The following is a 56,584-nucleotide window of genomic DNA, read 5'->3' on the forward strand; positions in this document are numbered from 1 at the left end:
GTGGTGTGCTCGATGGTCTTTTCGATCTCGATCCCCGCCGCGTTGACGAGAATATCAAGCTTGCCCGCCGCGTCGCGCACCTTTGCCATGGCGGCGATGACCTCGGCCTCGTCCGCCACATCGAGCCGCAGGAACTGCCCCGGCGCCGTCCCCCCGCCGAGCGATCCGCCCTCGTTCAGATCGGCGGCATAGACCGTCGCGCCTTCGCGCATCAGCCGCGCACAGATGGCGCGCCCGATGCCGCCGCGCCCGCCGGTCACCAATGCGACCTTGCCTTCCAACATCATTTGTCTGTCTCCTTCAGGGGCGGGTATCTGTACCGCGCCGCCGCCACCGTCCAATCCATGTGATTGCGGACATATTCCTGGCTCGCATCGCGCGGCGGGTTGTAATCCCAGCTCTCGCCGCCCGCCGCCTCCATCGCCGCATGAAGCCGGCGCCGCGAGCGTTGTGTCGCGATGATATCAGCCCGCAGTTTCTCGCCATCCCAGCGCCCGGCCACCTCTTCGGCGAACATGCGGGCGCGGCAGGCGTAATCCGGGTCCTCGACCCGGTTCACCCGCTCGCCGGGATCGACGGAGAGATCATAGAGCTGTGGCGGGTCGCCATCGCAATGGATGTATTTGAGATCGCCGCGCCGGATCATGAACACCGGCCAAGCGGTCATTTCGGCGCAATATTCGCTGATCGCCTCGTCCTGCGGGTCCTCTTCGCCGCGCGCAAGTGGCATCAGGCTGCGCCCATCCACCGGCTCGCCCAGCACGCTCTCGTCAGCGCCGGCAATCTCGAGGAAACTCGGCAGAAGATCGATGAGCGAACAGGCGTTGGCCGCCGCGCCCTGCACCACCCCCGGCCCCGCCATGATGAGCGGCACCCGCGCGGAATGCTCGAAAAAGTTCATCTTGTACCACAGTCCACGCTCGCCCAGCATATCGCCATGGTCGGCGGTGACAATGACCACCGTGTTGTCGAGCTCGCCGATCTCATCGAGGGTTTTCACCAGCGCGCCGATCTTGCTGTCGAAATAGCTCACATTGGCGAGATAGGCGCGCCGCGCCCGGATCACCTCGTCGCGCGACAGCGGCACATAAGAGGCCTCGATCCCATCCATGAGCCGCCGCGAAAACGGGTCGTGTTCCGCCAGCGGCAGCACCTCGGGCAGCTCGATCTCGTCATCGGAATAGAGATCCCACCATTCGGGCCGCGCCACATAGGGATCATGCGGATGGATGAAGGACGCCACCATGCAAAACGGCGCTTCCTGCCCCGCCGCCCGGTCACGCGCCCGGTCGATGAGCCAGCGCCGCGCGGCAAATTCCACCTCGTCATCGTAATCGGTCTGGAACGTGGCAATGGCACAGCCGCTTTCCTTGACGGTCTGCATGTTGTGATACCATTTGTCGATCCGCTCGTCCGGGGCCTCCCAATCCGGGGTCCAGGCGAAATCCGAGGGGTAGATATCGGTGGTCACCCGGTCTTGGAACCCGTGTTTCTGGTCGGGGCCGACGAAATGCATCTTGCCCGAAAGACAGGTGCGATAACCCAGCGCCGACAGGTAATGGGCAAAGGTCGGCACCGTGGCGCGGAACTCGGACGCATTGTCATAGGCGGCGATCCGGCTGATGAGCTGTCCCGACATGAAGGCAAAGCGCGACGGCGCGCAGAGCGGCGCGTTGCAATAGGCCGCGTCGAACCGCATGCCGCGCGCCGCCAGCGCATCCATATGCGGGGTCTTGGCCACCTGATGCCCATAGGCGCCGGTGAAATGCGGCGCGAGCTGATCGGCCATGATCACCACGATATTGGGACGGCGCGGCGCCGCCTTGGCGGCCGCGCTCATCGCGCGGCCTGTTCAGCAGCCCGTTTTGCCGCCTGAGCGTAGGCGTCGAGGACGAGCCCGTGGAAATGATGCACCGCATGTTCCGATTTGCCCGAACCGCTGGGATCGCTGACGATCCGGCCCTGGGCAAAGGCGGGGGTGTTCATGCCACGCTGCACGCTCTCAACGAGGCTGATGTCCTCGACCTGCAGCACCTCGTCGAGATAGCGGATCGCATCGCGTTCCATCGCATCCGGCTCCGGCGTCTCGAGATAGAAATCATAGGTCTCGAGCGTCTTGTCCGGCCCCACCGGGATGATGTTCAGCACGATCATGCTCGACCGGCCGGGATAGCGCATGAGACAGGTCGTGGGCCAAAGCCACCAGACCGCATGCGTTCGCACCGTGGCGTTCGACACGTCATAGGCGCTGTTTTCGCCCTGCCCCGCCTCGGCCATATGCGAGGAGTAGATGCCGTAGGTGGTCACCTTGTAGGTGTCCATATCCACCAGATCGCAGAAATCCTTATGTGCGGTCGGGCAGTGATAGCATTCGAGGAAATTGTCGACGACATTCTTCCAGTTCGAATTGATCTCATAGGTCAGCCGATGCCCGAAGGTGAGCTGATCCACATCCGGGGCCCAATGGCGGATCTCGGTTTCGAGATTGCCCGATTGCTCTGCCAGAGGCGCGGCGTCGCGGTCGAGATTGACGAAGACAAAGCCCGCGAATTCAGTGACCTGCACCGCGTCGAGGCAGATGTCCTTGGGGTTGAAATCCTCAAGATGGTCGGTCTCTGGCGCGCGCACCAGCTGCCCGTCGAGCTTGTAGACCCAGGCGTGATAGGGGCACATGATCCGCGTCGTGTTGCCCTCGCCGCGAAGCAGCTCATGTGCGCGGTGTTTGCACACGTTGTAGAAGGCGCGCAGCACGCCGTCGCGGTCACGCAGCACGGCGACCGGCTGACCGGCGACCTCAATGGCGATATAGGCCCCCGGCTCGCGCAGCTTTTCGACATGGCAGACCCATTGCCAGCTCCGCCCGAGGATCGCGGCGCGGTCGGCCTCAAACCATTCCTGCCGCGTATAGGCATCGGCCTTGAGCGACAGCGACCGGCCCGCCTCTGGCGCATAGCCCTCGCCGATCCGGGCGAACGCATCCTTTGATGGCATTTCGAACATGGCAGCCTCCCGAGCTTTGCTGTGGTCGCGGCACCGCATCCCGGGTGCCCAATGATCTCAGCATCCTCTCAAACGGCACGGCAAACTACACTTGGATCGCCGTCCATTTATCCTAATTCGACGTGCACACTCATTTTTCGCGGCTCGGACGGTGCATCGGCCAGGCGCGAAACTCAAAGGGCACGCGGCCTTCGACCCGGTCCTGGCGCGGTGGCAGGCCAAACCTCTCCTTGTAGGAGCGCGAGAAATGCACCTGTGTCGAGAAGCCCGAGGCGAGCGCCACCTGCGCCAGCGGCATCTCGGTCTGGGTCACCAGCCCGCGCGCCCGGTCGAGGCGAATGTCGCGATAGTAAAGCGCCGGGGTCTTGCCCACATAGGTGCGAAAGAGCCGTTCCAGCTGACGCTGCGACAGGCCGGCGCGGTCGCTGATCTCGGGCAGGCTCAGCGGTTGTTCGAGATGGCGCTCCATTTCGGTGATGGCGCGGCGCACCGAGACCGGCGCGCTGTTGCCCAGCGGCTCGAGCGCCTCGACATTCTGCTGACTGCCCGCCGGGCGCACGCTTTGATGAAACACATAGCGGGCGGCGGCATTGGCGATGTCGTCGCCATGGGTGCCACGCAGGATGTTGAGCGCGAAATCCACCGCCGCGCTGCCGCCGCAACAGGTGATCCGATTGCCATCATAGACAAAGAGATCCTCGGTCAGCTCGCAATCCGGATACATCTCGCCAAAGGCGTCGATATGTTCGTAATGTACCGTCGCCCGCCGCCCGTCTAGAAGCCCCGCCTCGGCGAGGATAAAGGCCCCGGTGTCGAGCCCGCCCAAGGTCGCCCCTTGCCGCGCCCAGCGCCAGAGCGCGCTGTGCAATTGCGGGCTGCGATTGGCCTCGGGCGTCCAGCTGCTCGACACGATCACCATGTCGGGCGCAGTCTCGGCCCGCGCCTCGCGCAGCTCAGAAAGCGGCCTTGTGTCGATAACCATGCCATTGCTCGCAGGGCAGGCCCCGCCCTTTTCCGAGACGATCTGCCAGCGCACCAAGCCCCGGCCTTCAAGGTAATTGGCGGCGCGGAACGGGTCGAGAAACCCGGCGGTGGCGCTCATGTTGAAATGCGGGGTGAGCAGCACCAGAAGATTGAGCGTGCCACGGTTGAGCGGGTCCATCTGTCGCCTCAGGTTCAGTTTTCGGGGACAGTTAACCTTATGCGACATGCCGCCTCGCTGTCACGCGGTTTGGCGCGGCGGGCCTTATGGGTATTTGGAACCAGAAAGAGGCGCGCGGTCCGGAGAAGGATCGCGCGCCGGACTTGGCAGAGTTTCAGGCCTTTTGCCGGGCGTTGTCGGGGTCCCAGACCGGCGCGTCATGCAGTGTGAGTGCGCGGCGTTCGCCAAGCACCACCACCTCGAGCCCCTCGGTGATCTCCGGCGCGACATAGGCAAAGGCGAGGCTCTTGCCAGTGGCATGACCATAGCCACCCGAGGTGCAGACGCCGACGACCCGGTCGCCCTGCATCACCGCCTCGCCGCCATAGATATCGCAATCCGTGGCAGCCACCTCGCCATAGACGAGCTTGGTCACGATGCCCTCTTGGCGAACCTTCTCGGTGGCCGCGCGGCCGATGAAATCGCCCTTGTCAGATGCATAGAACCTCTGACAGTCGGCCTCGATCAGCGTGATCTCATTGGTGAGCTCTGCCGCATAGCCGCGATAGGCCTTTTCCATGCGCAGCGAATTGACCGCCTGCACGCCGAAATCGGCGATGCCGTGCTCTGTGCCCGAGGCCCAGATCGCATCGTAGAGACGCGCCAGATCGGCCATGGGCGCGTGCAGCTCCCAGCCAAGCTCGCCCACATAGTTCACGCGCAAGGCGCGCACCGGGATGCCCGCGATCTCGATCTCCTGACCCGATAGCCAGCGGAAGCCCGCGTTGCTCAGATCAGCGTCGGTCAGCGGCGCCAGCACGTCGCGGGACTTGGGCCCGGCCACCACCAGCATGCCAAAGCGGTCGGTCACATTGCTGATCTCGACATCCGCGCCTGCGGCAAGGCTGAGCTGATCGCGCGCCATCCGTTCGGTGCCCGCGCCCGAGAGCACATAGAACCGGTCGTCGCCGAGACGGGTGATCGTCCATTCGCCCTCGATCCGGCCATTTTCCGACAACACATGGGTAAGCGTGATGCCGCCCTGCTTGCGCGGCAGCCGGTTGGCGGTGAGCCGGTCGAGCAGCGCCTCGGCACCGGGGCCGGAGACGTCGAACTTGGCAAAGCTCGACAGGTCCATGACGCCCACCCGCTCGCGCACGGCGCGGCATTCCTCGGCCACGATGTCAAAGACGTTGTTGCGGCGGTATTGCAGCTTTTCCTCGAACCCGTCGGGGGCGAAATACTTGGGCCGCTCCCAGCCATAGACCTCGGTGTACACCGCGCCCTTGGCCTTGAGCGGCGCGTAGAGCGGCGTCACCCGGCTCGGGCGGCCGGCATGCACCTCGCGGCCCGGCAGCGGGGTTTCGAACATGTTCTCGTAATCGTCAAAGCTCTTGGCGCGGGTATAATCCGGCGTGGCATAGGCCCCGAAGCGGCGCGGATCGACGCAATGCATGTTGATCTCGGCATCGCCATGCACCATCCATTGCGCGAGATATTTGCCGGTCCCCGCGCCCTGCGCGATGCCGATGGCCGAGCCGCAGCATTGCCAGAAATTGCGCAGCCCCGGTGCAGGACCGACCAGCGGGTTGCCGTCGGGCGTGTGCGGGATGGCGCCGTTGATGATCCGCTTGATTCCGGCATTGGCAAAGATCGGCATCCGTTCGAGCGCCTTTTCAAGCCAGGGCGCGATCCGGTCGATATCGCCCTCGAAAAGCTCGTTCTCGCTGTCCCATTCGGGAAAGCCGCCGCGCCCGGCCCAGGCTTCGCGGCTGCCGTGATGTTCATAGATGCCCACGAGCCCGGCCTTTTGTTCCTGCCGGTAATAGCCCGCGGTGGCCGGGTCGCGCATCACCGGCAGCTCGAAGTCGCTGCCGGCGAATTCCGCCAGCGGTTCGGTTACCAGATATTGGTGTTCCATATTGGTGATCGGCGTTTCGACACCGACCCGTTTGCCCACCTCGCGGGCATAGCAGCCGGCGGCGTTGACCACATGCTCGGCCCGGATGGTGCCCTGATCGGTCACCACGTCGAACTCGCCCGAGGGCAGAACCTGAATATCGGTGACGCGGGTGCGGCGGATGATCGTGGCCCCCATCTGCCGCGCGCCCGCCGCCATCGCGTTGCAGGCGCTCGAAGGGTCCACATGGCCATCCATATTGGTATAGGCCCCGGCGAGGATGCCGTCGGTCTCGAGCCACGGGTTAAGCTCCTTGATGCGCTCCGGCCCGATGACCTCCATGTGAAAGCCGACATTTGCCGAAAACCCGGCCACATGGCGGAACCAATCCACCTCTTCCTGCGTCGTCGCCAGCCGGATACCGCCACAGCCATGCCAGCCCGCGGGCTGGCCGGTAATCCCTTCCAGACGCGGGTATAGCGTGTTGGAATAATGGTGGATCTTGGCCATGTTGTAATTGCTGATAAAGCTCGGGCATTGGCCCGCCGCATGCCAGGTCGATCCGCTGGTCAATTCGCCCTTCTCGATGAGCAGGACATCTTTCCAGCCTTCTTCGGCGAGGTGATAGGCAAGCCCGACCCCCATCATGCCGCCCCCGACGATCACGACCTTTGCATGTGATTGCATGAGCAAATTCCTTTCTTGAGATTACCAGATGCCATTGCCGGCCCGCATCCGGTCTCTGGGCAGAATGATGTTGAACGCGTCGCGCAGCTGCCGATCCACCGCCTCGGGAATATGGTTCGGGTAATGGTCGGCGAGAATGGCGCTGACCTGATCGCGGGCGATCTCGCGGGCGTCGCGGGCGCCGGCCTCTTCCCAAGCGCTGATGCTACGGCGGTCGGCGATCTGCGGGTAGAGGTAATCGGTTTTCATGCGGGTGTAGGTCTGGGGATGGCCAAGGTAATGGCCCTCGCCCAAGACCACATCGCGGATCACCTCAAAGTTTACCGTGTCCTCATTGACCTCGACCCCCTTGACCGTGCGCAGGATCGCGCCAAGCAGATCATTGTCGAGCGCATAGCTCTCGAAACTCGTGCCCATGAGGCTGCCATGCATGCCCGCGCTTTCATGGATCATCGACGCCCCGGCATGGGCGGCGAGCGAGATCGTATAGCCCTTTTCGCCGCCCGACTGCATATCCGGCAGCTTGCTGTCGGTCATGCCCGCGGGCACCGAGTTCGGCAGATCATAAAACGCCGCCATCTGGGCACAGGCCGCCGACAAAAGCGCCTGTTCGCCCGAGCCCCCGGACATCGCACCGGTGCGCAGATCGCTCACAAACGGCCAGGTGGCAAAGATACCGCGGCAGTTCGGGTCGATGATGTTGCACAGGATGAGCCCCGCCAGCACCTCGGCACAGGCCTGTGCCACGGCCCCGGCCAGTGCGGCGGGCGCGGTGGCCCCGGCTTGCCCTGCGGCGACCAGGAGGATCGGCATCCCGGCCTCGACCGCCGCTTCGAGCGCGTCACAGCTCTCGGTCGCAAAGCGCATCGGCGGCACCACGTGACAGCAAACGGCGGTACAGAAGGGCCGTTCGCGGAACTTGTCCTCGCCCCCGGCCACTGCGTCGAGCATCGGCATCACCGCGCGCACGCTGGCGCTGTCGGTATAGCTCACCGCGATGGATTTCGTCGTGCCCGAGAGGCAGGCATAGGTGGTGTTGATGTCGAGATCGAGAATGGTCTTTGTGTCGCGCGCCACGACCGAGCGGTGATACCAGTGGATATTGTCGAGCCGGTCCACCAGACGCGCGATGTCATAGAGATCGGCCACGGTGCTTTCGCGATACTTGCCGCTGGCGAAATCCATAATCGTCGGCGCCGCCCCGCCAGTGCCGGCATGGACGCGCTGACCGCCGATCTCGAGATCATGCGCCGGGTCGATCCCGTGCAGCGTGAACTTGCGCCGGGTGCGGGCGATCACATCCTCGACGAGCGCCCGGGGAAAGCGCAGACGCCCCGCCCCATCCACCTCGCAGCCCGCCGCAACGGCGCGGGCCTCGAGGCTGGGGGTGATCTGCGACAGGCCGAGATCGGCCAAGAGATCGAGCACCAGCGTGTGAATACGCTCGACCTCGGACCCGGTGAGTGGCCGGTAGCGGCCCCCGACCATGCCGGGGCTGATCGGCGGCAGGGCCGGTGTGGTCTCGGGCTTGCCGCGACCTCGGCGGTTCGGTTTGCGGGGGGCAGTGACTTGCATGGGGGACCTCGCGGCGTTTTCCTGCCCCAGTAGCCGCCGAATCTGCCCCTTTCTCAAACGATCATTTTGAATGCAACGCATTCCCCTGGATCATCCGAAACTCATTCCATCCCGTCGCATTCCTCAACCATCCATTGCAAAAATGCCGCGACCGCCGGGTCGGCGGCCCGGGCGATGGATGCCCCGATGTAATAGCTACAGCTTGTGACAAGCGGCGTATTGAAGAGACAGACCAATTGCCCCGAGGCGAGCATCGCATCGGTGATATAGCTCCAGCCGAGCGCCACGCCGCGCCCCGCCTCGGCCCCTTGCAGGACCATCGGATAGCTGTTGAGCCGAATGCCCCGCCGCACCGGCTGGCCGGTCACGCCTTGCTGCACCAGCCAGACATGCCAATCGACCGCGCCCCAGATCGTGCCGCCGCCATCGAGATGCAAAAGCGTCTGATCGAGCAGATCACTCGGGCGGCGCAGCTCGGGATGGTTCTGCAGATAGCCCGCGCTGCACACCGGATAGACCCGCTCGCCAAATAGCCGCCGCGCCTCGACCCCCGGCCAGTTGCCAGCGCCAAAGAGCACCGCCACATCGGCATCATCCTTGGCCAGATCAACGAGCTGATCGGTGGCGAGAATGCGCAGATCGATCTCGGGATAGCGGTCCGCGAAACGCTCCAACCGGGGCATCAGCCAATAATAGGAAAAGGCCACCGAGGTGGCGACGGTGATCTGCGGCGTATCGCTGGCGCGTCGCAGCCCATTGACCGCGAGCGCAATCTCGTCGAGCCCCCGGGTCACCGCCTCGAAAAGATCGCGCCCCTCTTGGGTGAGCTCAATCGCGCGATGTTTGCGCAGAAAGAGCGCCCGCCCCAGATCCTCTTCAAGCGCGCGGATCTGCCGGCTGACCGCGCTTTGCGTGAGGCAGAGCTCGTCCGCCGCGGCGGTAAAGCTCATCCGGCGCGCCACCGCCTCGAAACTGTGGAGCTGCGACAAGGCAGGCAAAGCGTATTTCCGCAAAGAGGCTCCCCCTCGGCATCGGCAATACGAGCGAGCCTATCTGCCAATGGGTTCACGGGCCAAGCGAGAACTCACCCTATAGGCGTAATTTTTTATCGCGCGCCAAAGTGTCCCAATAAAAACCCATTTCGCCAAAACACGGATAGCGAGTTAAAGGGCGCGCCCCTCATCTTTTGATTGATCAACAGCCCCGAAAGCATCTCCTTTTTCAAAAGTCCTTTTAACAGGGCCACCCATCCCAATCCCGAACTATGGCAAAAAGAAACAGCCCCCCGCAGCGATTGCGAGGGGCCGCTCTCTATCTTCTCAGGTCTCTCGGCTGGAGGACAATAAATCTCAGATCGCGAAATCTTCGATCTTCGCACCTTTTTTCACCGCGTCCTGAATCCAGTTGGGCTTACGCCCCCGGCCGCTCCAGGTTTGCGAGGCATCTTTAGGGTTGCGGTATTTCGGCGGCAGCTTGTCTTTGGCTTTCGCTTTGGACTTGCCCGAAACCAACTCCGAAAACTCGAAACCACGTTTGGCTGCCATGGCTTTCATTTCGGCCAGAACCTCTTCGCGTTCTTCGACTTTCTTACGGGCGATTTGTTCGTCGATCTCCTTGCGCATTTCCTGCAGCTCGGCGACGGACATCTTGGCATAGTTCGGCATTTTTCTATTCCTGCTTGAATGTGCGTGTACGCACTAAATCTAACAGTAGAATTAAATAAGCAAGGAGGATTCGTGAAATAAATTATTTTTACGTCTACGGGAATCGGGAATTAATGCCTCGCCTTCACATTATTCCACACTGAATAAACCCCTGGGTCGCACGGTCCCATTGCGCTCACTCTCTCCTTTTTGACACCGGCTTTCCCAAAGAAAAACAGCCCGAAAACAAAAACGGGCCGCCCCATGGGACAGCCCGCGCCTGCAAATTCATAAGATGGGGTTAACGTATCTCGGCGCTATGCCAAACATTTTTGATGGTGAGATAACTCTCGAGCCCCTCGGTGCCGCCTTCGCGGCCATAGCCGCTGGCCTTGACGCCGCCAAAGCGCGTTTCGGGCAGCGACGCCTCAAGCGTGTTGATCGACAGGTTGCCAACCTCGACCTCATCCACCAGCCGCGCCATGTAATCGGCCCGGTTGGTAAACCCGTAGCCCGCCAGACCATAGGGCAGCGCATTGGCGCGGGCGATGGCCTCGTCGAGCTCCCTCACCGGGTTGAGAATGGCGATCGGACCAAGGGGCTCTTCCTGCATGATCCGGGCGCTGTCGGGCACATTGGCCAGCACGGTCGGCGCAAAGAAATAGCCCCGCTCCCACATCGCCGCCCCGCCAAAGCGCAACTCGGCCCCCTTGGTCACCTCATCCTCGACCAGCGCCGAGAGAACCGGCACCCGGCGATCATTGGCAAGCGGCCCCATGCCGATCTCGACGCCGGTGCCGCTCGATGAGGGCGGGCGCTATGGCTATACGGTCATGGGCGATCTCGGCTTTCACGTGCTCGACCTGCAGGACCCGGCCAATCCCAAGGCGGTCGGCAGTGTCGATCTGCCGGTCAATGTCGGCGGCGTCGAGGGCGACAATATCGACGTGACCCGTGTGCAATCGCGCGGCATCGTGCTCGCCAATGGCTATCCGATGAATGAGGATTGCTACGAGCCCTAAAAGGACATCTTTGTCATCGACGTCAAAACGCCCGAGGCGCCTGAGATCATCTGGGTCCTGCCGCGTCCGACACCGCCCGCAGAGGCCCCCTATACCGACTTCTGCCAGCGCCGGGGCAAGTTCGGGCCGAAACGCCCCTCGCCCTTCTTCGCGCCAGGTCACGCCGATGACAATCTGGCGATCTACCCGTTCAACAACGCGGGTGTGCAGGTCTTTGACATCTCGGCCCCGAAAAACGCCGAGATCGTGGCCTATTTCACTTCGCCGATGACCGATGACCTCGACGACCCGCGCTCCTACATCACCCCGGTCGAGAGCGTCTTTGTCGAATGGGACCGCCACCTGATCTGGGTGATGGCCAATTCGGGCATGTATCTGCTGACCTCCGACGCGCTCGGCACGCCACAGTTCGACCTCGCCGGGATCGCCGGCAACTGATCCCACACCGTGAGCGGCCTCACCGCCGCTCACGGGTTGTCACGCAGAAGGCTTGACTTATTGCCGCCAATCCCCCACATGGGGCCTGTGCTGCGCTGCCGCGTGAGTATGCCGCGCCCCGAGATCGGGCGCATCAGCACATCTTCTCCAGTTCCCATTCACGCAGGGTTCTCTTGGCCATGGCCGGGTGCCGCGGGATAAGCCTGCGCATTCGAGGTCACGGTTCACCCTGTCGCGTGGCGCATGAAGCGTGGCGCGAAACTTGCTCCTGCGGGCCGTTGGCGTCGTGGTGGGCGCTATAAAGGAATAAACTTGTTCGATTTTGACATGCTCGGTCTCGCACCGGCCCTTAATGAGGCGCTGACGCGCGCCGGTTTCTCTGAACCCACTCCGATCCAGAACCAAGCGATCCCGCTTGCGCTCGAAGGTCACGACATTCTCGGCCTCGCCCAGACCGGCACCGGCAAGACGCTGGCCTTTGGCTTGCCGCTGATCAACCACCTGCTCGCAGAGCCCGGCAAACCGGCGCCGAAAACCGCCAAGGCGCTGATCCTCGCGCCGACCCGCGAACTGGTCAACCAGATCGCCGACAGCCTGCGCAACCTCACCGACGGCACCAAGCTGCGCGTCGCCACTGTCGTGGGCGGCCAGTCGATCAACCGTCAGATCACCTTCCTCGCCCGTGGCACCGACATTCTCGTCGCCACCCCGGGCCGTCTCATCGACCTGATGGACCGTCGCGCCGTCGATCTCGGCTCGGTGCGCCACCTGGTGCTCGACGAGGCCGACCAGATGCTCGACCTCGGCTTCATCCACGCCCTGCGCAAGATCGCGCCGCGCCTCGGCACCCCGCGTCAGACAATGCTGTTCTCGGCCACCATGCCTAAACAGATGGAAGAGCTGAGCCGTGCCTATCTCGAAAACCCGCGCAAGGCGCAGGTTTCGCCCCCGGGCAAGGCCGCCGACAAGATCACCCAATCGGTGCATTTTCTCGAAAAACCCGCCAAACCGTCGAAACTGCGCGAGATTCTGTCGCGCGACATGGGCGCGCTGACACTGGTCTTTTCGCGCACCAAACATGGCGCGGAAAAGCTGATGAAAGGTCTCGTGGCCGACGGCTATAACGCCGCCTCGATCCATGGCAACAAGAGCCAGGGCCAGCGCGACCGCGCCATCAAGGCCTTCCGCGCGGGCGAGATCAACGTGCTGGTGGCGACCGATGTTGCGGCCCGCGGCATCGACATCCCCGGCGTCGCCTATGTCATCAACTACGACCTGCCCGACGTGCCCGACAATTACGTGCACCGCATCGGCCGCACCGCCCGTGCCGGCCGCGAAGGCGAGGCGATTGCCTTTTGCTCCTCGGAAGAGGCCGATCTCCTGCGCCAAATTCAGCGCCTGATGAAAATCGACATCCCCGTCGCCAGCGGCACCCTGCCGCAAGGCGCGGCCGATGAGGCGCGGGGCGCGAAACCCGGTGGCAATCGCCGTCGTGGCGGTCGTGGCGGCCCTCCTGCCGCCAACCGTGGCGGCAAACCCGCCCATGCCAAGCCCGGCGGCCAGTCCAAGGGCCGACGCCCTCGCCGCCGCAGCGCCGCTGCCAGCTAAGCAACAGCTCGGCTACAAAAGAAAGACCCGGCCGCCCTCGCGACCGGGTCTTTTCTTTCGTCAAATCAATAGGATCAGGCGGCGCTGACCGCGTTTTGTTCGAGATCGCGACTGTCCATCCGGGCAATCGCCGCCTTGGACGCGCGGCAAAAGTTGAGCTTCGGCGTCGGGTTGATCTTGAGCGCCGACCCCATCACCAGATCGACCGGCACATCCTGCACAAAGCCCGATGTCTCCACCAGTTTCCGCAGCGTCAAAAGCAGCGCATCTTCCATCTTGGTCAGGTTCCGCGTCGGCGCATGATGCGACGAGCACAGGAACACGCCATTGCCCATATGGGTCATGAACACCTGTTCGGGCGCAAATTCCTCGCTGATCGCCCTAGCGAACATCTTGAGGAACTCGAGGAACTCATCCGAGCTGGTGAGCTCGAACACCCGCGAGATATACTGTGCCTTGATGGCGGTCAGATGGATCTTGGCCTTGTCCTCGCGCGCCGCCTGTTCGAGGTAATTGCGGAAAACCGGCAGCGCCAAGAGATTGTCGCCGCTCACATGTTGCTCTTCATCGACCATCACCGGCGGCATGTCCTTGGACTTGCGCACGCTGGCACGGCCCACGGCGGGCTGACCGACACTGTTTTGCAGCGCGAGATAGCTGTCGAGCGCGGCACGACGTTCCTGCACCAGCGCATGGGCGACACGGATCCGGGTCACCACTTCGACAAAGGCAAAGGGCTTGGTCACATAATCGGTGGCGCCGGCGGCAAAGGCGCGTTCGACGACCGCTTGCTCCATATGTTTGGTGATCATCAGGATCGGCGCGTTGCGATAGCGGTCGAGACGGCGAATATCGGCACAGAGCTCGATCCCGTCACGCTCAGGCATATCAATGTCGAGCAGCACGCAATCATAGGCGATCGACGTCTCGCGCAGCATGTCAAAGGCACGTTTGGCAGAGGTCTCCAGCGTCACATGCTCATGCCCCGCCTGCGCCAGGCATTCGCCCAGAATATCAAGTGCTATTGGATCATCGTCGACTGCCAGGATTTTCATGATGCCACCTTCGTACACAGCTCGTTTCTCTCAAGGATCATCACCGCCAGAGGTGGTGCGCCCTTCTCCCATAGATTGTTAAGCATAAACTTTGTCGAAATTAAGGAGCGTAACTTTCCGAACTCTGAGCAGGCGTATTTTCGCCAGTCGTGACATTTCCCGCCCCTCCCGCCAAAGAACGGTCGCTTTTGGCGGCCAAGCGGCCAACACCCCCCGGTTGCCGATCTTCTTCTGACCAATTCGCGTCGCGATCCTGCCCCATTGATAAATTTATCCTTTTAATCCAATGGGATAGATTTTGACGCATTTTTTCGGATTTTTTTCACGATGCCAGCAAAAAGCCAAACTCGCTTTTTATACATCTCTAAGATGAGTAAGTGAAACCATGCCTTGGGAGGCACAACATGCGTATCTTGTTGGTCGACGACGATCCGATTTTTACCGAGTTGCTGCTCGCGCATTTGGGGCATCAAGGCCTGACCGATGTGGAAACCGCCACCTCGGCCCATGCCGCTTTGCAACTGGCGGATCAGGCGCGGCTTCCCTATGAATGCCTACTGCTCGACATTCAGATGCAAGGCATGGACGGGATCGAGCTCTGCGCCGAGATGCGCCGCCGCGACGACTATCGCAACGTGCCGATCATCATGATCACCTCGGGCGACCCGGCCCGATATATGAATAATGCCTTCGCGGCCGGCGCTACCGATTTCATGCAAAAGCCACTCAACGTGCCGGAACTCATCGGGCGCATGAATATGGCAATGATGCTGGTTGACTCCTTGAAAAAGGAACGGATGAGCCGCGAAACCATCCGCGAGATGGTGAATCGCCCTTCCGCGCACGACCAGTTCGACCCGTCCGAGCGGTTCACCTTCTCCGAAGTCTCCGGCATGGTCGATTTCTTTCAGCTCGAAAACCGCATCCTACGAATGCAGAGCGGCCTCTACGCGCTGAGCCTCTTCCGCATTCAGGTGCAGGATTTCGGCACCCTCGGGCGCTATTCTGACCGCAGCGAGATGCAACAGCTCCTGCATGCCATGAGCACAGTCATCACCCATTCGGTGAATGAGAAGAACCTGCTCATCTCCTATCTGGGCCATGGCCGGTTTGCGATCTGCGTGCTGGGCCGGACCCCGATCGTCCTGCCGCTGCTGCAACTTAAACTTGCCGAAAACATCGAAGCGGTGAGCGACCTGATCCCCGATCTCGGCGGCCGCAAGGTCACGCTCAAGGTCTCGGCTCTGTCGTCGCGCCGCATCCTGTCGACCCAGGCCGCGCTCGACCTGCTCGAACAAGAGATGCAGTCCGTCAGCGTGCTCGCCGACACCGAGCTGCCGCGCGTCGAGGCGATCGAGGAAAACATCTTCCGCAAGGCCAAGCTTCTGGGCGAACGGCCCCGGCCTTTGCTTCTGGGGTGATCAGGCGCTGTGGCGCAGAGCGGGCTGTTGCCGGTCCTTGTAGGGCTGCACCACATTCATCAGCGCCGCCTGCGTCCGGTCGCCCGCGATATTCATCTCGGGCCCGAGCGGCGTCGCCGTCATTCCGATGCGCTTCATCCATCGGCTGAAAACCGCCGGAACAATGCCGATCACCGCCTCTGCGCCCAGCGCACGGGCCGAGGCCGCCATATATTCGAGCAGGATCTTCTGCACCAAAAGCCGCCGTTTGCCATCCACCGAGGGCGCCACAAAGAGCCGCGTTGCCTCCCAGATGTCATCCCGGCAAGGTGCCTCGACAAACAGCACATCCGCCGGAATATTCTCCAACAGCCCGCGCTGCGCGTCGCGCAACATATAGGTGTATTGCCCGCATTGCGCCGTGGTTGGCGTAAGCCGCATTCCGGCAAGAATACGACCGTATTCATGGATCACCACCCAGCGGCTCAACGGCGTGTCATATTGGTCGAATTCCATCCCCTCGGACTGCGGCAATTCCCAGCCTTTCATGTCTATAAAGACTTCGCGCCGCACCTTGAGATAGTTGACGAACAGGTTGCCATGCTGGTGAAGGTTCGCAAAAGACAAGGTAGTGCCTTGAATCTCCGAACTCAATTCATGCGTCGGCAGGATAAACTCGGGCTCTGCCTTCGGGGTTTTCGGCGGCTCTGCACGAAACCGGAACGGTGTCAGATCCTCCTGAGGCACAAGTTCGGGGAACCGGGAAGGTGCCGGTCGCATCCGTGTATGCCGTGAAAACAAGCCCATAGTTTTTCGCCTTGGTGATTACGATTCGATAAAATCACAGGTTGAATCTAAACGCCACAGTTTTGCCTCACAAATGCGGTAAACAGGATATATTGAGTTGGTACAAATGCCTATTAGATAATCACCAACGCGGAGTTGGCCTCAATAATTGGCCCATCTGTGCGTTTAAAAGCGGTAGCGTTTAATGGATTTTGCGTCCTTCAACTGGTCGAAACGGCGAGACACACGGTCGATCTTTCTCCTGACCTCTCAGATGAAAGACTACGCCCGCGTTGGCACCTCGCTGTTCTGGCAGCGCCAGATGATCTATGCCGCCGCCCTGGGGCTCGAGGCCTATTATTACAGCTGGCAACTGGCTCTTTTGAACCTCGCGTTGATGATCATCTCCGAGATCTACGACTTCGCCTGCTTCCGCAAAGTGCTGCGGATGAACGCCCGCGATATCAAATCCGCCCGCAAATATATCAAGCTGATTTACCTCGGCACCGCCATCAGCGCGGCCAATATTTGCATCTATGCTTTAACGGTCGCGATTCTCCAGGGGCACACCACCCACTTCCTGTCGATGTTCATGCTCTTCGCCGCAGCACTCTTTGCCTCGATGAACAACCACCAGTTGATTCCGATCCTGATCTTTCGACTGGCCATCTATGGCGCGACCTTCCTCTTCATCCCGATCTACGACATCTGGGCGACCAATGCCCCGGTGACCTCGGATCTCTGGATGCAGCTCTTCACCAGCCTCTTCGTGATGTTCTTCATCATCGACTGTAGCCGCGTCTCCTCCGGCCTTTACCGGCGTACCCTGCAACAGATGGCCGATTTGCAGACAGAGCACGAAAAGACAAAAGAGGCCTCCGCCGCGAAATCCGAATTCCTCGCCACGGTGAGCCATGAACTGCGCACTCCGCTGACCTCGATCAAGGGCTCGCTCGATCTGATCGCGGCCCGCGCGCTCGGCGAAATCCCCCCCAAGATGGAGCCGATCCTGACCATCGCACAGCGCAATTCGACCCGGCTCAACGCGCTGATCAACGATCTTCTCGACCTCCAGAAAATGGAGGCCGGGCGCATGGACTACTTCATGGAAGAGCTGAACGCAGCCGAGTTCCTCGAACAATCCATCGCCACCAACGAACCCTTTGCCCAGCGCTTCGACGTCACCTTCGAACTCGAACCGACGCCGGCCAACCTCTTCATCACCTGCGACGCGAGCCGCCTCGACCAGGTGCTGTCGAACATCCTGTCGAACGCGGCCAAATTCTCAGAAACCGGCAGCACCGTCTCGATCCGCAGCGATGTCGTGGGCCAGATGCTCCGGGTGAGCGTGATCGACCGCGGCGTCGGCCTGCCCGAGAACGTCAAGCAAAAGGTCTTCGACGAATTCAGCCAGCTCGATTCCTCGGACAAGCGCAAGGTCGGCGGCACCGGCCTCGGCATGAACATCTCCAAGCGCATCATGGAAGCCCATGACGGCCGCATCGATTATGTCAAAAATGAGGGCCCGGGCACGACCTTCTTCATCGAACTGCCCCTGGCAAATGTGGGCAAATCGGCCGAGATGCCCCTGGCACGCGGACGCAACCTCCGCTTGAGCGCCTGACACCCAACTCTCCTAAAACTCCCCTGTCTTTGAATGACTACGGTTCGGCCACAGTTTCGCCGAACTCCTATGGGAATCATTAGTGTAGTAACTGGTGTTCTTTGGATGACGTGGAACTCTCCGATAAAAGGCAAAAAAACTATGAGAATTCTCGCGGTAGATGATGACCCAATCATCCTGACGCTCCTTGTCGAGGTGCTTCGGGCTGCAGGCTTTACCAACGTCGTGACCGCCGAGTCCGGCGCCGATGCGCTGCGCGCCATCAACACGACGAACACGGCCTTCGACTGTTTCCTGCTCGACATCCAGATGCCCGAAATGGACGGCATCGAGCTGGTGCAAAAGATCCGCGGCTACAAAGCCTATGAGGCAACGCCGGTTCTGATGATCACCGCCATGTCGCAGCGCAAATATATCGACGCGGCCTTCGCGGCTGGCGCAAGCGACTATATCACCAAACCCTTCGAGATCGGCGAAGTCCACGCGCGGCTGCGCCTCGTGTCGTCGCTGGCCGAAACCCGCCGCGCCGGGGGCATCCCCGAACATCACGAAGAGATCGCCACCGATCGCCCCGTCGATCTGGCGCGCCGCGTGAAACTGCATGATGTCGATGGGTTCATCGATTATCTGGCGATGGAAAACTATCTGCTGCAGGTGTCGCGGATCTCGCTCATCGGCATGCGGACCTTTGGCGTCATCATCCCCGAGATGAAGCGCGTCCTGGCTCATTCGACCCCCTATGAATACGAATCCGTGGTCGCCGATATGGCCGAAGCCATCTCTGACACGCTCAAGCCGCAATCCTTCTTTGCGGCCCATGCGGGCGGCGGCGAATTCATCTGCGTTCTGCTGAACTGCAACTCTTTCGACGGCGATGATTTCAATCACCGCCTGAACGAGACGATCACCGAAATGGATCTCCATTACAGCAACGGCGCACCGATGTCGCTCCGCGCCGTGGTGGGGGATGATTTCTCGCTCAAGCTCAAATCGCCCAAAGGCGTGTCGCAAACCCTCGTGCAGGCGCTCGCCGCCGCCGAAATGGTCGAACGGCAGCCGCAGCGCAAAGAGCCGCAGAAATCCTCGCTATTACAATTGTTCGGCTTCGGTTAACCTCTCCGAAAAAGACCCGGAGGACAGGTTGCTGATGCAGGCACAAGACGCGTTTTCCGCGGGGTTGCAAAAGGTGCGATCCCGCTTCCTCGAACAATTGCCGGAACAATCCGCGATGATCCGGGACATCTGGGCGCAGGTTCAAACTGCCCCGGACAAGCCCTCGCCGATCCTGCCCGATATCGGGCGCATCGCGCATCGCATCGCCGGCACCGCCGCCACATTGGACTTTCCCGAACTGGGCCGCCTTGCTGCCACGCTCGAAGATGCGGTGACCGAGGCCCATGATCGCCCCGGCGGCATTGCCGCGCTCACCGCGCCGGTCACCGCCATGTTGCAGGAAATGGCCCGCGCCGCAGAGACCGAGACCGGGACCAATACCGGAGCGCACACGGAAACGGGGCAGGCCTGACCGGCCTGCCCCGCTGATCCGCGCGCTGGGCGCAGTATTACCCGGCTTTCTGCCAGTTGTATTTTTCGTTCACCTTGTCCACCGGCGTTTTCGCCAGGTGGTTGGTGTAGTTCGACATGATCTTCTGGCTATAGCCGAGGATCACTTCGAGAACCTGCTGCTTGGTGAACCCCGCATCGAGGAATGTCTGCACGGTCGCATCGTCGAGGAAGCCACGCTCGCGCACCAGCGCCAGGGTGAAATCGCGCAGCGCCTCAAGACGGGCGTTGGGCAGCGGCGTCTCATTGCGCAGCGCTTCGGTGATCTCGGCATCGACGCCCATCATATTCGCGATGGCGGTATGGCCGGGCACGCAATAGTGGCATTCGTTCTCGACGTTGATCGCCTGCCAGACGACGGTCATCTCGTCCTTGTCAAAGCTCGAGTTGACGAAGAGCTCATGCAACTTCTGGTAGCCTTCCAAGAGGCCCGGCGCTTCGGCCATTACCGCATGCAGACCGGGAACCCGGCCAAAGGCGGCTTTGGATTTCGCCAGAAGCGGCTTGGAGGCGTCGGGGGCGGTGGTTTCGTCGTGCAGGGTAAATTCAGTCATGTCAGAGGCTCCTCATCTGTGCCTTGGGTGATTGTCTCCCCCGTCATGTGCCTATTTTTGAGTGATCACTCAAGTCTATTTTTGAGTGATCACTCAAATGTGAGCTGAAAGCCGCAAATCGGCCAAGACAAACCCCGTCAGGCTGGCTATGGTGCGTCCCCAAAGCCGGAAAACCGGCACCGTCGGGTTACCGACGCAATACCGACATGTTACCGACCGGCGAAAATTATGGCACGTTCCCCCTCTTACAACCGCGACGCGGCGCTCGACACGGCGCTCGATCTGTTCTGGAAGAAGGGCTATCACGCCACCTCGCTCAAGGATCTCGAGGCCGCGCTCGCCATGAAACCGGGCAGTATCTACGCCGCTTTCACCAGCAAGGAGGCGCTCTATCTCGCCGCGCTGGAACGCTATTTCACCCGCAACCGCGCCGCGCTCCAGACCTTGTTTTCCGAGGCTGACGCGCCCCTGAAGGCCCTGGCCGACCATCTCCGCGCCACCGCCCAGAGCCGCCGCCCCACCGCCCCGAGCCAAGCCTGCATGCTGGTCAAAACCATCCTCAGCGCCACCGCCGACGACAGCGCCCTCGCCCAGGCGGCCCAAGGCTACATGACTGAAATGTCAGGTGTTTTTGCTGCAGCCTTTGACCGCGCCCGGGACTTGGGCGCGCTCCCGCGCGAGGCCGACACCGCCCGCCTCGCCCGCCGCTATCAGGCCAATCTCACCGCGCTTCGCATCGAAGCCGAGAGCGGCACCGACCCCCAGGCCCTCGCCGATCTGGCCGAAGACATGGCCCGCGACATCGAGGCCCTCGCCCAACCCGCCTGAGCCTATTGCTCGGCCCCGTCATCCTTGACGGCAAAGGGTTTGAGCCCCTCGTGCAGCTTGTCGAGAAACAGCTTGGCCGCGATACCCAAGGGCTGCCCGCGATGGGTGATCACCACCATATCGTGATAGATCGGCGGATGAAATTTGCGCCAGACCACCCCATCCTTGAGATCCGCCTTGCCATTCACCGGATCGATGATCGACACATCCCCCCCGGCCGCCACCATATTGCGCGCAAGCGCATAAAAATAACTGGTACAGCTGCGTTCATAGACCGCATCGGCCCGCACCATCTGGTCCTCGAATTGCCGGTCGACACTATGGTCCCCGGTCACCCCGATCACCCGCCGCCCGCTCAAAAGCTGCGGCGTGATCACCTCATGGCTGGTCAGCGGATCGTCCTTGGTCATCACACAGACGCATTCCATCCGCATCTGCTCACCCTCGAGCCCCGCCACCGGCATCGGCGCGTCGATCAGCCCGATGTCGACCTGACGGCTCGCCACCATCGACGCCACCCTCCGCGACGACCGCACATGAAGGTTGGTCCGGATACCGGGGTTTTCCTTCTGAAACTCGGCAATGACGCGCGGCAACATATTGACCGACATCGCCCCGTTGGTGGCCACCGAAATCGCCCCCGCCGACCCGGCCCGGATTTCATCCGCCCGTTGATCGATCCGGGTCAGCGCCGCCAGCCCGTGACGGACCTCTTCGCGCAGCAAGACCGCTTCGCGTGTTGGCGCAAAGAAGCCCCGATCCCGGTGAAACAGTTTCATTCCAAACTCTTCTTCGAGCTTGCCTAAGGCCACGCTAACGGCGGGTTGAGAGAGGTTGAGGCGCAGCGCCGCTCGGGACACGGACCCGGCTTCGAACAGGGCGTTGAACACTTCGAGGTGGCGTATCTTCAATCGCATAAGGCTTCCTAGCAAACAGTATTAATAAATCGAATGGAGGTATTTTCTATATTCAATTGCCTAATCAATGGTTCATTTCTAACACTGAGTCGCACCGGCTGCGACCCAAACGTAACTGCTGCCACTATTTCAAAATTTAACAAGATACTAGGAGAGCCCGGTTGGCGACGACAATGAAAATCTCGTGTAACGGATCCGTGTGGGCTCAATCCTGGACCGACCGCCCCTATTGGATTGATGGCGAAACGGCCCTGCCAGACATGGCCGAACGGCCTGATACACAGGCCGATGTGGTGATTATCGGCGCGGGCTACACCGGGCTCAACGCGGCGATTGAGACGGCGCAAGCGGGACGTAAAACCATCGTGATCGACGCCCAAGACGCGGGCTATGGCTGTAGCACCCGCAATGGCGGACAGATCAGCACCAGCATCAAACCCTCGCTCGCCAAGCTCAGCGCCCGGTTCGGCCCAGAGCGTGGCCGCGCCATCCGCCGCGAAGGTGAAACCGCGCTGCAATGGATCGAGGACCGCATCGGCAGCATCGGCATCGACTGCGATTTCGACCGCCCCGGCCGCTTCCACGCCGCCCACACCCCACAAGCCTATGATCAAATCGCTCGCGAAGCCGAACAGCTCGGACGCGAAGAAGGGATCGAGGCCCGCGCCATCCCTGCCGCCGAGCAGCACGCCTATCTCGGCAGTGACGCCTATTTCGGCGGGGTCCTCTTTCCCAATCACGCCTCGATCCATCCCGGCAAATATCATCGCGGGCTGCTCCGCGCGGCGCTGGCAGCGGGGGCAAGTCTCGTGCCGCATTGCGCCGCCACCGGGATCACCCGGGTGGCGGGCGGCTTTGAAGTGCAGACCGAAAAGGGCAAGATCCACGCCCGCGATGTGATCGTGGCAACCAATGGCTATACCGGCGCGGCAAGCCCCTGGATGCAGCGTCGGGTCATCCCCATCGGCAGCTATGTGATCGCCACCGAACCGCTGCCCGCCGAGCTGATGGACCGGCTTTTTCCGCAAAACCGCATCGCCAGCGACACCTGCAAGGTGGTCTATTACTACCGCCCCTTGCCGGACCGGACCCGCGTCCTCTTTGGTGGGCGCGTCTCGGCGAGCGAGACCGACCCGGCGGTCAGCGGCCCCAAGCTCTACCGCGACATGTGCCGCATTTTCCCTGAACTTTCGGCCTATCGCCTGACCCATAGCTGGGTCGGCATGGTGGCCTATACGTTCGACGAGCTGGCTCATACCGGCACCCATGACGGGGTGCATTATGCCATGGGCTACTGCGGCTCGGGCGTGTCCATGGCCAGCTATCTCGGCATGCGCATGGGGCAAAAGGTGCTCGGCCTCGCGGAGGGAGAGACCGCGTTCGACAACCTGCCCTTCCCGACCCGCCCGCTCTATGCGGGCAAGCCCTGGTTCCTGCCGCCGATGGTGGCCTGGTACCGTTGGCGGGACCGGATGGAATATGGCCGCGCCCAGCGCACGCTCGGCCAATCCTAGAGACAACCGGCGCGGATCATCGCCACCGCGCCGGGACAATCCATAGCAAGGCGAGACCCCCAAGGCCCAAAGGGCCGGGGCAAACCGAAAAGCAAGGGAGTGCTCAGAATGACGAAACATATCAAAACCACTTTGGCGCTGGGCCTGATGGCCAGCACCGCCCTGACCGGCGCGGCACTGGCGCAGGACAAGACCGTGACCATCGCGTCCTGGGGCGGATCCTATCAGGAGGCGCAGAGCAAGGCGCTCTTTGAACCGGCCGCAGAGAACACCGGCATCGAGGTCAAACAGGAAACCTATGGCGGCATGTCCGATGTGCGACTGCAGGTCTCGTCAGGTCAGGTGACGCTCGACATCGTCGCCAGCGGCTCTGGCTCGGCCTCGCGCGCGGCGGCCGAAGGGCTTCTTGAGCCGCTCGATTACGATGTGATCGACGTCTCGACCTTCTACCCCGGTCTCTATTCCGACTATTGCATCGGCGGCGATGTGTTCTCGGTCGTGGCCGCCTGGAACACCGACACCTATGGCGATGCCGGCCCGCAGAACTGGGCCGATTTCTTTGACACCGAGAAATTCCCCGGCACCCGCGCCTATCGCGGCACGGTTTCTGGCGCGCTCGAACCGGCGTTGATGGCCGATGGGGTCGCGCCCGAGGACGTCTATGAGGTGCTGAGCTCGGAAGATGGGATCGAACGCGCGCTCGACAAGATCCGCGAGCTGAAACCCCATATCGCGGTATTCTGGTCCTCTGGCGCGCAGCACGCGCAGCTCATGAAAGACGGCGAAGTCGACATGACCACCGGCTGGAACGGGCGGTTTGACAACGCGGCCAAGGATGGCGGCAAGGTGTCTTATACGTTCAATCAGGCGCTTTTGGACTATGATTGCTTTGCGATCCCGAAAGGCGCGCCCAACAAGGACACCGCGATGGAGTTTCTCGCCGAGATTTCCAAGGCGGAATACCAAGACGACCTGCCGAAATACATCACCTACGGCCCGACCAACAAGGCCGCCTATGAGACAGGCGAGATCAGCGCCGAGGTGGCTGCCTCCCTGCCCTCCTCGCCCGAGAACGCGGCCAAACAGCTTCCGATCTCGCTCGACTGGTATGCCGAGTGGGAACAGGTGGCCGCTGAGATGTATCAGGAAATGCTGACCGAGTGAGCCACGGCCATGGCAGCACGGACAGGCGGGCGGCCCCAGCGCCGCCCGCTGCGACTGACAGGAAGGGACAGGATGAGTAGCCAAGTGACCCAGGAGGCGCTGCCGATCACGGTGCGCAACGTGACCAAGACCTATGGCCGTGTCCATGCGCTGGACGATGTGTCTCTCGATGTAAAAAGTAGTGAGTTTCTGACACTTCTGGGCCCTTCCGGGTCCGGCAAGACGACGCTTCTGATGGTGCTCGCGGGCTTTACCCGCCCCGATCAGGGCAGTCTCAAATTCGGCGACCGCGAGATGATCCGCACCCCGCCGCATCTGCGCGATGTCGGCATGGTGTTTCAAAACTACGCGCTTTTCCCGCATATGACCGTGGCGGGCAACGTCGCCTATCCGCTCAAGCTCCGCCGCACCCCGAAGGCCGAGATCGCCGAACGGGTCGAGAGCGCGCTCGAGACCGTGCAGCTTGGCGGCTATGGCGAACGTCGCATCGATCAGCTCTCGGGCGGGCAACGGCAGCGCGTCGCGCTTGCACGCTCCATCGTGTTCGAACCGCGCATCCTTCTGATGGATGAACCGCAGTCGGCGCTCGACAAGAAACTGCGCGACCGGATGCAGATCGAACTGCGTCACCTCCATGAAAAGCTTGGTATGACAACGGTTTACGTGACCCATGACCAGCGCGAGGCGCTGACCATGTCGGACCGGATCGCGGTGGTCAATCATGGCCGCATCATGCAGCTCGCCGATCCCCAATCGCTCTATGAGCATCCGGAAAACAAATTCGTGGCCGATTTCATCGGCGACAGCACCTTCTTGCCGGTGCATCGCGAGGGCAGCAGCATCGTCGCCGGCGGCACCGATCTTACCGTCACCCGCCCCGTGCCTGACGCCGAGAAACATCTCCTGATGCTGCGCCCCGAACGCGTACGGCTCTTGACCGGCCCGGCCCCCGAGGGCGTCAACGCCTTCGAGGCGACGGTCACCGATCTGGTCTATCAGGGCGAAAGCTATCTGCTCTATGCGAGGCTGCGTGATGGCACCGAGATCGCCGTGCGCGGCGCGATCCGCAGCGAGACCTTTGCCGAATTGCCGAAACCCGGGGCTACCGCACAGCTCGGGCTCGACGCCGCCGACACCGTTCTCATTGCCGATACGGAGGGCTGAGCCATGGCCGTGACGGATATGAATGCCGCCGGGCTGCGCCGCGACGAGCGGCTCGAACGGCTGCGCCTCTTCGGGCTGGCCTCGCCCGCGCTTTTGCTTGTGCTGGTGATCCTCGTGATCCCGGTGGGCTGGCTTTTCTATGTCTCCTTCATCGGCGCGGACGGGTCGTTTTCGCTCGAGAATTACGAGCGGATGATCAAGCGCAAATCCTATGCGCGGATCTTCTGGACCACCTTTCAGGTGAGCCTTCTGACCACCGGGCTGTGCGTCCTCATTGGCTATCCGCTGGCCTATTTCATGTCACAGCTGCCACGGCGGCTCGCCAATCTGTGCATGATCACGGTGCTCCTGCCCTTCTGGACCTCGCTTCTGGTGCGGACCTATGCCTGGCTCGTCTTGCTGCAGAAAAACGGGCTGGTGAACAATTGGGCCATCTCGCTCGGCCTCTGGGACGAACCTTTGAAGCTTGTCCATAATCTCAACGGCACGCTGATCGGCATGGTGCATATCATGCTGCCCTTTCTCATCCTGCCGACCTATGGCGCGATGACGGCGATTGACCGCGACTACCTCAAGGCCGCATCGAACCTCGGCGCCAGCCCGCGCCGCGCCTTCTGGACCGTGTTTCTTCCACTGTCGACACCGGGGCTCTTTGCCGGGGCGCTGATGGTCTTCATCCTCTGCCTTGGCTTCTTCGTGACACCCGCCGTCCTCGGCGGCGGCAAGGTGATCCTGGTCTCGATGAAGATCGTCTCCAATATCGAGCTCTTCGTGAACTGGGGCGCGGCGAGCGCGCTTGGCGTTGTGCTCATGGTGCTCACGGTCGCGGTGCTCTGGGTCGCGTCGCGCTTTCTCAATCTCGACCGCATGACAGGAGGAGACCACTGATGATATCCTGGCTCAGATCCCCCGCCTCGGAAACCCAGATCACCCATGGTCAGCGGCTCTGGCTCTATATCTTTGCCATCGTCACAATGATCCTTCTAGTGTTGCCGACGCTCATCGTGATCCCGATGTCCTTCTCGGATTCGCAATATCTCGAGTTCCCCCCCGAGACATGGTCGCTGCGCTGGTACGAGCATTACTTTGCCTCCGAGGAATGGATGCAGGCGACGCGCACTTCGTTCAAGGCGGCCTTCTTCACCATGCTGGTGGCCACGCCCATCGGCGTGCTCGCGGCCTATGGGCTGCACGCCTCCAAGGTTCCCTTTATCCGGGCCTCTTTCGTGCTCTTGATCACGCCGATGATGGTGCCCGTGGTGCTCATCGCCATTGGTGCCTTTTATGCCTATGTGAAACTGCAGATCCTCTACACCATGCTCGGTCTGGTCCTCGCCCACAGCCTGCTGGCCATTCCGCTGGTGGTGATTGTCACCGGCTCGGCCCTCAAGGGGTTTGACACCAATCTCGAAAGTGCCGCGCGGTCGCTCGGCGCGCCGCGCTGGAAGGCCTTCCTGACCGTCACCCTACCGCAGATCCGCTTTGCCGTGGTGACGAGCGCCCTCTTGGCCTTTCTCACCTCCTTCGACGAGGTGGTGATTGCCATGTTCGTCTCTGGCGGCGACAACCCGACCCTGACCCGCAACATGTTCAACGCGCTGCGCGATCAGATCGACCCGACAATTGCCTCGATCTCGACCCTGATGATCGTGGTGACGACCCTGATGATGGCTCTGGCGCAGATTTTCGGCCAGCAGCGCAAACCCTGATTTCGGAGACCAGAATGATCAGCCTTGAAACCTTTGCCGACAAGCCCACGACCCTTACTCCGGGCCAGAAAGAGGCCTCTGCCGTGCTTTGGACCTCGGCCGATGACAGAACCAAGATCGGCGTCTGGGAATGCACCCCGGGCCATTTCACCGCCGACCGCACGGCGGCGGGCGAATATTGCCATATCATCTCAGGCACGGCGACGCTCACCAATGCCGATGGCAGCGGCAGCCGTGACATCGGCCCCGGCGATCTTCTGGTGCTGCCACAAGGCTGGCAGGGCGAATGGGTGCTGCACAGCCATATGCGCAAGCTTTTCGTGATCAGCGCCTCTCCGGTCGGCTAAATGTGCCGAAAATGTGCTCAATGGAACACATATAGGCACTCATTGGGCCATTTGTGCAAAAAATAGAGAGGCCCTAAACGCGCCCTATGTTACCCAACGTCGCAACAAAAACTTGGGGAATTCTAATATGTTGCGCACAGCTTTCAAAACCCTCACCCTTTGCCTCGGCATGGGTGGCGCCACCACGGCTCACGCGGGCGACGCCTATTTCGGCTTTGATGCGATTGCCGCATTGTCGACGACGGATTTCGGCGGTTTCAACACCGCTGGCACCTTTTCCAACAATGATAGCCCCAACGATACGATCAGCGGCGTGGCCCTGCGCTTCGGCATGCGCGACCAATGGACCATCGGCAACCGCAGCGTCACCCCCGAGATCGAGTTCACATGGTTCGACGACACGATCACCTCGGCGAGCTTTCCGGGCCTGCCCGCACCAACCTTCTTTTATACCACCTCGGTCGAGAGCTACCGCCTCGGCGTGAACCTCTGGACCCCCTTCCATCAAGATGAGCTCTGGCGTGCCGAACTCGGCGCCGGGGCCGGCGCGGTCCATCGCAAGATTTCGACCAATGATACGGTGGTTGCGGGCCGCAAAGATGACACCGCGCTTTATGGTCAGGTGGGTATGCGTTTTCTGCGCAAAGTCTCCGCCCGTGGCAGCCTGTCGCTGAGCACCATCTACAGCTTCACCGACAAGACCAGCGTTGCGCTGGACGGCGGCGCCAGCGGCAACCTGTCGCTCAAGACCAATCGTCTGGAAATCGGCCTCGGCTATCAAGTCAATCTCGGAAAATAACCGTGGGGGTCTGGCCCCTGAGCATGTAATCCAATTCAGCCCCGGGCGCGCCAAACGCTCGGGGCTGATGTCATTTCAGGGTCAAACCTGCATCAACTTAGCCAAGGCTCACGCCCCAGTCGCACCGCGCAGCACATCCCGGAGCTGATCCGCATCCAATAGCCCCTCTTCGGCGGCGATCTCCGACAGTGGACGCCCCTCGGTCTGTGCCCGCTTCGCCAAGCCCGCCACCTTCTTGTAGCCCAGCGCGCGCAGAAACACGGTGGACACGGCAAAGGATCGGGCAAGGTTTTCATAGGATCGCGCCTCATCCACCTTGAGACCGGCGATGCAGCTCTCGGCAAACTGCGGCAGCCCGGCGGTCAATAGCGCCATCTGCGTAAACAGCGCCTGTGCCATGGCCGGCTCGAAATGGTTGATCTCCATCTGCCCCGCCTGCGCGGCCAGCGACACGGTCAGATCCTGCCCCTGCACGATCATCGAAATCTGCTGGATCGACATCGGCATCACTGGATTGACCTTGCCCGCCATGATCGACGAACCCGGCTGCACCGCCGGCAAAAGGATTTCCCCGATCCCCGACGCCCCATCGCTCGACAGGATCACCAGATCGGCGGCGATCTTGGCGCAGGCGGCGGCGAGATTGCGGAGCTCGGCCGACATCCGGGCAAAGCCATCAGCAGATTGCATCCCGTCGAACGCATTGGCGGCACAGTCGATCTCGAGCCCAAGGCTCTCGCTCAGCGCCTCTTCGATCACCTCGCGATAGCCCTCGGGCGCCCCGAGCCCGGTCCCAATCGCCGTGCCCCCCATCGGCACGGTACAAAGCCCGTGCACCGCCCGTTCCACATCCTGCAGCGCCCGCGACACCATGCTTGCATAGCCCCCGAAGAGCTGTCCGTAGGTCATCGGTTGGGCCGCCTGCATGCAGGTCCGCCCGGTGCGCAGAATATCAGAGGTCTCGCGCCCCTTGGCCTCGAGCGCCTTGATCAACAGCTGCGCCGCTTCCTGCAACGCGGGCCAGGCCAGCACACAGGCGAGCTTGATCCCCGTCGGCACGCAATCATTGGTCGATTGCGCCAGGTTGACATGGTCATTTGCGGTGACGCCGCCGGTCGCGTCCTGTGCCAGCCCCATGATCTGATTGGCGCGCGCCGCGATCACCTCGTTGAAGTTCATATTCGTCGAAGTACCACCCGACCCTTCGGCCAGCGGCACGATGAACTGATCCCAATGCGCCCCGTCCCGGATTTCGTCACAGGCATCGGCAATCGCATCGGCATGGCGGTCGATCAGCGCGCCGACGCTCTGATTGGCCCGTGCGGCGGCTTGCTTCACCCCAGCCATCGCCCGCATGAAATAGGGATAATCCGCGAGCGTCGGGCCAAAGCCCTTGAAATTAGCGGCGCCCCTCGCGGTGTTCGCCCCATAGAGCGAGGTTTCGGGCACGTCTAGAGTGCCCATGCTATCGGAAACCTGACGCATGTCATTCTGTCCTAATTTGCAGCGGTGGAACTCTTAGAGAACTTGGCTGAGGAATTCGCGCGTGCGCGGGTCCGTCGCTTGATCAAAGAAGGTGGCGGGCGGGCCGGATTCCACGATCACACCCCGGTCCGTGAAATAGACGCAATCGGCGATCTCGCGGGCAAAGCCCATCTCATGGGTCACGAGGATACAGGTCATGCCTTCGGCGGCCAGATCCTTGATCGTGTTGAGCACTTCTTTCACCGTCTCGGGATCGAGCGCGGCGGTCACCTCGTCAAAGAGCATGACATCGGGGCTCATGGCGAGCGACCGCGCGATGGCGACCCGCTGCTGCTGACCGCCCGAAAGCTCGCCGGGATAGGCGTCTTCCTTGCCCTCGAGCCGCACCTTGCGGATCAGGTCGCGAGCGCGCTGCTCGACCTCGGCCTTGTTCTGGCCGAGCACCTTGATCGGCGCCATCATCACATTCTGCAACACGGTGCGATGCGGGAAGAGATTGTATTGCTGAAACACCATCCCGACCTTCTTGCGCAGCGCAAGCTTGTCGAGCTTGGGGTCGCTCACCTCGATCCCTTCCACGGTGATCGAGCCGGACTGAATATCATTCAGCGCGTTGATACAGCGGATCAGCGTCGATTTGCCAGAGCCGGACGGGCCGATGATACAGATCACCTCGCCCTTCTGGATATCCATCGACACGCCGCGCAGCACTTTGACCTCGCCAAAGGATTTATGCACGTCTTTCAAGGAAACGATCGGTTGATCTTCGGTCCAGGACATGGGTGGCTCCTGATTAGAGTTTGACGGAGTATTTGCGTTCCAACCGGCGCGTCAGCGCGCTGATCGGGTAGCAGTAAAGGAAGAACCAGCACAGGATGTAGAGATACATCGGAATGAGCAGGTCAACGCGGCCCTCGGCACTCAGTGCGGCCCGGGTCAGCGCCATCACATCATTGACGCCGACAATCGACACCAGAGGCGTGGCCATGGTCAGCACCGCATAGAGGTTCATCCACGACGGCAGCACGCGCTTGATGGTCTGCGGCAAGATGATCTCGCGCAGGGTCTGGCCACGGCTAAAGCCGAGGGATTCCGCGGATTCCCACTGTCCCGTCGGGATCGAGAGGATAGCGCCGCGCATATATTCGGACATATAGGCCATCACCGGAAGCGACAGGCCGATCACCGCCTTCACCCAACCGGGGAAGGGGATCTTGGTGCCGAAGACCTCGATCTGGAACGGGATGAGCAGGATGCAGTAGAACAGCAGCACCAGCCAGGGCGAGTTGCGGAAAAACTGTGTGATGACCCAGGCCACCTGCCGCACCGGGCGCAGCGGCGACACCTGCAAGATGCCGAGCCCAACGCCGAGCACCGTCCCGATCGCCATGGACAGGATCGAGATCAGCACGTTGAAGCCAAACCCTTTGGCCAGCGTCGGCGTCCATTCGAGCAGGATCGCTAAGGCCGACCGGCCCGGCGTCGCGTCTTGCGCAAAGGCCGGGGTGATCAGCGCGGCAGCCAGCGCCAGCACGAGGATCGACGCCGTCCAGACATTGAACAGACGGTCCTGTAGGGGCAGACCCTGCGGCATGCTCCGCAGCGGCAACAGAACCGGCAGATGGCCTTTGACGGGCGGGGTTTGCGAGTGTGTCCAAGCCATGATTATCTCCCGTATCCCGGAATGCGCAGCGCCTTTTCCCAGCGGTGCAGCACCCAGACCAGAATGGCCACCAGACCCACATAAGAGATCAGCAGCACGTTCATCATTTCACGCACATTGAGATCCTCGGACCAGATCTGCGCCGACACATAGAGAAGTTCGGGCACCGCGATGGCATAGGCCAGCGTTGTGGTCTTGACGAGGTTCACGAGATTGGTGCCCAGCGCGGGCAGCGAGATACGCACCGCCAGTGGCAGCACGATGTCGGTATAGATTTGCAGCCGGGTGTAGCCCAGCGCCTCGGCCGCCTCGACGGTAGATTTCGGCACGGCTTCGATCCCGGCGCGAAAGATTTCCACATTCAGCGCCCCGGCAAAAAGCGACAGCGAAATGATCGCCCAGCCGAAATTGCCGATGAGCGGCTGCGGCAGGCCATTGACGCCGGTGATCCGCAGCACGGTGCCAATGGCGAAATAGAAGAAATAGAGCTGCACGAGCGGCGGGGTGTTGCGGAAAAAGGCGACGAAGAACCCGACCAGCACCCGCAGCGTCTTGGATTGCGCGCCCTGCACCGCGGCGCCAATCGCCCCGATGATCAGCGAGAAGAAGATCGACACAACCGCAAGCTTGGCGGTCATCCAAAGACCGGCAAGATACCGGCCACGATTATACTCGTCGCTGACCACCGCCAGGTTAAAAAACCAGTCGGGCCACAACCAGTCCAAGATGCTTGAATAATCCATCTACGTCCGCTCTCGTCTCAAAGTAGAACCGGCGGCAAGCCGTGCCGCCGGTTCAGGTCTGTCAGGACCGCGCTTATTGCAGCGCGTCGTGCTGTTCCTGCAGGAAGGGGCTCGGCGCGATGCCATTGGCCTCATTCCGCTCGATCAGGAAGCCCGATTTGTGCCAATCGGTCACGATCTCGCTCATCAGCTTGCCATAAGGCGCGTCCAGCTCTTCGAGCGGCACGGCGATCGACCAGGCTTGCGGATCTTCGGTCGGGAAGGGCATCTCGAACTCGGCCCATTGCTCGTCCGAGGCGAGCTGCGATTCGATCCAGGTGTTGTCATAGAGGAAGCCGATGCAGCTGCCGTTCTTGAGCGCCGAGGTCACTTCGGGAATGCCTGCAAAGGCCACCAGGTTCGGACCGTAAAGCTGCGTCACGCGCTTGTTGTAATAGGAGCCCTGCAGCGCGCAGACATCCTTGCCGCGCAGGTCTTCCCATTCCTTGAGACCAACCGCCTTGGGCGCCAGAACATTGGTGCCGCCGGCATAGTAGTTGGGCTCGATCATGCCCACGACTTCGCGGCGCTTAGGGTTGTCGCCCATGGTCGCGATGATGAGGTCGATACGGCCCTGGCTCAGGAATTCCATACGGTTCGAGGCCACGACGGGCACCAGCTCGACCTCAACGCCGAGACGCTCTGCGACGTCACGGGCCAGGTCGATTTCCAGACCGGCGAGCTCGCCGTCGGAGGTGAGGTAACCCCAGGGTTTGTAATCTTGTTTGACGCCGACAACGATCTTGCCTTCGTCTTTGATCTCTTGCAGCTGATCCGCCTGCGCGGTGGTGCCAAACGCAGCGATTGCAGCGCTGGCAATGACGGTTTTCCATGCGTGTTTCATGATGAACTCCTCTGCTGGACGGGCGGCTCCGGCGCCCATGGGCCATGACCTGATCAAGCTCCTATCAGGGTCTGGCATGGCTTGTCCTATAGTTAATAAATTCCAAATGCCATAAAATTTTTGAAAAAGTTCATGTGACCTTTTTGATGGCAAAGTGACCCGGCTACGCCTATGATTCACACAGGGGGAAAACGACTTGGAACTCTTGAAAAATATAGGCGACGCCCTGCCCGACCTGCCGCGCAAGCTCGCACGGGCCGCGCGTTATGTGCTGGACCGGCCGGACCATGTGGCGCTCGGATCGATGCGCGCCGTGGCTCAATCCTGCGGCGTCGCCCCCACCACGATGCAGCGACTCGCCCACGAGATGGGCTTTGACAGCTACGACAAATTCCGCGCCGTCTTTCAACGCGAACTTGTCGGTCACGGCTTCGGTGCCAAGGTCGACGCGCTCCAGGATAATTTCAGTGATCTGTCACAGGGCAAGCTCGCCCTCACCCATCTCGAATCGGTGCGCGAGAATCTCGATTCTCTGCAGGCCAGCCTGAACGGAGCCGCAGTCGAGGATTTCGCACGCAGCCTGCACCACAGCCGCCATTGCCATATCATCGCCGGCGGCACGCTGAGCTGGCTCGCCAGTTTCATGGAGGTCAGCGGCAGCATGGCGCTCTCCAACCTCGTGACCCCTGCCGGTCCCGCCGTCGACAGCACCGAACGCATCGCCCATATTGGCCCCGAGGACATGCTGCTCGTCATCTCCGTGTCGCCCTATGCGAAAGAGACCATCTCGGCGCTGGAATATGCCCGCGATCGCGGCGCGAAAAATTATGCGGTGACAGACCGGCCCAGCTCTCCGGTCGTGCCGCTCTGCCGTCATGCCTTTCTCGCGCCCACGACAAGCCCGCATTACTACCCGTCGCTGGCAGGCGTGGTGAGCCTCGTTGAACTCCTGCTCGCCACCGCCGCCGCGGCGGGCAACACCGCCTCACGCGACCGGTTGCGGACGATCGAAGACATCCGGTCGGCCAACCACCACTATATCGACTGACCGGCCCGCGCGGCTCTCAGTCCAACCGCCGCAGCAGATACTGACCATAGCTGTTCTTGGCGAATTTCTCGGCCCGCGCCCGCATCTCATCGGCGCTGATCCAGCCCTTGCCATAGGCGATCTCTTCGGGACAGCCGACCTGCATCCCCTGCCGCTCTGAGAGGGTGCGGACGAAATTCCCGGCATCAAGCAGGCTGCCATGGGTCCCGGTATCGAGCCAGGCAAACCCGCGCCCCATCCGGTTTACCGCAAGACTGCCCTCGTCGAGATAGCTCTCCAAAAGCGATGTGATCTCGAGCTCGCCCCGCGCCGAGGGCGTCACGTTGCGGGCCCGCTCTGACGCGGTGCCATCGAGGAAATAAAGCCCCGTCACCGCATAGTTCGACGCAGGCTTTGCCGGTTTCTCGACAATCGACACCGCGCGATACTCGGCATCGAACCCTACCACGCCATAGCGCTCGGGGTCAGCTACGTGATAGCCAAAGACCGTGCCGCCGCTCTTGCGCGCATCCGCCTCGGCCAACACTTCGGGCAGGCCATGGCCGAAAAAGATATTGTCGCCCAGCACCATCGCCGACGGCGCCCCATCGAGAAACTCTTCAGCCAGGATATAGGCTTGGGCAAGCCCATCCGGAGACGGCTGCACGATCCATGTGAGGTCGAGCCCCCAAGCCGAGCCATCCCCCATCAGCCGCTGAAACTGCGCCTGATCCTCAGGCGTGGTGATCACCGCGATCTCGCGTATCCCCGACAGCATCAGCACCGACAGCGGATAATAAATCATCGGCTTGTCATAGATCGGCAAGAGCTGCTTGGAGATGCCGAGCGTGATCGGATGCAGCCGCGTGCCGGTCCCCCCGGCGAGAATGATCCCCTTGCGGGGCTGTGTCGTGCCGCTCATCTCTGCCGCTCCTTCAGATCGTCTAGAACTTCGGCCAGGCCAACCCGCCAATCGGGCCGCGCAATGCCAAAAACCGTCTCCGTCGCCCGACAATCGAGCCGGGAATTGAGCGGCCGCTGCGCCGGGGTCGGATAATCCGAGGTGGGAATATCCACCACCTCACAGCTGATCCCCGCCTGTGCGAAAATCTCGCGCGCGAAATCGGCCCAGCTCACCTCTGGTATGCCCGAAAAATGATAGGTGCCGCTCTGCCCCGCGTCAGCACACAGCGCCTCGGCGATCCGCAGGCAGGCCGCCGCAATGGCCCGCGCGGGCGTCGGCCCGCCGATCTGATCCGCCACGATGGTGAGCCTGTCCCGCTCTGCCCCAAGCCGCAGCATGGTCTTGACGAAATTCGCCCCATGGCTCGAAAACACCCACGACGTGCGCAGGATCACATGCGGCCCGCCCGCCGCGCTCACGGCGTCTTCCCCGGCGAGCTTGCTGCGCCCATAGGCGTTCTGCGGCGCGGTCGCATCCTCGGGCGCATATTGTGCCACGCCAGAGCCTGCAAAAACGTAATCGGTCGAGAGATGCACAAACGGCACGCCCATCGCCGCGCATTCCGCCGCGAGCAGCCCCGGCGTCGCGCCATTGACCTGCTGCGCCAGCGCCTCGTCTTCTTCGGCCCGGTCCACCGCCGTATAGGCCACCGCGTTGATCACCGCCTCGGGCCGCGCGCGTTTGAGCGCCGCCAGCGTCGCCAGCGGATTGGTGAAATCAGCCGCGTCCCGGCCAAGCGCCACAATCTCCCAGCCCTCTGGGGCCCGGGCTTGTACCTCCCGCGCCACCTGGCCAGTTTGACCCAAAAGCGCGATTCTCATGCCGCCCCCTCGGCCCGGCCAAGCCGCGTCCCCACGCCCTGCCGCTCCATGAGCGGCCGCCACCACGCCTCATTGGCGAGATACCAATCCACCGTGCGCGCGATGCCTTCCTCAACCGTCACCGACGGCCGCCAGCCAAGCTCGTCCCGGATGCGCCGCGCGTCGATCGCATAGCGATGATCATGCCCGGGCCGGTCGGCCACAAAGGTAATCTGCTCGGCATAGGATGTGTCCTTGGGCCGCCGGTCGTCGAGCACCGAACAGATATGCCGCACGAGGTCGATATTGCGCCGCTCGCCCTCGCCGCCGATGTTGTAACTGCGCCCAACCGCGCCCTTCTGCACCACCTGCAAGAGCGCCTCGGCGTGATCCTCGACATAGAGCCAATCGCGCACATTCGCCCCCGCGCCATAGACCGGGATTTCCCGCCCCTCGAGCGCGTTGATGATCACCACCGGCACCAGCTTTTCGGGGAAATGATAGGGCCCGTAATTGTTCGAACAATTCGTCATCACGATGGGAAGCCCATAGGTCTCGTGCCACGCCCGGACGAGATGGTCCGACGCCGCCTTGGAGGCCGAATAGGGGCTGCGCGGATCATAGGGCGTGTCCTCGGTAAAGAGCCCCTCATCGCCGAGCGAGCCAAACACCTCATCGGTCGAGATATGGTGAAACCGAAACCCCTCGGGCCGGCCCTGTCGCTCCCAATGTCCGCGCGCCGCCTCGAGCATATTGCAGGTGCCGGTCACATTGGTTTCGACAAACTCCACCGGCCCGTCGATGGACCGGTCGACATGGCTCTCGGCGGCAAGATGCATGACCGCCTCGGGCGCATGATCGCGAAACACCCGGTCAAGTGCGGCGCGATCGCGAATATCGACATGTTCAAAGCGATAGTTTGGGCTCTGCGCCGCCTCCGCCACATTGTCGAGACAGGCGGCATAGGTGAGCGCATCGAGATTGATGACCTCATGCCCCTGCGCCACCGCGCGGCGCACCACGGCCGAGCCGATAAACCCCGCCCCGCCGGTTACCAAAATCCGCATCTCACCCCTCCCATACGAATGGCGTGTCGAAAGCGGCAAAGCTCTGCGCCGCGCGATCCTTGTCCGACAGCACCGCCGCGGATGCCTCGATCCCCCAGTCGATGCCGAGATCGGGATCATCGAACCGCACCGCGCCATCGCATTCCGGCGCGTAGAAATCGCTGCATTTATAGATCACTTCGGTGTCCGGCTCTCGCGTCACGAACCCGTGCAGAAACCCCGCCGGGATGAGCAATTGCCGGCCATTGTCAGCGCTGAGCTCAACCCCCACCCATTTGCCATAGCTCGGCGAGCCGCGCCGCACATCCACCGCCACATCATAAAGCGCACCACGCCCGCAGCGCACCAGCTTGGCCTGCGCATGGGGTGGCGACTGAAAATGCAGCCCCCGCACCGTGCCCACATCCCGCGACAGCGAATGATTGTCCTGCACAAACGCGATCTCGATCCCCGCCTCTTCCATTACCCGCTGATTCCAGCTCTCGCTGAAGAACCCGCGCGCATCGGCAAACCGCCGTGGTGTGAGGATGAGAACCCCGGGCAAATCCGTCTGAGTAATCTCCAAGACAAGCTCCTAAATCAAAGACCTTCCCACCCCGCCACAGCCTGCCCCGCAGACCCGGACAAGGCTACGCCTTAGGTGTTAATACATTGTCGATGCTCGGTCTATTGCTACCGCCCTATGCCGGGACACCCAGCCCTTAGAACCCGCTCACCTCAGGAAGCCATGTCGACAGCACCGGCACAAAGGTGATCGCCAAGAGCGCCAGCGCCAGCGCGATAAAAAAGGGCGGCATCTCACGGATGAGCGACGAAGGTTTGAGCGCAACGGTGGACGAGACGATGAAAATCAGGCTGCCCACCGGTGGCGTCGTTAGCCCTAGCGTCAGGTTGACGATCACGATGATCGCGAAATGGTTTGGATCAATGCCCAGGGCAAAGCTGATCGGCGCAAGGATCGGCACCAGGATCATCACCCCCGGCAGCGGGTCCATGAACAGGCCAAAGACGAGCAACAGCAGGTTCACCGCCAGGAGGAACACGATGGGCGACAGGTCCCAGGCGATGATCGTCTCCGCCAGAAACTGCGGAATACCCTCGATGATCAGGATCCAGGCAAAGGCCCGCGCCGCCCCAAGGATGAGCAACACCGCCGCCGAGGTCAGCGCCGCGCGCAGGATGATATCCGGCAGATGCCGCAGCTTGAGCGAGCGATAGACGAACATCCCCACGATGAGCGCATAGAAAACCGCGATGACCGAGGCTTCGGTCGGGGTAAAGACACCAAAGCGGATGCCGCCGACGATCAAGAGGATCAAGAGCAGCGCCGGCACCGCGTAAAAGGCAATCCGCGCGATCTCCGCCATCCCCGGCATCGGCGCGCCCGAGGCATAGCCGCGCAGATGGCTCATCCGGCCATTGGCGATCAGAACCGCCAGCGTGATCACCAGCCCCGGCAAGACCCCCGCCATAAAGAGCGAGCCGACCGAGACATTCTGATCCTGCATCGCATAGATGATCATGGTGATCGACGGCGGGATGATCGGCCCCACCACCGAACTGGCGATGGTCAGCGCCCCGGCATATGCCCGGTCATAACCACCCTTTTCCATCATCCGGATCATCATCGTGCCCGGCCCCGCCGCATCGGCCAACGCACTGCCCGAAATCCCCGCGAACATGGCCGAGCTCACCACATTGGCGTGCCCCAGCCCGCCGCGCAGATGCCCGACCAGCGACTGCGCGAGACGCAGCACCGCCTGGGTGATCGCGCCGCCGGTCATGATCTCGGCCGCGAGGATAAAGAACGGCACTGCCAAGAGCGGAAAACTATCGAGCCCCGAGAACATCTCTTTCACGAGAACGATATTGGGATAGGTCGACCCGAAACTCACCGCCGCAAAGACGGAAATCGCCATGGCAAAGGCCACCGGCACGCCAAGGGCCAGCAAAATGAACAGGCAAGGAAAGAGGATCTCAGCCACTGGCAGCTCCGGGCATCGTGTCAGCCGTGCCATCGTCGCTCGCGCGGCTCTTGAACTGCCCCGCTAGAATAAAGGGCCGCGCGATCAGGCACAGATGCACGATCAAGAGCGAAAACCCCACCGGCATGGCGGCATAGACATAAAGAAATGGCAGGCGCAGCGCAGGCGTGACCTGAAACTGCATCCGCTGGGCATATTGGATGCCGACATGCACCATATAGCCGAAAAACAGCAAGAGCCCGAGGGCCAGCACCGCGCGCATCACCTGCTGTCCCCGAATGGGAAGCTGTTCCTGCAGATTGGTGATCGCCACATGCCCGCCATAGCGCAGCGCAAGCCCCGCGCCGCTGAACGTCATCCAGATCATCAGATAGCGTGCCGCCTCATCGGCCCAGCTGAGCGATTGCCCGGTGACATAGCGCAGCCCGATATTGGCCCCGACGATAAGCGTCATCGCCCCCAGCATCGCGATCAAGGCCCAGCCGTTCAACAGCACAAAGAGATGTTCCAGTCGTTTCACGCCATGGCCTCGTCAGCTCTGGGGAATGGGCCGGCACCCCATAGGACGCCGGCCCCAATGGGTCACTCGAAATTGACGATCGAGTCGACCAGATCCTTGCCATAGGTCTCGTAATAGCCCTCATAGGCCGAGGCGATGGCCTCTTGGAACTTGGCTTTTTCTTCTGCCGACAGCGCGTTGACCTTCATGCCGCGCTCCTTGAGCGTCTCGACGCCCGAGGTCTCGACAGTGTCGACATAGCCGCGCATCGCTTCGACACCGGCCGCTGCCGCCTTTTCAAACGCCGCTTTCTGTTCGTCGTTGAGCCCGTCCCAGAACGGCTTTGACACCAGCAGCATGGCGGGCGAATAGACATGGCCAGACAGCGTCAGATATTCCTGCACCTCGTCGAGCTTGACCGATACGATCACCGAGAGCGGGTTTTCCTGCCCGTCGATCACGCCTTGCTGCAGCGAGGAAATCACCTCGGGCCAGGCCATCGGCGTCGGCGCCGCGCCCATCGCGTTGAACGCCGCCAGATGCACCGGGTTTTCCATGGTGCGGATCTTCAGGCCTTCAACATCCGCCGGGGTCTCGATCGCATTGCGGTTGTTGGTGATATGGCGAAAGCCCTGCTCGCCCCAGGCCAGACCATGCAGGCCGACGGCGTCGAACTTGGCGAGGATCTCCTGCCCGATCGGCCCGTCGAGAACCGCCCGCGCATGGCTCAGATCCCGGAACAGGAAGGGGATGTCGAACACGCCGGTGTCCCCGACGAAATTGGCCAGCGTCCCCGACGAGACGATGGTCGCCTCAACGGTGCCGAGCTGCAGCCCCTCGATCACTTCACGCTCGCCGCCAAGGCCGGACGAAGGGAAATGCTTAAAGCTGAACTGATCGCCGGTCTCGGCCAGCAGAACTTCTTCGAACTTGGCCGCCGCAACGCCGTAATGGCTGTCGGGGGCGAGCGCGTAACCGATCTTGATCTCGGTTTCGGCAAGGGCCGGCAGGCCCAGCGCCGCGAATGTCCCGGCAGCGGCCAGAACGCGCAGATTGAATGTCATGGATAGTCCTCCCAATGAATATGTCATCTAGTACACAAGCTGATTTTGCGGGGCAAGCCCGCCTCAGCCGATCCCTCTAATCGTTCGCCTGCACACGAAACAGGTGAATAAGCTCTGGCAGGTAGGCGCCGCCCTCTCCGGCCTCGATGGGCGCGGCAATCGCCTGCGCCACCCCGTCGGCAATCGTCGTCTGGGCGCCCGCCGCCTCGGCCATCGCCCGGAAATAATCGATATCCTTCTGCGCATTACTGATCGCGAAGGGAAGCCCGTTGCGGTCGCCCTCGGTGATGTAGGGCGCCAGCCGGTCGAGCGCGGCACTCGCGCCGCCGCCCGCGCCCAGCACCTCGGCAAAGGTCCGGCCATCGATACCGCTGTCCGCCGCATGGGCCGCCGCCTCCGCCAGAAGCGTCATAAAGCCGATAGAGACGTAATTGTGCAAAAGCTTGAGCTGATGCCCCTGCCCCAGCGCGCCCACATGCACCACCTCTTCGGTAAAGGAGGCAAGCACCGGCCGCACTTGGTCGAGCACCTCCGCCGCACCGCCCACCAAGAGGTTGAGCGTGCCCGCATGGGCATGGTTCGCCGTCCGCGTCATCGGCGCGTCGAGATAGGCCCCGCCCGCCGCCGCAACAATCTCGGCCATGCGCCTGGTGGTCTCGGGCAGCGAGGTCGAACAATCGACAATCACCGTGCCGGGCTTGAGCCCCGCAAGCAGCCCGCCCTCGCCGGTGACCACCGCCTCGACCTGCGGCGCGCCGGTGACACAGAGGATCACCACATCCGACGCCGCCGCCACAGAACCCGCGCTGTCATGGCGTGTCGCGCCAAGCCCGATAAGCTCATCCACCGGCTGGTTGCCCGGATGATCCAGAAACCCGAGGGCATAGCCCCCCTTGCACATCACATTGCGGGCAATCCCATGGCCCATGAGGCCGACGCCCACGATCCCGATTGTCATCTCTCGTCCCTCCTCGACCATCACATCACTCGGCATTGATCCAGATCGCCTTGGTGTCGAGATATTCCTCGACATGCTCGCGCCCGCCTTCGCGGCCATAGCCCGACATCTTGACCCCGCCAAAAGGCACCGCCGGGTCGATCGCATGGTACATATTGACCCAGACCGACCCCGCCTTGATCCGATGCGCCAGTTGATGCGCCGTGCCAAGATGGGTCGAGAAGACCCCGGCGGCGAGCCCATAGGGCGTCGCATTGGCGCGCTCGACCACCTCGTCCAGCGTGTCAAACGGCAGCGCCGAAATCACCGGCCCGAAGATCTCTTCGCGCGCGATGGTCATCTCGTCGGTGACGCCCGCGAACACCGTCGGCTTGTAGAAATGACCGTTCTCGAACGCCGCCCCCTCGGGCGCCGCGCCGCCGGTCATCACCTCCGCGCCCTCGCGCCGTCCGGCCTCGAGATAGCCGCCAATCCGCTCGGCCTGCCGTGCCGAAATGATCGGGCCGATCTCGGTCTCTTCATGGATACCATGGCCGAGACGCAGTCCGGCAGCATACTCCGCCACCCGGCGCACGAACTCATCATGAATTTCCCGCGCCACAAAGAGCCGCGACCCCGCAATACAGATCTGCCCCGAATTGGCGAAAACGGACATGGCCGCCACCGGCACCGCCTTGTCGATATCCGCATCGCGGCAGACGATCACCGGGGATTTCCCCCCGAGCTCGAGCGCCACCCGCTTGAGATTGCCGGTCGCCGCCCGCGCGATGGCCTGCCCTGTCGCGGTCGAGCCGGTAAAGACGATCTTGTCGACCCCGGGATGCGCCGCAAGCGCCGCCCCGGCATCGGCCCCATGACCCGTCACGATGTTGAGCACCCCATCAGGAAGCCCTGCTTCCTGCATCAGCTTGGCGATCAACAGCACCGTCAGCGACGCCTCTTCCGAGGGTTTCAGGACCACAGTGCAGCCGGTGGCCAGCGCCGGCCCGATCTTCCAGATCGAGCCCGCAATCGGTGCGTTCCACGGGATGATCGCCCCCACCACGCCCACCGGCTCGCGCACGGTCGAGGAATAGATCTCGCCGGGGAAGGAATTGGGAATGGTCTCGCCATGAATGGCCACCGCCTGCCCCGCGTAATAGCGCAGCATGCCAAGAACCCGACGACTGTTGGCCAACGTGCGCTGAATGGGCATCCCCATATCGAGCGTATCCGACAGGCAGAGCGTCTCCCATTCCGCCTCGAACCGCTCGGCAATGCGCAGCAACAGCGCCTGCCGCTCGAACGGCGTGAACTTGGCCCAGGGCCCCTCGAACGCCGCCCGCGCCGCCGCGACGGCCGCGTCAATGTCCTCGGCCCCGCCCTTCGGCACCGTGGCCAAAAGCCCGCCATCAGCCGGGTTGCGCGCCTCCATCACCTCACCCGATTGCGCCGCACACCACTTGCCACCAATCACCATGGGGCGAAAACCCCCGTCATAGAGCTTTGCCGCGCGCGCCTGCCAATCCGTCATATCTTTCCCTCGCCTAAAGGATGTTTCATAGGGGTCAGCGCGTATGTGCCTCAGGATGCGACGGGGTACAATGGGGCCTTATGCCGAACAGAGCCAGCGCCGGGCGACTTGCTGCCGGGAAAGCTGACCTCACAGCAGGGAACGACCCGACATTCAAATGCTCTGGCAAAAAACCTCGCTTCTGGTCAGAATGCTTCGGATCACGGCGTGCCCTTGGCTGACCCCGTGACGAGGTCAGGAGAAGTGGCGCATGTCGAAACACCCAGCTGAATTGAAACCGACCGCCACTGGAACGGTCGCCAAGGCGATGCAGATCCTGACCCTGGTCACCGCCCCGCCCCGGCATTTCTCGACCGTGACAGAGATCGCCGAAGAGCTCGCCATCCCCCGGCCTACGGCCACCCGTCTCGTCAACAACCTGATCAAGCTTGGCATGCTCAAACGCGAAGGCGGCGGCAAGAAAATCATCGAAGGCGACGATCTGGTCGGCCTTGCCAGCGCCGCACTGACCGGATCTGCGAGCCGCGGACCGCGCCATGAAATCCTGCATGAGCTGGTGCTGGCCACCCGCGAGACCGCGAATATCGGCACGTTGGTCAACGGTCAGGTCGTCTATCTCGACCGGGTCGAGGCGCTCTGGCCGCTGGCCTTCCGCCTCGAAGTTGGCAGCCGTGTGCCGCTCTATTGTTCAGCACTGGGCAAGCTGGTGCTGGCGATGATGCCCGAGGTGCAGCTTGCCAAATACCTCGAAACAGTGGCGCTGCGCCCGCTGACCCAAAACACGATCCAGACCCGGGACGCGCTCGCCAAAGAGATCGCACAGATCCGCAAGGACGGCATTTCCGTCGACCGCGAAGAATGTTTCGAAGGGGTGATCGGCATCGCAGTGCCGGTGATCGCGGCCCCGCCCACCATCGGCCTCGCCCTCGTCGCGCCCAGCAGCCGCCAGACCCCCGAAGGCCTGCGCCAATTGGTTCCGCTGATGCAGGATGCGGCCAACAGACTAGCAAAATGCTACAGCCCCGAATGAGTTGAGCCCCCGCTTTCCGCCCCATCCCCCCAATTTCTGTCGCGACTACATGGGCTTGCGCCTATGCAAAAGAAACGTTGACTTATGTCCACTATGTGATCAACTATTAATCACATAGTGGACATGCTAACGACTTGGGAGGGGAGTTGCATGAGGGAGGAAACGGCACGAGATCTGCCGCCCGGCTTGCGAGCAAGGGCGCAGACGCATGGCCCGCAGAGCGGGACGCACGCATCATGACCCGGCTTTTGAACAGGTGGCATGACGCAGAGCGTCTGGCGATGCTCTGGCTCTACGCCTTCATCACCGTCACCATCATCATCGAGGTGCTGCGGCGCTTCGTCTTCGATTTCTCGTCAATCTGGGGCGAAGAGGCGGCACGCTACGCCTTTATCTATCTGGTCTGGATCGGCGCCGCCGTCGGCGTGCGCAACCGCTCGCATATCAGCTTCTCGATTCTCGTCGACATCCTGCCCGCCCGGGGCGCGGCGACCTTTTCGATCTTCGGCAATCTGGCCGTCATGACCTTCGCAGGCTTCGCGCTCTACTGGTCGATCGAGCCGGTGTTGACCTCGCTCAAATACGGATCAGTCTCCGAAGGGCTGCAACTGTCGCGCGCATGGTTCCTCGTCGCGGTGCCGCTTGGCTTCACCTTGGTGATGCTGCGCGCCATCGAGGCGACCATCGCGGACATCCGCGCCTTCGCCTCCAATCGCCGCCCGCCCTCGGGCGAAAAGCTCTTCGATTAAGGATTTCAGATGCTCTATGGTGGTGTAGAAACGACGCTCGAGCTTGGATGGGATGTCATCGGCCCGCTCCTGCTGTTGCTGGTCCTCTTCCTGTTTTCGGTCCCCGTCTGGGTCTCGCTTGGCCTGACCGCGCTGGTCATGCTCTGGTCCACCGGGGTGCTGCCGCTCTCGCTTCTCGGCGAAAGCCTGTTCAGCGGCGTCGACCATTACGCCCTGATCGCCATCCCGCTCTACCTGCTGACCGGCGACGCGCTGGTGCGCACGGGCCTGTCCAAGAAACTGCTCGATTTCGCCGAGGCCACGATGGGCTCGCTGCGCTCGGGCATGGGCACGTCAACGGTGTTGGGTTGCGGATTTTTCTCGAGCATCTCGGGATCGGACGCCGCAGGCTGTGCCGCCGTCGGACGGATGACCTACAGCCGTCTCGTCGAAAAGGGCTATCCGCCCAGCTATGCGGCGGCCCTCGTCGCCGCCGGCTCCTGCACCGGTATCCTGATCCCGCCCTCCATCGCCTATATCATCATCGGGATGATCCTCGGCATCTCTGCCGCGAGCCTCTTTGTCGCGGCCATCGTGCCCGGCGTGCTGGTGCTCGTCTCGATCATGATCACCAATATCATCCTGAACCGCATCCATGGCTATGAGAACAGCAGCAGCACATTCTCCTTCCGCAACTGGCTCGCGGCATTGTGGAGCGCGAAATTCGCCCTCTCCATCCCGCTGATCATCCTCGGCGGCATCTATTCCGGCATTTTCACTCCGACAGAAGCCGCCGCCGTGGCCGTGGCCGTCACCCTGATCATCGGCTTTGCCAGCGGCACGCTCACCATGGCACAAGTGCCCGCGATGCTGTGGAGCTCGGCCAAGGTCAACGGGATCATCGTACCGATCATCGCGGTCGCCCTGCCGCTGGCTCAGGCGCTGGCGCTGGTTCAGGTGCCTCAAGGCTTTGCCCAATTCATCCGGGGCATCACCGACGATCCAAATCTGACCATCCTGCTGATGCTCGGGGTTTTCATCATCGCGGGCTGCGTGATGGAGGCGACACCGAACATCGTCATCCTCGCCCCGATCATGTTCCCGCTCGCGCAGGAAATCGGCATGAACGACATCCAGTTCTGCATTTTCCTGATCACCTCTCTAGGGGTCGGCTTCATCACACCGCCGCTGGGGCTCAATCTCTTCGTCATATCCTCGGTCACCGGCGACTCTATCCTGTCGGTCGCGGGACGCTCGCTGCCTTACGTCTTCTCGATGCTGCTCGTCGTCCTGCTGATCGCCTTCGTCCCGGCCATCTCGACATGGTGGATGTGATGCACCCAACCCCTTTTCAACGCGCTGATTCAACAAGAGGCCTCCTATGACTTCCGAACCTTCTTCGCCCTTGGCCACAGATCAATTCGCCGCCAAGCTCGAGCCTCTGACGGTCGACACCCCCTGCTGGACCCTGACCACGGACGAAACCGATCTGCGCGCCGTGCCGGTGGCCGAACTGGCGCGGATGCTTGAACAGCTTTTTCTCATCCGCCATTTCGAAGAACGTCTGCTCGAGCTGAGCAAAGAAGGCCTGCTACACGGCCCGGCCCATGCCAGCATCGGCCAGGAAGGCGCCGCCGTCGGCCTGATGTCGGCCCTGACCTCGGGCGACAAGATCAACGGCACCCACCGGATGCACCATCAGTTTCTGGCCAAGACGCTCAACCATGCGCTGGTCGCGGAATATGATCCGCTCGATCAGGGCTTTCCGCAGGCCGCCCAAGAGGTGGTGTTCAAAACCTACTCCGAAATCCTCGGTCTCAAATCCGGCTATTGCGGTGGCCGTGGCGGCTCGATGCATCTGCGCGAACCCGAGGCAGGCGTGCTTGGCTCCAACGCCATCGTCGGCGGCAACATACCCCATGCGGTAGGCTATGCGCTGGCCGACAAGATGCGCGGAGAGCGAGCCATCTCGGTCGCCTTCTTCGGCGATGGCGCCATGCAAATCGGCACCGCCTATGAGGCAATGAACCTTGCCGCGCTCTACACGACCCCGACCGTCTTTGTGGTCGAAAACAACCAATATGCGGTCTCGACCCATGTGTCAGAGCAGACCCGCGAAACCCGGCTAAGCCTGCGTGGCCTCGGTCTCGGCATCCCCTCGATCAGCTTCGACGGCATGGATGTCATCGCCGCCCGCCGCGCCATGGAAACCGCCCGCAAGATCATCGAGACCTCCGGCGGACCGGTGCTGCTCGAGGCCCGCACCTATCGCCACCTGCACCAATCCGGCCCGCTCAAAGGCAGCGCCTTCGGTTATCGCGACAAGGCCGAGGAAGACGCCTGGCTCGCCCGCGATCCGGCCACGACCCTACCCCAGCAGATCCTGCAGGCTGGCCTGCTCAGCGAGGCCCAGATCGACACGCTCCGCAGCCGGGCCACCGCCGCAGTCGATGACACTCTGGACCGCCTGATCGAAGGCAGCGGTAAGGACCGTCGTCTCAAACCCGATCTCTGGCCCGATCCTGCCACTGTCGAATATGGCATCCGGGGCGACCTCTCGGAACTCGCGGACAAGCGCCATCTCGAAGAACGCGACCTCACCGCCGAAACCGGCGTCGAGGCGAAATTCCACGATGTCATCTCCGAAGTCATGCTGCGCAACATGGAGAAATTCGACGGGCTTTTCGTGCTCGGCGAGGATGTCCACCGGCTGCGCGGCGGCACCGCAGGCGCGACCCGCGGCATCGCCGAGCGCTTTCCCGACCGTCTTCTCGGCACGCCGATCTGCGAAAATGGCTTTACCGGCATGGCCCTTGGCGCGGCGCTCAATGGCGCGCGCCCGGTGGTCGAAATCATGTATCCCGATTTCTCACTCGTCGCCGCCGATCAGCTCTTCAACCAGATTGCCAAGGTGCGCCACATGTTCGGCGGTGACTTCCCCGTGCCTGTCGTCGTGCGCAGCCGCGTCACCCAGGGCACCGGCTATGGCTCGCAGCATTCGATGGACGCCTCGGGGCTCTTCACCCTCTATCCGGGCTGGCGCGTTGTCGCCCCCTCGACGCCGCATGATTATATCGGACTTATGAACGCGGCCATCGCCTGCGACGACCCGGTCCTCGTGGTCGAATATAACGAGCTCTTCCAGAACAAGGGCCAGGTCCCCACAGGCGATTGGGATTACATCATCCCCTTCGGCAAGGCCCGCATCGCTCGCCCCGGCACACAGGCGACCATCCTCACCTATGGCCCGATGGTCGAGATCTGTACCAAGCTCTGCGACAGCACCGGGCTCGATGCCGAGGTGATCGATCTGCGCACGCTCGACCCGCTCGGTCTCGATTGGGACACGATCACCGCCAGTGTGGCCAAGACCAACGCGCTTTTGATGGTCGAACAGACGACACGCGGCACCTCCATCGGCTCGCGGGTGGTCAACGACGCCCAGCGCCGCCTGTTCAACCATCTCGACTATGAAATCCTGCATGTGACCGGCACGGAATCCTCCGCCGTGGTCTCCAAAGTGCTCGAAGAGGCGGCCTTTGCCCGCCCCGCCGATGTCGAAGCCGCGCTACGTCAGGTCATCTCGGACCGCCATCCCGCCCTGCAAGGAGCCTCCGCATGAGCGTCGCCCATCTCATAGAGCGGGTGCATCACACCGCCCTCTGCGTGCAGGATTTCGACCAAATGTACGATTTTCTCACCGGTTTCCTCGGCTTCGACACCGAGGGCGCCAAGGCCGAACGCGACGCGCCGGAACTGGCAACGGTCACCGGGATGACCGGGGCCCATATCCTCTGGGCCCTGCTGCGCAAAGGGTCGCACCGGATTGAGCTTTTTCAGTATCTCGCCCCGGCGGGCAAGACGACGCCCCCGGCCCAATCCGACACCGGCTTCACCCATCTGGCCTTCAGCGTGAGCGATGTCGACGCCATCCATGACGCGGCCGTCGCGGCAGGCCATCGCCCAATCTCAGCGCCGCAAGTCATGCGCGGCGGCGTGAGCCGCGTCTTCTACCTGCGCGGCCCCGAGGACATCGTCGTCGAGTTCATGGAATTCGCCGACCGGAGGAACGCCTGATGACCTATCTCCCCCTGCCTAAGGTTCCCGCCCGCCGCGTCGCTTTCATCGGGCTCGGCACCATGGGAAGCGGCATGGCCGCCCGGCTCGTCGCCGCGGGCCATGAGGTGCGCGGCGTCGATATCGACAGCGCCCGCCTCGCGGCCTTTGCAGAGGTGGGCGGGCTTCCGGCCGCCTCGGTGGCCGAGGCCTGCGACGGGGCCGAGATCATCATGACGATCCTGCCGCGCGACACCCATGTCCGCCAAATCTGCCTCGGGGCGGGCGGCATCGCCGACAGCGCCGCCCCCGGCACGCTGATGATCGAGATGAGCACGATCTCTCCCGAGGCCAGCCTCGACATCCACGACGCCCTGAGTGCCAAAGGGCTGCGCGTGCTCGACGCCCCTGTCGGCCGCACCCCCAAGGACGCCCAGAACGGCGCGCTCCTGATCATGGCGGGTGGCCGCGCCGAGGATTTCGCCGATGCCGCGCCGGTGTTCGCACCGATGGCCGACAAAATCGTCCATCTCGGCCCCAAGGGCAGCGGCATCCGCATGAAGATCGCCAACAATTACATGTCGATGGTCAGCATGGTGCTCACCGCCGAAACCCTCGCCATGGCCCGCAAGGCCGGGATCGACACCGATGCCGCGGTCGAGGTCCTGCAAAACACCACCGCCGGACGCGGGCAGATCAACGTGAACTACCCCAACAAGGTGCTGCGCGGCGATGTCAGCCCGGATTTCCCCCTCGCGATGGGAGCCAAGGACATCTCGCTCGGGGTCGGGCTCGGCAAGAGCCTCGGCGTGCCGCTCTTTCTCGGCGCCAATGCGGGCGAGCTCTTCAACCTCGCCGCCAGTCAGGACATCCGCGACTGGGACTGCACCGCGATGCTGGTGCTTATCGAACGGCTTACAGGGCTGCCCGACCGCGCTCTCGCCCAAGACACTGACCAGAACAAGGACAAGGAAGGCTCGTGATGACGCAAGACAGCCGCAGAACCGCGCCGCATCGGCTCATCGGCCTCGCCGCCACCGCCATCTTCGCGGTCTTCGCAGGCAATATCATTCTGGCCAAGATTTCCGCCGAGATGGGGCTCTCCATGCCCCGCCTGCCCGCCCGGACCGAATTCGCGCTTTTGCTCGCGGCCACCGGTCTCGGCGTGCTGTTTCTAATCAAAGAAGAACGCAGAAAGGGATGAGCCCCGGCCAGTTTTGACCAAGCCATTTCTGACACTGCGTCACCCCCCATCGCAACAGAGGAGGACCCACGATGGATCCGGAAAAGACACTTACAGACACCCCAAGCAATGAAGACCGCCGCAACTTTCTCAAGCTCGCCGGCACCGCAGGCTTTACCGTCGCCGTGGCGGCCGTAGGTGCCGGAACGCTTGGCGTCGCCCCCGCCGAGGCCCAGACCGCCAAGGAAGAGGCCGATCGCGAGGCGGCGGCAGAGCATGTGATGACCATCGCCACTGCCTACCGTCTCGGCACGACGCGGACCTTCCCGGTGATGCAGCTGCATCTCAAGGAAAACATCCAGAACGCCAGCCGTGGCAAGGTCTATGTCCGGCTCGTGCCCAATGGCTCGCTCGGGGCTGGGGCGGCACTGGCCGAAAAGGTGCAAAACGGTACCATTCAGGCGGCCCAGCATTCGATGGCCAATTTCGCGCCCTTCGCGCCCGCCGTCGACATCATCAACCTGCCCTTCTGGTGCGGCGAGAACCAGAAATTCGTCAATCTCGTGACCTCCGACATCTGGAAGGCCGAGGTCGACGCGCGCGTCGCTGCAAGCGGCTTCAAAGTGCTGCTCTATCAGCCGGTCGATCCCCGCACCGTGAGCCTCCGTCGCGGCCTGCGCGATGCGCCGGTTAAAACCCCCGAGGACATTCGCGGCCTCAAATTCCGCGTGCCGGGCTCCAAGATCCTCGCCCAGACCTACAGCATGCTCGGCGCGAACCCGACGCCCATCGCCTGGGGTGAAACCCCCTCGGCGCTGCGTCAGGGCGTGGCCGATGCGCTCGACCCCAACACGATGGGTCTCAACCTCTTCGGCTTCAAGGATATCGTGGAACACGTGACCTTCACCCGCACCGTGCCCGATGGCGGGGTCTATTCCTGCAACATGGGCTGGCTCGAAGGGCTCGACACCGACACGCGCGAAGCCGTCGAATGGGGGGCGCATATCACCTTCCTGCAGAACCTCGCCCAGGTGCCCTCCTCGCGCAACTACGCGATCAACGAGATGTCCGCCGCCGGGGTGAATTTCTACGCCCCCACCGAGGACGAACAGGCCCAGTGGATCGAGGCCGCCGGCGCGCAAAAGCCCGAATGGGACGACGTCAAGAAAGAGCTCGTGGGCTCGCTCGCGACCTTCGACAAGCTCAAGGAAGCCGCTGACAATTTCGGCGGGCTCTACGTCCACGACGCTTGATCCCCACGCATATTCTCCGGGCCCTCGCGGCCCGGAGACCCCCACCATCCCCGGCTCTCAGAAGGTTTCAGATGCCCAGCAAAATCACCATGCCCCGGCTAGATCAATCCATGGAGGAAGGTCGCATCGCCAGCTGGACCCGCTCCGAAGGCGACGCCGTGAAAACGGGGGATGTCCTCTTTGAGGTCGAAACCGACAAGGCTGCGGTCGAGGTCGAAGCCGAAGCAGACGGCTATCTGCATCATATTCTCGTAACCGAAGGCGACACCGCCCCGGTCGATGGCATTGTCGCCTGGATCTATGCCGAAGGCGAAACCCCGGGCGAGCCACCGGCGCAAACCGCCGCCCCCAAAGCTGCCGCCGCCCCTGAGCCAACGGCCCCGCAATCAAGCGCCCCACAAGCGATCGCACCCACGCCTGCCCCGGCCCCGGCCACCGCAGAGCTCGGTCGCGCAGCAACATCCCGTCGCGCCATCACCCCCGCCGCCCGCCAAAAGGCCGCCTCACTTGGCCTAGACGTCTCGCGCCTCACCGGTCGCGGCCCAGGCGGCCGCATCCAGATGAGCGATCTGCTGCAAGCGCCAGCCCAACCCGCCGCCCCCATGCCCATGGCCGAGAGCGCCACGCCCCCCGTTCTGCCCGAGGCCGAACCCGGCGATCTCTTCGTGCAATCCACAGGCGCGGGCGACCGTCTGCCAATGGTCATGATCCACGGCTTTCTCGCCGACGCGACAGGCTGGGAGGCCTTGGCCGCACCGCTCTCCAAAACCCGCCGAATCCACCGGATCGAACTGCCCGCCCACGGCCGCTCACCACGCAAATCGATCAGCAATTTCGCCGATCTGGTCTCGCTGCTCCGCCGCAGCTTCGACGATCTCGGCCTCGAACGCTGCCATCTCGTCGGCCATTCCCTCGGCGGCGCTTTGGCCCTCGCCCTCGCCGACACGCGCCCCCGGCAGGTGGCGAGCATGACGCTGATCTCTCCCGCCGGGCTCGGCCCCGAGATCAACGGCGACGCCATCACCGGGCTCGCCCGTGCGTCGCGCAGCGAAAGCCTCGGCCCCTGGATGAAACAGCTCACCGCGGACCCCGACGCGATCAGCTGGTCCTTCGTCCAAGCAGCCGCCATGGCCCGTCGCGACGAAAGAAAACGCGCCGCCCAACAGGCCATGGCGCAGGCTCTCTTTCCCGATGGGGTGCAAGGCTTTGACCTCAACGCCGCCCTTGGCCGCCTCGATATGGAGACGCGGATCATCTGGGGCCGCGAGGATCAGATCATCCCGTGGAAACACGCGCTCCGCGCCCCGGGGACCATCTCGCTCAACCTCTTTGAACGCATCGGCCACATGCCGCATTTCGAAGCCTCGGACAAAATCCTGCCCTTGCTTGACCGCCTCTCCTGACGCGGCCACCATATCCCTTTCCCAAACACGGAGCCTCCCATGAGTTCGAAAACTGCCCTCATCTCTGGCGCCAGTGGTGGCATCGGGGCCGCCGTGGCACAGCATCTGCAGGCCGAGGGCTGGTCGCTGTCGCTCGGTGCGCGCCGCGTTGACGCCTTAGCCGAGGCGTTTCCAGACGCTCATGTCACCCACCATGACGCGATGCAGCGGGACGAGGCCGCCTGGGCCAGCGCCGCGCTCGACCGGTTCGGCCGGATCGACGCGGTGATCTGCTCGGCCGGGGCGATGATCGCCCGCGACCCGCTCGAGATCGACGACGCCGAACTCAACCAGATGTGGGAGATCAACGTCAATTCGCCGCGCCGCCTCGTCAAAGCCTGCTGGGACCCGCTCGCCGCCTCCGGCTCTGGACGCGTCGTGATCCTCGCCTCACTCTCCGGCAAACGCGTGCGCTCGCCCAAGGCCGCCTCTTACGCCATGACCAAACACGCCGCCGTCGCGCTGAGCCATGGCATCCGCAAGACCGGCTGGGATCTGGGCATCCGCTCCACCGCCATCTGCCCCGGCTTTGTCGACACCGACATGGCCCGTAAGGTTACCGATTTCCCGCCCGCTGACATGACCCATAGCGCCGATATCGCCAAAATGGTGAGCCTCGCCCTGACCCTGCCCAACACCGCCTCGATGGCCGAGCTCTCAGTCAACTGCACCGCCGAGGATCAATACTGAGACCGCAGGACCCTATCCCACAGCCTTGCCCGCCTGATCCATGATCCAATCACAGAAAATCTGCGCATCTTCTCGATCTCGGGTCATGTCCATCAGGTAGTAATGATCGCGCACCACCTCCTTGCACCCCGGCACCCGGATCAATGATCCATCGGCGAGGTAGGGATCGACCAGCGGGTTGCCCGCCAACCCGACACCCTGCCCGGCAATCGCCGCCTGCAGCATGTTGATATAGGTGTTGACCACGACGCCGCTGCCCTCGGGAGGCGGCTCGAGCCCGTTGCTGCGAAACCAGCTCGGCCAGCGCGCGCCGGGCCGGTAGATCCCCGACAGATGCAGCAAATGTTCCTGCAACAGGTCCGACGCCTGCGTGAGCCCCGTCCGCGCCGCATAGCGCGGGCTCACCACCGGAAAGACCTTCTCTTGCAAGAGCGGCCGCACACGCCCCTCGCGCGGCTCGGTTGCGGAATAGCGCACCGCCACATTGATCCCCTCCGCCGCAAGATCGAGCATCCGGTCCGCCACCACAAGGTCGAGCTCGATCCGGGGGAAACGGTTGCTGAAATCCACCAGCCGAGGCATCAGCCAATAGGTCGCAAAGGCCGAGGTGGTCGTCACCGACAGGCGCGTCCCCTTCGCTGCACCGGCCACGCTCTTTAGCGCATCGGCAATCTGATGCAGCGCCGGATTGACCTCGGCCTCAAGCGCCCGGCCCGCCTGTGTCAGGCTCAGCCTCCGATGCTCACGATTGAAGAGTCGCGCCCCGAGGCTCTCTTCAAGCTCGGCAATCTGGCGGCTGACCGACACGCGCGACACGCCAAGCTCTTCCGCCGCTCGCGTAAAGTTGAGCTTCCGGCTCGCCGCTTCAAAGGCGATCAGGTGTGGAAGCCTGTTAAGGGATTTGCGTAGGTTTACCATAACACCCTGGTTAACACGAACGCTCGCATTTTGGAACTTCACAGATGACCAAGACTCACCCAAAATTGCTGAAAAATTGGAAAAAGACCGGCAATGATCGATCGACACTAGGGAGACCGCCACTCATGAAACATATCACCTCGCTTACGCTATCCACCGTTCTCGGCCTCGGCCTGATCACTGCCGCCCCGGCTACAGCCGCCGAATTGCCGGGCCAAGGCGTCACCGTGTCGCCCATCAAGGGCAGCCCGGCCAATGCCTGGTTTCAGCACAAGATCGTCGAGCAGGGGCTTGAAACGCTTGGCTATGAGGTCGAACCGACGCTCGAGGCGGATTTCCCGGCCCTGCATCTCGCCGTGGCCTCGGGCGACGCGGATTACACCTTCAACAACTGGAAACCGCTGCACGATGATTTCTTCGAGAAATCGGGCGGCGACGCGGTGATGACCCGCGTCAAGGCGGCGATCACCGGCGCGGGCCAAGGCTATTACATCGACAAGGCCACCGCCGAGGCCCATGGGATCACCTCCATCGCGGATTTCAAGGACCCCGCCATCACCGCGCTCTTTGACAGCGATGGCGATGGCCGCGCCAACCTCTCGGGCTGCAACCCCGGCTGGGGCTGCGAACTCGCAATCGAGGATCATCTCGACGCCTACGACCTGCGCGACGCGGTGCAGCACGACCAAGGCAGCTATTTCGCGATCATGGCCGACACGATCACCCGCTACAACGAAGGCGGATCGATCTTCTACTACACATGGACACCCAACTGGATCAGCGATGTGCTCGTTCCCGGCGACGACGTGGTGCAGATCGGCGTGCCCGCCTCCGACGACAGCCCGACCCGGCAGGCCGACGGGTTCGACCCCGGCTTTGCCTCCAACGATGTCTATATCGTCGCCAACAATGACTTCCTCGCCGACAATCCGGCCGCCGCGAAATTCTTTGAACTGGTCGACATCCCGATCGCGGCGGTCAACGCCGCCCAGGTCAAACTCCGCGATGGCGAAAACACGGTCGAGGATTTCGAACGCCACGCCGCCGACTGGATCACCGCGAACCAAGAGCTCTTTGACAGCTGGATCGCCGAAGCCACGGCCGCGGCCAAGTAAGTCTCCCTGCGACTGGCGGGCGCGACCCCGGTCGCGCCCCTTTTTCTCGAAAGGTCCGGGTATGGAAAACCCCCAAATCGAATGCCGAGGTCTGTGGAAGATCTACGGGCGCCGCGCCGACGAGGCCATGCAGGCGGTGCTCTCCGACAATCTGAGCAAGGCCGAAGTGCGCGACCGCTATGACTGCGTGCTCGGCGTCCGCAATGCCAGCTTCAACGTCCAGCGCGGCGAAATTTTCTGCATCATGGGCCTGTCCGGCTCGGGCAAATCCACCCTGCTGCGCCATGTGAACCGGCTGATCGACCCGACCTCTGGCGAAATCCACGTCGCGGGCCGCCGGGTCGACACGATGGACGAAGCAGCGCTGCTGCAACTTCGCTCGGAAACCATCGGCATGGTGTTTCAGCACATGGCCCTCTGGCCGCATCGCACGCTGGGACAGAATGTGGGCTTTGGCCTCGAGGTCCGCGGCATCGGCCCCGCCGAGCGCCGCGTCGCCGCCGAAAAGGCGCTGGCGGCGATGGATCTCGACGGCTGGATCGATCACTACCCCGATCAGCTCTCCGGCGGCATGCAGCAACGCGTGGGCCTCGCCCGCGCGCTGGCGGCAGATCCCGAAATTCTGCTCATGGACGAACCGTTCTCGGCGCTCGATCCGCTCATCCGGCGGCAGCTTCAGGATCAGTTCCTGAAACTCTCCCGCCACCTCAAGAAGACCACGCTCTTCATCACCCATGACCTCGACGAGGCGATCCGCATGGGCGACCATATCGCGATCATGAACGATGGCGAGATTGTCCAGATCGGCACCCCGGAAGAGATCGTCACCAATCCCTCCGACGCCTATGTCGCCGAGTTCGTCAAAGGCATCAGCCGCGTGCATCTCGTCCGCGCCGAGAGCCTGATGGAGCCGCTCGAAGGCCGCGCTCCTACCTCCAAACAGGTCGCACCTGATGCCGAGCTGGCCCAGATCATCGATCACTTCATGGACGATCAGTCCCCCGTCACGGTGGCAAATCCCGACGGCACTGCGGTCGGGATGATTTCGATCAAAACCGCGCTCGGCGCGCTGCGCGGCTA

General features: G+C 62.5%; 56 protein-coding genes (2 of these 56 only partly in view). 28 read left to right on the forward strand and 28 right to left on the reverse strand.

The window, feature by feature from the left end; all coding sequences use genetic code 11:
* The 9 genes from WA237_RS01665 to WA237_RS01705 all read right to left on the reverse strand — a co-directional run.
* On the reverse strand, positions 1 to 287 hold the 5' portion of the coding sequence (locus WA237_RS01665) for an SDR family NAD(P)-dependent oxidoreductase (protein WP_336096425.1). 505 nt of this gene lie to the left of the window's left edge; only the first 287 of its 792 coding nucleotides appear in the window; the start codon lies at positions 285 to 287; its stop codon lies beyond the left edge, outside the window.
* Positions 284 to 1,840 carry a choline-sulfatase gene (gene betC, locus WA237_RS01670; protein WP_336096426.1) on the reverse strand — a complete coding sequence of 519 codons (1,557 nt, stop codon included), beginning with the start codon at positions 1,838 to 1,840 and terminating at the stop codon, positions 284 to 286. The genes WA237_RS01665 and betC overlap by 4 nt, the downstream gene beginning before the upstream one ends.
* Positions 1,837 to 3,000: an aromatic ring-hydroxylating oxygenase subunit alpha gene (locus WA237_RS01675; RefSeq protein WP_336096427.1), complete on the reverse strand. Its 1,164-nt coding sequence runs from the start codon at positions 2,998 to 3,000 to the stop codon at positions 1,837 to 1,839. The genes betC and WA237_RS01675 overlap by 4 nt, the downstream gene beginning before the upstream one ends.
* 130 nt (positions 3,001 to 3,130) lie before the next feature.
* The gene (locus WA237_RS01680) at positions 3,131 to 4,162 is read right to left on the reverse strand and encodes a GlxA family transcriptional regulator (protein ID WP_336096428.1); all 1,032 of its coding nucleotides are present in this window, start codon (positions 4,160 to 4,162) and stop codon (positions 3,131 to 3,133) included.
* A 154-nt stretch (positions 4,163 to 4,316) separates the two neighbouring features.
* Positions 4,317 to 6,728, reverse strand: coding sequence for an FAD-dependent oxidoreductase (locus tag WA237_RS01685; protein ID WP_336096429.1), 2,412 nt, complete (start codon positions 6,726 to 6,728; stop codon positions 4,317 to 4,319).
* Between the two features lie 21 nt (positions 6,729 to 6,749).
* Entirely contained in the window at positions 6,750 to 8,303 is a 1,554-nt protein-coding gene (locus tag WA237_RS01690) for a trimethylamine methyltransferase family protein (protein ID WP_336096430.1), read from the reverse strand.
* Positions 8,304 to 8,404: 101 nt separating this feature from the next.
* Entirely contained in the window at positions 8,405 to 9,301 is an 897-nt protein-coding gene (gcvA, locus tag WA237_RS01695) for a transcriptional regulator GcvA (RefSeq protein WP_336096431.1), read from the reverse strand.
* A 351-nt stretch (positions 9,302 to 9,652) separates the two neighbouring features.
* Complete coding sequence (locus tag WA237_RS01700) at positions 9,653 to 9,967, reverse strand: H-NS histone family protein (RefSeq protein ID WP_009812759.1); 315 nt, start codon at positions 9,965 to 9,967, stop codon at positions 9,653 to 9,655.
* Positions 9,968 to 10,247: 280 nt separating this feature from the next.
* A complete protein-coding gene (locus tag WA237_RS01705) occupies positions 10,248 to 10,724 on the reverse strand; it encodes an aldehyde dehydrogenase family protein (RefSeq protein ID WP_336096432.1) in 477 nt (158 codons plus the stop codon).
* Here WA237_RS01705 and WA237_RS01710 point away from each other — a divergent pair.
* From WA237_RS01710 to WA237_RS01720, 3 genes are all read left to right on the forward strand, one after another.
* Positions 10,723 to 10,968: a hypothetical protein gene (locus WA237_RS01710; RefSeq protein WP_336096433.1), complete on the forward strand. Its 246-nt coding sequence runs from the start codon at positions 10,723 to 10,725 to the stop codon at positions 10,966 to 10,968. The two genes, WA237_RS01705 and WA237_RS01710, sit on opposite strands and share 2 nt — an antisense overlap.
* A gap of 204 nt (positions 10,969 to 11,172) precedes the next feature.
* Positions 11,173 to 11,406, forward strand: a complete 234-nt coding sequence (locus WA237_RS01715) for a hypothetical protein (RefSeq protein WP_336096434.1) — start codon at positions 11,173 to 11,175, stop codon at positions 11,404 to 11,406.
* A 312-nt stretch (positions 11,407 to 11,718) separates the two neighbouring features.
* Positions 11,719 to 13,014, forward strand: coding sequence for a DEAD/DEAH box helicase (locus WA237_RS01720; protein WP_336096435.1), 1,296 nt, complete (start codon positions 11,719 to 11,721; stop codon positions 13,012 to 13,014).
* Positions 13,015 to 13,088: 74 nt separating this feature from the next.
* Here the strand turns inward: WA237_RS01720 and WA237_RS01725 are convergent, their stop codons facing one another.
* Positions 13,089 to 14,069, reverse strand: a complete 981-nt coding sequence (locus WA237_RS01725) for a response regulator (protein WP_336096436.1) — start codon at positions 14,067 to 14,069, stop codon at positions 13,089 to 13,091.
* Between the two features lie 404 nt (positions 14,070 to 14,473).
* Here WA237_RS01725 and WA237_RS01730 point away from each other — a divergent pair, with 404 nt between their 5' ends.
* Positions 14,474 to 15,490, forward strand: a complete 1,017-nt coding sequence (locus WA237_RS01730) for a response regulator (RefSeq protein WP_336096437.1) — start codon at positions 14,474 to 14,476, stop codon at positions 15,488 to 15,490.
* On the opposite strand, the gene WA237_RS01735 is transcribed toward WA237_RS01730, so the two are convergent.
* Positions 15,491 to 16,096 carry an acyl-homoserine-lactone synthase gene (locus tag WA237_RS01735; RefSeq protein WP_009812775.1) on the reverse strand — a complete coding sequence of 202 codons (606 nt, stop codon included), beginning with the start codon at positions 16,094 to 16,096 and terminating at the stop codon, positions 15,491 to 15,493. It lies immediately after the preceding gene.
* A gap of 364 nt (positions 16,097 to 16,460) precedes the next feature.
* Between WA237_RS01735 and WA237_RS01740 the strand changes: the two genes are divergently transcribed.
* The 3 genes from WA237_RS01740 (at position 16,461) to WA237_RS01750 (ending at position 19,404) form a co-directional block, all read left to right on the forward strand.
* The gene (locus WA237_RS01740; protein ID WP_336096438.1) at positions 16,461 to 17,879 is read left to right on the forward strand and encodes a sensor histidine kinase; all 1,419 of its coding nucleotides are present in this window, start codon (positions 16,461 to 16,463) and stop codon (positions 17,877 to 17,879) included.
* A gap of 141 nt (positions 17,880 to 18,020) precedes the next feature.
* Positions 18,021 to 18,992 (forward strand): response regulator transcription factor, encoded by a 972-nt coding sequence (locus WA237_RS01745; protein ID WP_336096439.1) that lies wholly within the window; start codon positions 18,021 to 18,023, stop codon positions 18,990 to 18,992.
* Between the two features lie 34 nt (positions 18,993 to 19,026).
* Positions 19,027 to 19,404: an Hpt domain-containing protein gene (locus WA237_RS01750; protein ID WP_336096440.1), complete on the forward strand. Its 378-nt coding sequence runs from the start codon at positions 19,027 to 19,029 to the stop codon at positions 19,402 to 19,404.
* A 37-nt stretch (positions 19,405 to 19,441) separates the two neighbouring features.
* On the opposite strand, the gene WA237_RS01755 is transcribed toward WA237_RS01750, so the two are convergent.
* Positions 19,442 to 19,996 carry a carboxymuconolactone decarboxylase family protein gene (locus tag WA237_RS01755; RefSeq protein ID WP_009812779.1) on the reverse strand — a complete coding sequence of 185 codons (555 nt, stop codon included), beginning with the start codon at positions 19,994 to 19,996 and terminating at the stop codon, positions 19,442 to 19,444.
* 228 nt (positions 19,997 to 20,224) lie between these two features.
* Here WA237_RS01755 and WA237_RS01760 point away from each other — a divergent pair, with 228 nt between their 5' ends.
* A complete protein-coding gene (locus WA237_RS01760) occupies positions 20,225 to 20,824 on the forward strand; it encodes a TetR/AcrR family transcriptional regulator (RefSeq protein WP_336096441.1) in 600 nt (199 codons plus the stop codon).
* A 2-nt stretch (positions 20,825 to 20,826) separates the two neighbouring features.
* On the opposite strand, the gene WA237_RS01765 is transcribed toward WA237_RS01760, so the two are convergent.
* Entirely contained in the window at positions 20,827 to 21,741 is a 915-nt protein-coding gene (locus WA237_RS01765; RefSeq protein WP_083780892.1) for a LysR family transcriptional regulator, read from the reverse strand.
* Between the two features lie 173 nt (positions 21,742 to 21,914).
* Between WA237_RS01765 and WA237_RS01770 the strand changes: the two genes are divergently transcribed.
* The 7 genes from WA237_RS01770 to WA237_RS01800 all read left to right on the forward strand — a co-directional run bounded on the left by WA237_RS01770 (position 21,915) and on the right by WA237_RS01800 (position 28,438).
* Positions 21,915 to 23,255, forward strand: coding sequence for an NAD(P)/FAD-dependent oxidoreductase (locus tag WA237_RS01770; RefSeq protein ID WP_442970233.1), 1,341 nt, complete (start codon positions 21,915 to 21,917; stop codon positions 23,253 to 23,255).
* 108 nt (positions 23,256 to 23,363) lie between these two features.
* A complete protein-coding gene (locus WA237_RS01775) occupies positions 23,364 to 24,419 on the forward strand; it encodes an ABC transporter substrate-binding protein (protein ID WP_336096443.1) in 1,056 nt (351 codons plus the stop codon).
* A 72-nt stretch (positions 24,420 to 24,491) separates the two neighbouring features.
* Positions 24,492 to 25,583 carry an ABC transporter ATP-binding protein gene (locus WA237_RS01780; RefSeq protein ID WP_336096444.1) on the forward strand — a complete coding sequence of 364 codons (1,092 nt, stop codon included), beginning with the start codon at positions 24,492 to 24,494 and terminating at the stop codon, positions 25,581 to 25,583.
* Positions 25,584 to 25,586: 3 nt separating this feature from the next.
* Positions 25,587 to 26,471 (forward strand): ABC transporter permease, encoded by an 885-nt coding sequence (locus WA237_RS01785; RefSeq protein WP_336096445.1) that lies wholly within the window; start codon positions 25,587 to 25,589, stop codon positions 26,469 to 26,471.
* Positions 26,471 to 27,292 carry an ABC transporter permease gene (locus WA237_RS01790; protein WP_336096446.1) on the forward strand — a complete coding sequence of 274 codons (822 nt, stop codon included), beginning with the start codon at positions 26,471 to 26,473 and terminating at the stop codon, positions 27,290 to 27,292. Before WA237_RS01785 ends, WA237_RS01790 begins: the two co-directional genes overlap by 1 nt.
* Positions 27,293 to 27,306: 14 nt before the next feature.
* The gene (locus tag WA237_RS01795) at positions 27,307 to 27,639 is read left to right on the forward strand and encodes a cupin domain-containing protein (protein WP_336096447.1); all 333 of its coding nucleotides are present in this window, start codon (positions 27,307 to 27,309) and stop codon (positions 27,637 to 27,639) included.
* Between the two features lie 127 nt (positions 27,640 to 27,766).
* A complete protein-coding gene (locus WA237_RS01800) occupies positions 27,767 to 28,438 on the forward strand; it encodes an outer membrane beta-barrel protein (RefSeq protein WP_336096448.1) in 672 nt (223 codons plus the stop codon).
* Between the two features lie 108 nt (positions 28,439 to 28,546).
* Here WA237_RS01800 and WA237_RS01805 read toward each other — a convergent pair whose 3' ends face one another.
* The 5 genes from WA237_RS01805 to WA237_RS01825 all read right to left on the reverse strand — a co-directional run bounded on the left by WA237_RS01805 (position 28,547) and on the right by WA237_RS01825 (position 33,212).
* The gene (locus WA237_RS01805) at positions 28,547 to 29,923 is read right to left on the reverse strand and encodes a lyase family protein (protein WP_336096449.1); all 1,377 of its coding nucleotides are present in this window, start codon (positions 29,921 to 29,923) and stop codon (positions 28,547 to 28,549) included.
* A 33-nt stretch (positions 29,924 to 29,956) separates the two neighbouring features.
* Positions 29,957 to 30,703 carry an amino acid ABC transporter ATP-binding protein gene (locus tag WA237_RS01810; protein ID WP_246557524.1) on the reverse strand — a complete coding sequence of 249 codons (747 nt, stop codon included), beginning with the start codon at positions 30,701 to 30,703 and terminating at the stop codon, positions 29,957 to 29,959.
* A 13-nt stretch (positions 30,704 to 30,716) separates the two neighbouring features.
* Positions 30,717 to 31,586 carry an amino acid ABC transporter permease gene (locus WA237_RS01815; RefSeq protein ID WP_336096450.1) on the reverse strand — a complete coding sequence of 290 codons (870 nt, stop codon included), beginning with the start codon at positions 31,584 to 31,586 and terminating at the stop codon, positions 30,717 to 30,719.
* A 2-nt stretch (positions 31,587 to 31,588) separates the two neighbouring features.
* Positions 31,589 to 32,311: an amino acid ABC transporter permease gene (locus WA237_RS01820; protein ID WP_336096451.1), complete on the reverse strand. Its 723-nt coding sequence runs from the start codon at positions 32,309 to 32,311 to the stop codon at positions 31,589 to 31,591.
* A 91-nt stretch (positions 32,312 to 32,402) separates the two neighbouring features.
* On the reverse strand, positions 32,403 to 33,212 hold the full coding sequence (locus tag WA237_RS01825; RefSeq protein ID WP_336096452.1) for a transporter substrate-binding domain-containing protein: 810 nt from the start codon (positions 33,210 to 33,212) through the stop codon (positions 32,403 to 32,405).
* A 196-nt stretch (positions 33,213 to 33,408) separates the two neighbouring features.
* Here WA237_RS01825 and WA237_RS01830 point away from each other — a divergent pair, with 196 nt between their 5' ends.
* Positions 33,409 to 34,260 (forward strand): MurR/RpiR family transcriptional regulator, encoded by an 852-nt coding sequence (locus WA237_RS01830; protein ID WP_336096453.1) that lies wholly within the window; start codon positions 33,409 to 33,411, stop codon positions 34,258 to 34,260.
* Positions 34,261 to 34,276: 16 nt separating this feature from the next.
* On the opposite strand, the gene rfbA is transcribed toward WA237_RS01830, so the two are convergent.
* The 9 genes from rfbA to WA237_RS01875 all read right to left on the reverse strand — a co-directional run bounded on the left by rfbA (position 34,277) and on the right by WA237_RS01875 (position 43,089).
* The gene (rfbA, locus tag WA237_RS01835) at positions 34,277 to 35,161 is read right to left on the reverse strand and encodes a glucose-1-phosphate thymidylyltransferase RfbA (protein ID WP_336096454.1); all 885 of its coding nucleotides are present in this window, start codon (positions 35,159 to 35,161) and stop codon (positions 34,277 to 34,279) included.
* On the reverse strand, positions 35,158 to 36,024 hold the full coding sequence (gene rfbD, locus WA237_RS01840; RefSeq protein WP_336096455.1) for a dTDP-4-dehydrorhamnose reductase: 867 nt from the start codon (positions 36,022 to 36,024) through the stop codon (positions 35,158 to 35,160). The genes rfbA and rfbD overlap by 4 nt, the downstream gene beginning before the upstream one ends.
* On the reverse strand, positions 36,021 to 37,070 hold the full coding sequence (rfbB, locus tag WA237_RS01845; protein WP_336096456.1) for a dTDP-glucose 4,6-dehydratase: 1,050 nt from the start codon (positions 37,068 to 37,070) through the stop codon (positions 36,021 to 36,023). The genes rfbD and rfbB overlap by 4 nt, the downstream gene beginning before the upstream one ends.
* A 1-nt stretch (position 37,071) precedes the next feature.
* Complete coding sequence (gene rfbC, locus WA237_RS01850; RefSeq protein WP_040617832.1) at positions 37,072 to 37,635, reverse strand: dTDP-4-dehydrorhamnose 3,5-epimerase; 564 nt, start codon at positions 37,633 to 37,635, stop codon at positions 37,072 to 37,074.
* Between the two features lie 136 nt (positions 37,636 to 37,771).
* Positions 37,772 to 39,055, reverse strand: a complete 1,284-nt coding sequence (locus WA237_RS01855) for a TRAP transporter large permease (protein ID WP_336096457.1) — start codon at positions 39,053 to 39,055, stop codon at positions 37,772 to 37,774.
* Positions 39,048 to 39,575, reverse strand: coding sequence for a TRAP transporter small permease (locus WA237_RS01860; RefSeq protein ID WP_336096458.1), 528 nt, complete (start codon positions 39,573 to 39,575; stop codon positions 39,048 to 39,050). The genes WA237_RS01855 and WA237_RS01860 overlap by 8 nt, the downstream gene beginning before the upstream one ends.
* Before the next feature lie 62 nt (positions 39,576 to 39,637).
* Positions 39,638 to 40,618 (reverse strand): TRAP transporter substrate-binding protein, encoded by a 981-nt coding sequence (locus WA237_RS01865; protein WP_336096459.1) that lies wholly within the window; start codon positions 40,616 to 40,618, stop codon positions 39,638 to 39,640.
* Between the two features lie 76 nt (positions 40,619 to 40,694).
* Complete coding sequence (locus tag WA237_RS01870; protein ID WP_336096460.1) at positions 40,695 to 41,576, reverse strand: NAD(P)-dependent oxidoreductase; 882 nt, start codon at positions 41,574 to 41,576, stop codon at positions 40,695 to 40,697.
* Positions 41,577 to 41,601: 25 nt separating this feature from the next.
* Positions 41,602 to 43,089 (reverse strand): aldehyde dehydrogenase family protein, encoded by a 1,488-nt coding sequence (locus tag WA237_RS01875; RefSeq protein WP_336096461.1) that lies wholly within the window; start codon positions 43,087 to 43,089, stop codon positions 41,602 to 41,604.
* A 250-nt stretch (positions 43,090 to 43,339) separates the two neighbouring features.
* Between WA237_RS01875 and WA237_RS01880 the strand changes: the two genes are divergently transcribed.
* The 10 genes from WA237_RS01880 to WA237_RS01925 all read left to right on the forward strand — a co-directional run bounded on the left by WA237_RS01880 (position 43,340) and on the right by WA237_RS01925 (position 53,471).
* Entirely contained in the window at positions 43,340 to 44,119 is a 780-nt protein-coding gene (locus WA237_RS01880; protein WP_336096462.1) for an IclR family transcriptional regulator, read from the forward strand.
* Positions 44,120 to 44,355: 236 nt separating this feature from the next.
* Positions 44,356 to 44,868, forward strand: a complete 513-nt coding sequence (locus WA237_RS01885; RefSeq protein ID WP_040617834.1) for a TRAP transporter small permease — start codon at positions 44,356 to 44,358, stop codon at positions 44,866 to 44,868.
* Between the two features lie 9 nt (positions 44,869 to 44,877).
* Positions 44,878 to 46,182 (forward strand): TRAP transporter large permease, encoded by a 1,305-nt coding sequence (locus WA237_RS01890; RefSeq protein WP_336096463.1) that lies wholly within the window; start codon positions 44,878 to 44,880, stop codon positions 46,180 to 46,182.
* A gap of 46 nt (positions 46,183 to 46,228) precedes the next feature.
* Positions 46,229 to 48,469, forward strand: a complete 2,241-nt coding sequence (locus WA237_RS01895) for an alpha-ketoacid dehydrogenase subunit alpha/beta (RefSeq protein ID WP_336096464.1) — start codon at positions 46,229 to 46,231, stop codon at positions 48,467 to 48,469.
* Positions 48,466 to 48,924: a VOC family protein gene (locus tag WA237_RS01900; RefSeq protein ID WP_336096465.1), complete on the forward strand. Its 459-nt coding sequence runs from the start codon at positions 48,466 to 48,468 to the stop codon at positions 48,922 to 48,924. The genes WA237_RS01895 and WA237_RS01900 overlap by 4 nt, the downstream gene beginning before the upstream one ends.
* Positions 48,924 to 49,886 (forward strand): NAD(P)-dependent oxidoreductase, encoded by a 963-nt coding sequence (locus tag WA237_RS01905; RefSeq protein ID WP_336096466.1) that lies wholly within the window; start codon positions 48,924 to 48,926, stop codon positions 49,884 to 49,886. The genes WA237_RS01900 and WA237_RS01905 overlap by 1 nt, the downstream gene beginning before the upstream one ends.
* Positions 49,886 to 50,107: a hypothetical protein gene (locus WA237_RS01910; protein ID WP_286907881.1), complete on the forward strand. Its 222-nt coding sequence runs from the start codon at positions 49,886 to 49,888 to the stop codon at positions 50,105 to 50,107. Before WA237_RS01905 ends, WA237_RS01910 begins: the two co-directional genes overlap by 1 nt.
* Before the next feature lie 71 nt (positions 50,108 to 50,178).
* A complete protein-coding gene (locus WA237_RS01915) occupies positions 50,179 to 51,339 on the forward strand; it encodes a TRAP transporter substrate-binding protein (protein ID WP_009812811.1) in 1,161 nt (386 codons plus the stop codon).
* 71 nt (positions 51,340 to 51,410) lie between these two features.
* Positions 51,411 to 52,742: an acetoin dehydrogenase dihydrolipoyllysine-residue acetyltransferase subunit gene (locus WA237_RS01920; protein WP_336096467.1), complete on the forward strand. Its 1,332-nt coding sequence runs from the start codon at positions 51,411 to 51,413 to the stop codon at positions 52,740 to 52,742.
* A 39-nt stretch (positions 52,743 to 52,781) separates the two neighbouring features.
* On the forward strand, positions 52,782 to 53,471 hold the full coding sequence (locus WA237_RS01925; protein WP_336096468.1) for an SDR family NAD(P)-dependent oxidoreductase: 690 nt from the start codon (positions 52,782 to 52,784) through the stop codon (positions 53,469 to 53,471).
* A 12-nt stretch (positions 53,472 to 53,483) separates the two neighbouring features.
* Here the strand turns inward: WA237_RS01925 and WA237_RS01930 are convergent, their stop codons facing one another.
* A complete protein-coding gene (locus WA237_RS01930; RefSeq protein WP_336096469.1) occupies positions 53,484 to 54,389 on the reverse strand; it encodes a LysR substrate-binding domain-containing protein in 906 nt (301 codons plus the stop codon).
* 125 nt (positions 54,390 to 54,514) lie between these two features.
* On the opposite strand from WA237_RS01930, the gene proX reads away from it, so the two are divergent.
* Both proX and WA237_RS01940 read left to right on the forward strand, forming a co-directional pair.
* Positions 54,515 to 55,504 (forward strand): glycine betaine/L-proline ABC transporter substrate-binding protein ProX, encoded by a 990-nt coding sequence (proX, locus tag WA237_RS01935; RefSeq protein ID WP_336096470.1) that lies wholly within the window; start codon positions 54,515 to 54,517, stop codon positions 55,502 to 55,504.
* Between the two features lie 61 nt (positions 55,505 to 55,565).
* Positions 55,566 to 56,584, forward strand: partial view of a quaternary amine ABC transporter ATP-binding protein gene (locus tag WA237_RS01940; RefSeq protein ID WP_336096471.1) — the 5' portion only. Its footprint extends 1 nt past the window's final position; the window shows 1,019 of its 1,020 coding nt (coding positions 1-1,019); its start codon is at positions 55,566 to 55,568; its stop codon straddles the right edge of the window (only 2 of its three bases are visible, at positions 56,583 to 56,584).

It is taken from the genome of Roseovarius sp. CH_XMU1461, assembly GCF_037027165.1.
Taxonomy (GTDB): Bacteria; Pseudomonadota; Alphaproteobacteria; order Rhodobacterales; family Rhodobacteraceae; genus Roseovarius; species Roseovarius nubinhibens.

Excerpts from the sequence above, each read along its gene's own strand:
- betC (WP_336096426.1), bottom strand. The coding sequence starts at position 1,840 with ATGAGCGCGGCCGCCAAGGCGGCGCCGCGCCGTCCCAATATCGTGGTG.
- WA237_RS01675 (WP_336096427.1), bottom strand. The coding sequence starts at position 3,000 with ATGTTCGAAATGCCATCAAAGGATGCGTTCGCCCGGATCGGCGAGGGC.
- WA237_RS01680 (WP_336096428.1), bottom strand. The coding sequence starts at position 4,162 with ATGGACCCGCTCAACCGTGGCACGCTCAATCTTCTGGTGCTGCTCACC.
- WA237_RS01685 (WP_336096429.1), bottom strand. The coding sequence starts at position 6,728 with ATGCAATCACATGCAAAGGTCGTGATCGTCGGGGGCGGCATGATGGGG.
- WA237_RS01690 (WP_336096430.1), bottom strand. The coding sequence starts at position 8,303 with ATGCAAGTCACTGCCCCCCGCAAACCGAACCGCCGAGGTCGCGGCAAG.
- WA237_RS01700 (WP_009812759.1), bottom strand. The coding sequence starts at position 9,967 with ATGCCGAACTATGCCAAGATGTCCGTCGCCGAGCTGCAGGAAATGCGC.
- WA237_RS01710 (WP_336096433.1), top strand. The coding sequence starts at position 10,723 with ATGCCGATCTCGACGCCGGTGCCGCTCGATGAGGGCGGGCGCTATGGC.
- WA237_RS01705 (WP_336096432.1), bottom strand. The coding sequence starts at position 10,724 with ATGGGGCCGCTTGCCAATGATCGCCGGGTGCCGGTTCTCTCGGCGCTG.
- WA237_RS01725 (WP_336096436.1), bottom strand. The coding sequence starts at position 14,069 with ATGAAAATCCTGGCAGTCGACGATGATCCAATAGCACTTGATATTCTG.
- WA237_RS01730 (WP_336096437.1), top strand. The coding sequence starts at position 14,474 with ATGCGTATCTTGTTGGTCGACGACGATCCGATTTTTACCGAGTTGCTG.
- WA237_RS01740 (WP_336096438.1), top strand. The coding sequence starts at position 16,461 with ATGGATTTTGCGTCCTTCAACTGGTCGAAACGGCGAGACACACGGTCG.
- WA237_RS01745 (WP_336096439.1), top strand. The coding sequence starts at position 18,021 with ATGAGAATTCTCGCGGTAGATGATGACCCAATCATCCTGACGCTCCTT.
- WA237_RS01750 (WP_336096440.1), top strand. The coding sequence starts at position 19,027 with ATGCAGGCACAAGACGCGTTTTCCGCGGGGTTGCAAAAGGTGCGATCC.
- WA237_RS01755 (WP_009812779.1), bottom strand. The coding sequence starts at position 19,996 with ATGACTGAATTTACCCTGCACGACGAAACCACCGCCCCCGACGCCTCC.
- WA237_RS01760 (WP_336096441.1), top strand. The coding sequence starts at position 20,225 with ATGGCACGTTCCCCCTCTTACAACCGCGACGCGGCGCTCGACACGGCG.
- WA237_RS01765 (WP_083780892.1), bottom strand. The coding sequence starts at position 21,741 with ATGCGATTGAAGATACGCCACCTCGAAGTGTTCAACGCCCTGTTCGAA.
- WA237_RS01770 (WP_442970233.1), top strand. The coding sequence starts at position 21,915 with ATGAAAATCTCGTGTAACGGATCCGTGTGGGCTCAATCCTGGACCGAC.
- WA237_RS01775 (WP_336096443.1), top strand. The coding sequence starts at position 23,364 with ATGACGAAACATATCAAAACCACTTTGGCGCTGGGCCTGATGGCCAGC.
- WA237_RS01780 (WP_336096444.1), top strand. The coding sequence starts at position 24,492 with ATGAGTAGCCAAGTGACCCAGGAGGCGCTGCCGATCACGGTGCGCAAC.
- WA237_RS01785 (WP_336096445.1), top strand. The coding sequence starts at position 25,587 with ATGGCCGTGACGGATATGAATGCCGCCGGGCTGCGCCGCGACGAGCGG.
- WA237_RS01790 (WP_336096446.1), top strand. The coding sequence starts at position 26,471 with ATGATATCCTGGCTCAGATCCCCCGCCTCGGAAACCCAGATCACCCAT.
- WA237_RS01795 (WP_336096447.1), top strand. The coding sequence starts at position 27,307 with ATGATCAGCCTTGAAACCTTTGCCGACAAGCCCACGACCCTTACTCCG.
- WA237_RS01800 (WP_336096448.1), top strand. The coding sequence starts at position 27,767 with ATGTTGCGCACAGCTTTCAAAACCCTCACCCTTTGCCTCGGCATGGGT.
- WA237_RS01805 (WP_336096449.1), bottom strand. The coding sequence starts at position 29,923 with ATGCGTCAGGTTTCCGATAGCATGGGCACTCTAGACGTGCCCGAAACC.
- WA237_RS01810 (WP_246557524.1), bottom strand. The coding sequence starts at position 30,703 with ATGTCCTGGACCGAAGATCAACCGATCGTTTCCTTGAAAGACGTGCAT.
- WA237_RS01815 (WP_336096450.1), bottom strand. The coding sequence starts at position 31,586 with ATGGCTTGGACACACTCGCAAACCCCGCCCGTCAAAGGCCATCTGCCG.
- WA237_RS01825 (WP_336096452.1), bottom strand. The coding sequence starts at position 33,212 with ATGAAACACGCATGGAAAACCGTCATTGCCAGCGCTGCAATCGCTGCG.
- rfbA (WP_336096454.1), bottom strand. The coding sequence starts at position 35,161 with ATGAGCGGCACGACACAGCCCCGCAAGGGGATCATTCTCGCCGGGGGG.
- rfbD (WP_336096455.1), bottom strand. The coding sequence starts at position 36,024 with ATGAGAATCGCGCTTTTGGGTCAAACTGGCCAGGTGGCGCGGGAGGTA.
- rfbB (WP_336096456.1), bottom strand. The coding sequence starts at position 37,070 with ATGCGGATTTTGGTAACCGGCGGGGCGGGGTTTATCGGCTCGGCCGTG.
- WA237_RS01865 (WP_336096459.1), bottom strand. The coding sequence starts at position 40,618 with ATGACATTCAATCTGCGCGTTCTGGCCGCTGCCGGGACATTCGCGGCG.
- WA237_RS01870 (WP_336096460.1), bottom strand. The coding sequence starts at position 41,576 with ATGACAATCGGGATCGTGGGCGTCGGCCTCATGGGCCATGGGATTGCC.
- WA237_RS01875 (WP_336096461.1), bottom strand. The coding sequence starts at position 43,089 with ATGACGGATTGGCAGGCGCGCGCGGCAAAGCTCTATGACGGGGGTTTT.
- WA237_RS01880 (WP_336096462.1), top strand. The coding sequence starts at position 43,340 with ATGTCGAAACACCCAGCTGAATTGAAACCGACCGCCACTGGAACGGTC.
- WA237_RS01885 (WP_040617834.1), top strand. The coding sequence starts at position 44,356 with ATGACCCGGCTTTTGAACAGGTGGCATGACGCAGAGCGTCTGGCGATG.
- WA237_RS01890 (WP_336096463.1), top strand. The coding sequence starts at position 44,878 with ATGCTCTATGGTGGTGTAGAAACGACGCTCGAGCTTGGATGGGATGTC.
- WA237_RS01895 (WP_336096464.1), top strand. The coding sequence starts at position 46,229 with ATGACTTCCGAACCTTCTTCGCCCTTGGCCACAGATCAATTCGCCGCC.
- WA237_RS01900 (WP_336096465.1), top strand. The coding sequence starts at position 48,466 with ATGAGCGTCGCCCATCTCATAGAGCGGGTGCATCACACCGCCCTCTGC.
- WA237_RS01905 (WP_336096466.1), top strand. The coding sequence starts at position 48,924 with ATGACCTATCTCCCCCTGCCTAAGGTTCCCGCCCGCCGCGTCGCTTTC.
- WA237_RS01910 (WP_286907881.1), top strand. The coding sequence starts at position 49,886 with ATGACGCAAGACAGCCGCAGAACCGCGCCGCATCGGCTCATCGGCCTC.
- WA237_RS01915 (WP_009812811.1), top strand. The coding sequence starts at position 50,179 with ATGGATCCGGAAAAGACACTTACAGACACCCCAAGCAATGAAGACCGC.
- WA237_RS01920 (WP_336096467.1), top strand. The coding sequence starts at position 51,411 with ATGCCCAGCAAAATCACCATGCCCCGGCTAGATCAATCCATGGAGGAA.
- WA237_RS01925 (WP_336096468.1), top strand. The coding sequence starts at position 52,782 with ATGAGTTCGAAAACTGCCCTCATCTCTGGCGCCAGTGGTGGCATCGGG.
- WA237_RS01930 (WP_336096469.1), bottom strand. The coding sequence starts at position 54,389 with ATGGTAAACCTACGCAAATCCCTTAACAGGCTTCCACACCTGATCGCC.
- proX (WP_336096470.1), top strand. The coding sequence starts at position 54,515 with ATGAAACATATCACCTCGCTTACGCTATCCACCGTTCTCGGCCTCGGC.